Annotated in this window: 53 protein-coding genes (1 of these 53 running past the window's edge); 22 read left to right on the top strand and 31 right to left on the bottom strand. The window is 73.0% G+C overall.

Features of this window, described 5'->3' with window-relative positions; translation table 11 throughout:
- Positions 1 to 331 carry the beginning of an IclR family transcriptional regulator gene (locus tag ABZS66_RS01560; RefSeq protein WP_354754075.1) on the bottom strand. It extends 476 nt beyond the left edge of the window, so only the first 331 of its 807 coding nucleotides appear in the window; the start codon lies at positions 329 to 331; the stop codon falls past the left edge of the window.
- Between the two features lie 86 nt (positions 332 to 417).
- Between ABZS66_RS01560 and ABZS66_RS01555 the strand changes: the two genes are divergently transcribed.
- The 5 genes from ABZS66_RS01555 to ABZS66_RS01535 all read left to right on the top strand — a co-directional run bounded on the left by ABZS66_RS01555 (position 418) and on the right by ABZS66_RS01535 (position 4,442).
- On the top strand, positions 418 to 1,548 hold the full coding sequence (locus ABZS66_RS01555) for a mandelate racemase/muconate lactonizing enzyme family protein (RefSeq protein WP_354754073.1): 1,131 nt from the start codon (positions 418 to 420) through the stop codon (positions 1,546 to 1,548).
- Positions 1,545 to 2,435 (top strand): dihydrodipicolinate synthase family protein, encoded by an 891-nt coding sequence (locus tag ABZS66_RS01550; protein ID WP_354754071.1) that lies wholly within the window; start codon positions 1,545 to 1,547, stop codon positions 2,433 to 2,435. The genes ABZS66_RS01555 and ABZS66_RS01550 overlap by 4 nt, the downstream gene beginning before the upstream one ends.
- Positions 2,432 to 3,151 carry an SDR family oxidoreductase gene (locus ABZS66_RS01545; protein ID WP_354754070.1) on the top strand — a complete coding sequence of 240 codons (720 nt, stop codon included), beginning with the start codon at positions 2,432 to 2,434 and terminating at the stop codon, positions 3,149 to 3,151. The genes ABZS66_RS01550 and ABZS66_RS01545 overlap by 4 nt, the downstream gene beginning before the upstream one ends.
- On the top strand, positions 3,148 to 4,080 hold the full coding sequence (locus ABZS66_RS01540; protein WP_354754068.1) for a sugar kinase: 933 nt from the start codon (positions 3,148 to 3,150) through the stop codon (positions 4,078 to 4,080). Before ABZS66_RS01545 ends, ABZS66_RS01540 begins: the two co-directional genes overlap by 4 nt.
- 221 nt (positions 4,081 to 4,301) lie before the next feature.
- On the top strand, positions 4,302 to 4,442 hold the full coding sequence (locus tag ABZS66_RS01535; protein WP_354754067.1) for a hypothetical protein: 141 nt from the start codon (positions 4,302 to 4,304) through the stop codon (positions 4,440 to 4,442).
- Between the two features lie 182 nt (positions 4,443 to 4,624).
- Here the strand turns inward: ABZS66_RS01535 and ABZS66_RS01530 are convergent, their stop codons facing one another.
- From ABZS66_RS01530 to ABZS66_RS01520, 3 genes are all read right to left on the bottom strand, one after another.
- A complete protein-coding gene (locus tag ABZS66_RS01530; RefSeq protein ID WP_354754065.1) occupies positions 4,625 to 5,809 on the bottom strand; it encodes an MFS transporter in 1,185 nt (394 codons plus the stop codon).
- A gap of 140 nt (positions 5,810 to 5,949) precedes the next feature.
- The gene (locus ABZS66_RS01525; RefSeq protein WP_354754064.1) at positions 5,950 to 7,782 is read right to left on the bottom strand and encodes an anthranilate synthase family protein; all 1,833 of its coding nucleotides are present in this window, start codon (positions 7,780 to 7,782) and stop codon (positions 5,950 to 5,952) included.
- 217 nt (positions 7,783 to 7,999) lie between these two features.
- The gene (locus ABZS66_RS01520) at positions 8,000 to 8,974 is read right to left on the bottom strand and encodes an aldo/keto reductase (protein WP_354754062.1); all 975 of its coding nucleotides are present in this window, start codon (positions 8,972 to 8,974) and stop codon (positions 8,000 to 8,002) included.
- 32 nt (positions 8,975 to 9,006) lie between these two features.
- Here ABZS66_RS01520 and ABZS66_RS01515 point away from each other — a divergent pair, with 32 nt between their 5' ends.
- Positions 9,007 to 9,378, top strand: coding sequence for a MerR family transcriptional regulator (locus ABZS66_RS01515; RefSeq protein WP_354754061.1), 372 nt, complete (start codon positions 9,007 to 9,009; stop codon positions 9,376 to 9,378).
- On the opposite strand, the gene ABZS66_RS01510 is transcribed toward ABZS66_RS01515, so the two are convergent.
- On the bottom strand, positions 9,342 to 10,067 hold the full coding sequence (locus tag ABZS66_RS01510; protein ID WP_354754060.1) for a hypothetical protein: 726 nt from the start codon (positions 10,065 to 10,067) through the stop codon (positions 9,342 to 9,344). The two genes, ABZS66_RS01515 and ABZS66_RS01510, sit on opposite strands and share 37 nt — an antisense overlap.
- Before the next feature lie 169 nt (positions 10,068 to 10,236).
- Between ABZS66_RS01510 and ABZS66_RS01505 the strand changes: the two genes are divergently transcribed.
- The gene (locus ABZS66_RS01505) at positions 10,237 to 10,923 is read left to right on the top strand and encodes a copper resistance CopC family protein (protein WP_354754058.1); all 687 of its coding nucleotides are present in this window, start codon (positions 10,237 to 10,239) and stop codon (positions 10,921 to 10,923) included.
- A 168-nt stretch (positions 10,924 to 11,091) separates the two neighbouring features.
- Entirely contained in the window at positions 11,092 to 12,141 is a 1,050-nt protein-coding gene (locus ABZS66_RS01500) for a YihY/virulence factor BrkB family protein (RefSeq protein WP_354754056.1), read from the top strand.
- Here ABZS66_RS01500 and ABZS66_RS01495 read toward each other — a convergent pair.
- Both ABZS66_RS01495 and ABZS66_RS01490 read right to left on the bottom strand, forming a co-directional pair.
- The gene (locus ABZS66_RS01495) at positions 12,122 to 12,514 is read right to left on the bottom strand and encodes a roadblock/LC7 domain-containing protein (protein WP_354754054.1); all 393 of its coding nucleotides are present in this window, start codon (positions 12,512 to 12,514) and stop codon (positions 12,122 to 12,124) included. The genes ABZS66_RS01500 and ABZS66_RS01495 overlap by 20 nt on opposite strands.
- The gene (locus tag ABZS66_RS01490; RefSeq protein WP_354754052.1) at positions 12,511 to 14,622 is read right to left on the bottom strand and encodes a nitrate- and nitrite sensing domain-containing protein; all 2,112 of its coding nucleotides are present in this window, start codon (positions 14,620 to 14,622) and stop codon (positions 12,511 to 12,513) included. The genes ABZS66_RS01495 and ABZS66_RS01490 overlap by 4 nt, the downstream gene beginning before the upstream one ends.
- Positions 14,623 to 14,797: 175 nt before the next feature.
- Here ABZS66_RS01490 and ABZS66_RS01485 point away from each other — a divergent pair, with 175 nt between their 5' ends.
- Positions 14,798 to 16,717 carry a DUF1800 domain-containing protein gene (locus ABZS66_RS01485; protein ID WP_354754050.1) on the top strand — a complete coding sequence of 640 codons (1,920 nt, stop codon included), beginning with the start codon at positions 14,798 to 14,800 and terminating at the stop codon, positions 16,715 to 16,717.
- A 46-nt stretch (positions 16,718 to 16,763) separates the two neighbouring features.
- Positions 16,764 to 18,134 carry a DUF1501 domain-containing protein gene (locus ABZS66_RS01480; protein ID WP_354754049.1) on the top strand — a complete coding sequence of 457 codons (1,371 nt, stop codon included), beginning with the start codon at positions 16,764 to 16,766 and terminating at the stop codon, positions 18,132 to 18,134.
- Here the strand turns inward: ABZS66_RS01480 and ABZS66_RS01475 are convergent.
- Positions 18,124 to 18,522 (bottom strand): SSI family serine proteinase inhibitor, encoded by a 399-nt coding sequence (locus ABZS66_RS01475; RefSeq protein ID WP_354754047.1) that lies wholly within the window; start codon positions 18,520 to 18,522, stop codon positions 18,124 to 18,126. The genes ABZS66_RS01480 and ABZS66_RS01475 overlap by 11 nt on opposite strands.
- 174 nt (positions 18,523 to 18,696) lie before the next feature.
- On the opposite strand from ABZS66_RS01475, the gene ABZS66_RS01470 reads away from it, so the two are divergent.
- Both ABZS66_RS01470 and ABZS66_RS01465 read left to right on the top strand, forming a co-directional pair.
- On the top strand, positions 18,697 to 19,323 hold the full coding sequence (locus tag ABZS66_RS01470; RefSeq protein ID WP_354754045.1) for a hypothetical protein: 627 nt from the start codon (positions 18,697 to 18,699) through the stop codon (positions 19,321 to 19,323).
- A gap of 73 nt (positions 19,324 to 19,396) precedes the next feature.
- Complete coding sequence (locus ABZS66_RS01465) at positions 19,397 to 19,753, top strand: STAS domain-containing protein (RefSeq protein WP_354754043.1); 357 nt, start codon at positions 19,397 to 19,399, stop codon at positions 19,751 to 19,753.
- On the opposite strand, the gene ABZS66_RS01460 is transcribed toward ABZS66_RS01465, so the two are convergent.
- The 5 genes from ABZS66_RS01460 to ABZS66_RS01440 form a co-directional block, all read right to left on the bottom strand.
- Positions 19,750 to 20,319 (bottom strand): GtrA family protein, encoded by a 570-nt coding sequence (locus tag ABZS66_RS01460; RefSeq protein WP_354754041.1) that lies wholly within the window; start codon positions 20,317 to 20,319, stop codon positions 19,750 to 19,752. The genes ABZS66_RS01465 and ABZS66_RS01460 overlap by 4 nt on opposite strands.
- A 35-nt stretch (positions 20,320 to 20,354) precedes the next feature.
- Entirely contained in the window at positions 20,355 to 21,662 is a 1,308-nt protein-coding gene (locus tag ABZS66_RS01455; protein WP_354754040.1) for a tetratricopeptide repeat protein, read from the bottom strand.
- A gap of 101 nt (positions 21,663 to 21,763) precedes the next feature.
- Positions 21,764 to 22,765 (bottom strand): glycosyltransferase family 4 protein, encoded by a 1,002-nt coding sequence (locus tag ABZS66_RS01450; RefSeq protein WP_354754038.1) that lies wholly within the window; start codon positions 22,763 to 22,765, stop codon positions 21,764 to 21,766.
- 269 nt (positions 22,766 to 23,034) lie between these two features.
- The gene (locus ABZS66_RS01445) at positions 23,035 to 23,604 is read right to left on the bottom strand and encodes a PadR family transcriptional regulator (RefSeq protein WP_354754036.1); all 570 of its coding nucleotides are present in this window, start codon (positions 23,602 to 23,604) and stop codon (positions 23,035 to 23,037) included.
- 636 nt (positions 23,605 to 24,240) lie between these two features.
- Complete coding sequence (locus ABZS66_RS01440) at positions 24,241 to 25,326, bottom strand: S-(hydroxymethyl)mycothiol dehydrogenase (protein ID WP_354754034.1); 1,086 nt, start codon at positions 25,324 to 25,326, stop codon at positions 24,241 to 24,243.
- Between the two features lie 27 nt (positions 25,327 to 25,353).
- Between ABZS66_RS01440 and ABZS66_RS01435 the strand changes: the two genes are divergently transcribed.
- Positions 25,354 to 25,746: a DUF1232 domain-containing protein gene (locus tag ABZS66_RS01435; RefSeq protein ID WP_354754033.1), complete on the top strand. Its 393-nt coding sequence runs from the start codon at positions 25,354 to 25,356 to the stop codon at positions 25,744 to 25,746.
- Positions 25,743 to 27,380, top strand: a complete 1,638-nt coding sequence (locus tag ABZS66_RS01430; RefSeq protein ID WP_354754031.1) for an ATP-dependent DNA helicase RecQ — start codon at positions 25,743 to 25,745, stop codon at positions 27,378 to 27,380. The genes ABZS66_RS01435 and ABZS66_RS01430 overlap by 4 nt, the downstream gene beginning before the upstream one ends.
- On the opposite strand, the gene ABZS66_RS01425 is transcribed toward ABZS66_RS01430, so the two are convergent.
- Complete coding sequence (locus tag ABZS66_RS01425) at positions 27,377 to 27,721, bottom strand: DUF2795 domain-containing protein (protein WP_354754029.1); 345 nt, start codon at positions 27,719 to 27,721, stop codon at positions 27,377 to 27,379. The two genes, ABZS66_RS01430 and ABZS66_RS01425, sit on opposite strands and share 4 nt — an antisense overlap.
- Positions 27,722 to 27,869: 148 nt before the next feature.
- Here ABZS66_RS01425 and ABZS66_RS01420 point away from each other — a divergent pair, with 148 nt between their 5' ends.
- Complete coding sequence (locus tag ABZS66_RS01420) at positions 27,870 to 28,490, top strand: hypothetical protein (RefSeq protein WP_354754028.1); 621 nt, start codon at positions 27,870 to 27,872, stop codon at positions 28,488 to 28,490.
- Between the two features lie 78 nt (positions 28,491 to 28,568).
- Here the strand turns inward: ABZS66_RS01420 and ABZS66_RS01415 are convergent, their stop codons facing one another.
- From ABZS66_RS01415 to ABZS66_RS01345, 15 genes are all read right to left on the bottom strand, one after another.
- Positions 28,569 to 29,480 carry a DMT family transporter gene (locus ABZS66_RS01415; protein WP_354754026.1) on the bottom strand — a complete coding sequence of 304 codons (912 nt, stop codon included), beginning with the start codon at positions 29,478 to 29,480 and terminating at the stop codon, positions 28,569 to 28,571.
- Positions 29,481 to 29,490: 10 nt separating this feature from the next.
- Complete coding sequence (locus ABZS66_RS01410; protein ID WP_354754024.1) at positions 29,491 to 30,324, bottom strand: AraC family transcriptional regulator; 834 nt, start codon at positions 30,322 to 30,324, stop codon at positions 29,491 to 29,493.
- Entirely contained in the window at positions 30,321 to 31,094 is a 774-nt protein-coding gene (locus ABZS66_RS01405) for an ABC transporter ATP-binding protein (RefSeq protein WP_354754022.1), read from the bottom strand. The genes ABZS66_RS01410 and ABZS66_RS01405 overlap by 4 nt, the downstream gene beginning before the upstream one ends.
- Complete coding sequence (gene cbiQ / locus ABZS66_RS01400; RefSeq protein ID WP_354754020.1) at positions 31,091 to 31,855, bottom strand: cobalt ECF transporter T component CbiQ; 765 nt, start codon at positions 31,853 to 31,855, stop codon at positions 31,091 to 31,093. Before cbiQ ends, ABZS66_RS01405 begins: the two co-directional genes overlap by 4 nt.
- A gap of 1 nt (position 31,856) precedes the next feature.
- Complete coding sequence (locus tag ABZS66_RS01395; protein WP_354754019.1) at positions 31,857 to 32,207, bottom strand: PDGLE domain-containing protein; 351 nt, start codon at positions 32,205 to 32,207, stop codon at positions 31,857 to 31,859.
- Complete coding sequence (locus tag ABZS66_RS01390; RefSeq protein ID WP_354754017.1) at positions 32,204 to 32,914, bottom strand: energy-coupling factor ABC transporter permease; 711 nt, start codon at positions 32,912 to 32,914, stop codon at positions 32,204 to 32,206. The genes ABZS66_RS01395 and ABZS66_RS01390 overlap by 4 nt, the downstream gene beginning before the upstream one ends.
- 81 nt (positions 32,915 to 32,995) lie before the next feature.
- Positions 32,996 to 34,195: a cytochrome P450 gene (locus tag ABZS66_RS01385; RefSeq protein ID WP_354754016.1), complete on the bottom strand. Its 1,200-nt coding sequence runs from the start codon at positions 34,193 to 34,195 to the stop codon at positions 32,996 to 32,998.
- A gap of 93 nt (positions 34,196 to 34,288) precedes the next feature.
- Positions 34,289 to 34,990 carry an ABC transporter ATP-binding protein gene (locus tag ABZS66_RS01380; RefSeq protein ID WP_354754014.1) on the bottom strand — a complete coding sequence of 234 codons (702 nt, stop codon included), beginning with the start codon at positions 34,988 to 34,990 and terminating at the stop codon, positions 34,289 to 34,291.
- Entirely contained in the window at positions 34,987 to 35,709 is a 723-nt protein-coding gene (locus ABZS66_RS01375) for an ABC transporter ATP-binding protein (RefSeq protein WP_354754012.1), read from the bottom strand. The genes ABZS66_RS01380 and ABZS66_RS01375 overlap by 4 nt, the downstream gene beginning before the upstream one ends.
- Positions 35,710 to 35,736: 27 nt before the next feature.
- Positions 35,737 to 36,654, bottom strand: a complete 918-nt coding sequence (locus tag ABZS66_RS01370; protein WP_354754010.1) for a branched-chain amino acid ABC transporter permease — start codon at positions 36,652 to 36,654, stop codon at positions 35,737 to 35,739.
- Between the two features lie 17 nt (positions 36,655 to 36,671).
- Positions 36,672 to 37,541, bottom strand: coding sequence for a branched-chain amino acid ABC transporter permease (locus ABZS66_RS01365; RefSeq protein ID WP_354754008.1), 870 nt, complete (start codon positions 37,539 to 37,541; stop codon positions 36,672 to 36,674).
- 5 nt (positions 37,542 to 37,546) lie between these two features.
- On the bottom strand, positions 37,547 to 38,740 hold the full coding sequence (locus ABZS66_RS01360; RefSeq protein ID WP_354754006.1) for an ABC transporter substrate-binding protein: 1,194 nt from the start codon (positions 38,738 to 38,740) through the stop codon (positions 37,547 to 37,549).
- 70 nt (positions 38,741 to 38,810) lie between these two features.
- Positions 38,811 to 39,389, bottom strand: a complete 579-nt coding sequence (locus ABZS66_RS01355) for an ATP/GTP-binding protein (RefSeq protein WP_354754005.1) — start codon at positions 39,387 to 39,389, stop codon at positions 38,811 to 38,813.
- Positions 39,386 to 39,781, bottom strand: coding sequence for a roadblock/LC7 domain-containing protein (locus tag ABZS66_RS01350; protein WP_238013998.1), 396 nt, complete (start codon positions 39,779 to 39,781; stop codon positions 39,386 to 39,388). The genes ABZS66_RS01355 and ABZS66_RS01350 overlap by 4 nt, the downstream gene beginning before the upstream one ends.
- A gap of 30 nt (positions 39,782 to 39,811) precedes the next feature.
- A complete protein-coding gene (locus ABZS66_RS01345) occupies positions 39,812 to 42,502 on the bottom strand; it encodes a nitrate- and nitrite sensing domain-containing protein (RefSeq protein WP_354754003.1) in 2,691 nt (896 codons plus the stop codon).
- An 864-nt stretch (positions 42,503 to 43,366) separates the two neighbouring features.
- Here ABZS66_RS01345 and ABZS66_RS01340 point away from each other — a divergent pair.
- Positions 43,367 to 43,822, top strand: a complete 456-nt coding sequence (locus ABZS66_RS01340; protein ID WP_354754001.1) for a hemerythrin domain-containing protein — start codon at positions 43,367 to 43,369, stop codon at positions 43,820 to 43,822.
- Positions 43,823 to 43,862: 40 nt separating this feature from the next.
- Entirely contained in the window at positions 43,863 to 44,783 is a 921-nt protein-coding gene (locus ABZS66_RS01335) for an AraC family transcriptional regulator (protein WP_354753999.1), read from the top strand.
- A 58-nt stretch (positions 44,784 to 44,841) separates the two neighbouring features.
- On the opposite strand, the gene ABZS66_RS01330 is transcribed toward ABZS66_RS01335, so the two are convergent.
- Positions 44,842 to 45,573, bottom strand: a complete 732-nt coding sequence (locus ABZS66_RS01330) for a TetR/AcrR family transcriptional regulator (RefSeq protein WP_354753997.1) — start codon at positions 45,571 to 45,573, stop codon at positions 44,842 to 44,844.
- Between the two features lie 71 nt (positions 45,574 to 45,644).
- Here ABZS66_RS01330 and ABZS66_RS01325 point away from each other — a divergent pair, with 71 nt between their 5' ends.
- The 5 genes from ABZS66_RS01325 (at position 45,645) to ABZS66_RS01305 (ending at position 54,130) form a co-directional block, all read left to right on the top strand.
- Positions 45,645 to 46,994 carry a hypothetical protein gene (locus ABZS66_RS01325; RefSeq protein ID WP_354753995.1) on the top strand — a complete coding sequence of 450 codons (1,350 nt, stop codon included), beginning with the start codon at positions 45,645 to 45,647 and terminating at the stop codon, positions 46,992 to 46,994.
- A gap of 98 nt (positions 46,995 to 47,092) precedes the next feature.
- Positions 47,093 to 49,681, top strand: coding sequence for a fibronectin type III domain-containing protein (locus ABZS66_RS01320; protein WP_354753993.1), 2,589 nt, complete (start codon positions 47,093 to 47,095; stop codon positions 49,679 to 49,681).
- Between the two features lie 51 nt (positions 49,682 to 49,732).
- The gene (locus tag ABZS66_RS01315) at positions 49,733 to 50,677 is read left to right on the top strand and encodes a MoxR family ATPase (protein ID WP_354754314.1); all 945 of its coding nucleotides are present in this window, start codon (positions 49,733 to 49,735) and stop codon (positions 50,675 to 50,677) included.
- A 94-nt stretch (positions 50,678 to 50,771) separates the two neighbouring features.
- Positions 50,772 to 51,914 (top strand): DUF58 domain-containing protein, encoded by a 1,143-nt coding sequence (locus tag ABZS66_RS01310; protein WP_354754313.1) that lies wholly within the window; start codon positions 50,772 to 50,774, stop codon positions 51,912 to 51,914.
- Positions 51,908 to 54,130 (top strand): DUF3488 and transglutaminase-like domain-containing protein, encoded by a 2,223-nt coding sequence (locus ABZS66_RS01305; RefSeq protein WP_354753991.1) that lies wholly within the window; start codon positions 51,908 to 51,910, stop codon positions 54,128 to 54,130. The genes ABZS66_RS01310 and ABZS66_RS01305 overlap by 7 nt, the downstream gene beginning before the upstream one ends.
- A 47-nt stretch (positions 54,131 to 54,177) precedes the next feature.
- On the opposite strand, the gene ABZS66_RS01300 is transcribed toward ABZS66_RS01305, so the two are convergent.
- Entirely contained in the window at positions 54,178 to 55,398 is a 1,221-nt protein-coding gene (locus ABZS66_RS01300; protein WP_354753989.1) for an alginate lyase family protein, read from the bottom strand.
- Between the last annotated feature and the right edge of the window lie 795 nt (positions 55,399 to 56,193).

Genomic DNA, 56,193 nt, shown 5'->3' with positions numbered 1-56,193 from the left:
CGCGGCGCACCGCCACGTTGACGCCCAGGCCCAGCTCGGCGGCCAGGTTCTGGGCGATCTGGCGGGCCTCGCGGTGCACCGGGTGGCTGTTGAGCACCGCGCCGCCGAGGCTGACCATGTCCAGCCCCAGCCGGTAGAGCCCGCTCACCGGGTCACGGTCCACGAAGCCCGCCGCCTCGAGGGTTGCCAGCAGCCGCGACGCGGTGGAGAGTCCAAGGTCGGCGAGCTTCGCAACGTCGGACACGCGCAGCTCGGCGCGGCCGGCGGTGAACACGCGCAGGACCGTCAGCGCCCGCTCGACGCTCTGGTTGCTTCCGGCATCCGAAGCCATCGGAACCCTCTCTGGAAGTTGCTTGCGTGATACGGCAAGATATCCCGCATGTTGCAAGCGGTCAACCGCCCAGCGGAGGTCACCTTGTGAAGATCGTTGATGTCAGCACCCATCCGCTGAAGCTGCGCGGCGACGACGTCTACCTGGGCGCGGCCACGCGGGCTCCCGTCGAGGCCGACTACTACGTGCGGCCACCCTGGCGCAGCCTCTACTCCGACCGCTTCGAGACCCTGATCGTGCGGCTGACCTGCGACGACGGCACCGTCGGCTGGGGCGAGTGCCTGGCCCCGGTGGGCCCCGAGATCGCCCAGGCGATCGTGGACCGGCTGCTCGCGCCGGTGCTGGTCGGCGCCGACCCGCGCGGGGTGCGGCCGCTCTGGTCGCGGCTCACCGGGCTCATGCGCGAGCGCGGCCACCTGGTCGGGCACCAGGCCGACGCCCTGGCCGCGGTGGACATCGCACTGTGGGACCTGGCCGGCAAGGCGGCCGGCCTGCCGGTCCACGCCCTGCTCGGGGGCGCCTTCCGGGCGTCGGTGCCGACGTACGTGTCGGGCCTTCCGGTACCGACCGACGGGGAACGGGCGGCACTGGCGCGCAAGTGGCTTGCAGAGGGTGCAAGCTCGGTGAAGCTCCACCTCGGCCGGGGCGTCGCCGAGGACCTCGCGACCTACGACGCGGTCGCCGCCACGGGGATGCGGGTCGCCGTCGACGCCCACTGGGCGTACGACCTCGCCGACGCCCTGCGCCTCGGCCGGGCGCTCGACGAGCGCGGCGCCTGGTTCTACGAGGCGCCGCTGGTGCCGGAGGACGTCGAGGGCCACCGCGAGCTGGCCGCCGCGCTCGTCACGCCGGTCGCGGTCGGCGAGACGCTGCGCAACCGCTACGAGTTCCGGCACTGGCTGCAGGCCCGCGCCCTCGACATCGCCCAGCCCGACGTCGGGCGGACCGGCATCACCGAGGCGATGGCGATCGCCGAGGTCGCCGCCGCCCACCACGTGCCCGTCGCCCCGCACCACTCGGTCGGCCTGGGCGTCGTGCTCGCCGCCGGCCTCCACGTCGCCGCCGCCGTCGAGGCCATGCCCGTCTTCGAGTTCCAGCCGGGCCCGTTCCCGGTCGCCAACCGCATCCTGGCCCGGCCGCTGCCCGGCGGCCCGGGCTCGTTCCCCGTCCCGACGGCGCCGGGCCTCGGCGTCGACGTCCTGCTGGAGGACCTGTGAGCCGCTCCACCGACGCGCGCGGGCTGATCCCCGTGCTCGCCACCCCGTTCCACCCCGACGGTTCGCTCGACCTGGAGAGCCTGCGACGGCTGGTGGCGTTCTCGGTCGCGTCCGGCGCGGACGGGCTCGCGGTCTTCGGCTTCGCGAGCGAGGGCTTCACGCTCACGGCCGCCGAACGCGCCGCGATCCTCGGCGTGGTCAGCGCCGAGGCCGGCCCCGTCCTGCCCGTCGTCGCCGGCGTCTCGGCGACCGGCACCGGCGACGCGGTCACGCAGACGCTCGCCGCGCAGGAGGCGGGCGCGAGCGTCGTCATGGTCATCCCGCCGTTCATGGTGAAGCCGTCGCCGGCCCAGATCGTCGACTTCTACGGGACCGTCGCCGCCGCCGGCCTGCCGGTGATGGTGCAGGACGCGCCCGGGTCGACCGGGGTGACGCTGCCCGTCCCGCTCATCGTGGAGTTGTCGAAGCTCGACGGGGTCGAGTCGGTGAAGGTGGAGACCCAGCCGACGGCGCCGAAGGTGGGCGCCGTCATCGACGCCACGGCCGGGGAGTTCCTGGTGCTGGGCGGGCAGAACGCGCTCTTCGTGCTGGAGGAGTACGCCCGCGGCGCCGTCGGCACCATGCCCGCCAGCGAGTTCCCCGATCTGCTCGCCCAGATTCTGCGGTTGTACCTCGCCGGCGCCCACGACGAGGCGCGGGCCGCCTTCAACCGGCTGCTGCCGCTGGTCCGGTTCGGCCTCCAGCCGGGCATCGCCTGGGCGATCCACAAGCACGTGCTGGTGCGGCGCGGGGTCATCGCGTCGGCGACGGTCCGCGCGCCCGCCGTCGATGCGGACGCGGCGACGCTCGCGGCCCTGGACCTGATCCTGTCGGACCTGGCGCTGTGAGAGGCGTCCTGGTGCTGGGCTGCTCCTCCCCCATCGGCCGGGCGATCGGCGCGGCCTTCGCCGCCGATGGGGACCGGGTCGCCGGCGTGGCGCTGGAGCCGCTCGCCGATCCGTCCTTTGTGGACACCGCGGTCGTCGACTGTTCCAGCAGTACCGGAGCGGCCGCGGCGACATCGTTCGCGCTGTCCCGGCTGGGCCGGCTCGACGTGCTCGTGCTTGCCGCGGCGGTCATGCCCGTCGCCCCGGCGACCGAGCAGACCGACGAGCAGTGGCGGGCGGCGCTCGACGTGACGCTGTCCGGGGCGTTCTACGCGTGCCGGGCCGCGCTCCCGGTGCTGCCGTCCGGCGGCAGCATCGTGGCGGTCACGTCCGTGAACAGCTTCCTCGCCGCGCCGGGACTGCCCGGCTACGCGGCGGCCAAGGCGGGCCTGGACGGGCTGGTGCGGCAGCTGGCGCTGGAGTACGGCCCGCGCGGGGTCCGGGTCAACGCGGTGGCGCCCGGGATGATCGGCGGCGAGCACCTGCCGCGGGTCGCCGAGGGGTACCCCCTGGGCCGCGTGGGGCGACCGGAGGAGGTGGCGGCGGCCGTGCGGTTCCTGGCCTCGGCGGAGGCGGGCTTCATCACGGGCGTGTGCCTGCCGGTGGACGGGGGGCTGTCGATCGCCTCCCCCGCCGCCTGGCTACGCCCCGACCTGCGGGCCCGGTGGCTGCCGTGATCGTGGGGCTCGGCGAGGCCATGGTGCTCTTCCAGCCCGCGGACGGGGAGCCGCTGGACGAGTGCCGGTCGGCCTCGGTGCACGTGGCCGGGGCCGAGCTGAACCTGCTCGCCGCCGCCCGGCGGGCCGGGGCGCGGGCCGCGTTCTGCAGCCGGGTCGGGGCCGACCCGTTCGGCCGGCGGGTGTGCGCGGCGGCCGCGGCGCTCGGCGTCGACACCGGGCTGGTCGCCGTCGACGAGTCGCGGCCGACCGGCGTGTTCTTCAAGGACGCGCGCCCCGACGGTGCCCGCCGCGTGCACTACTACCGGGCCGGCTCGGCCGCCTCCGCGCTCGACGAGGCGGACGCCGACCGGGCCCTCGCCGCCGGGCCCGCCCTGGTCGCCGTGTCCGGGCTCACCGCGGCGCTCGGGCCCGGGCCGCGCCGGGCGGTGGCGCGGCTGGCCCGCGCCGCGCACGAGCGCGGGATCCCGGTCGCCCTCGACCCGAACCTGCGGCCGGGGCTCCCACCCGTGACGGACCTGCTCGTCGAGCTGCTGCCGATGACGACGTACCTCCTGCTCGGCACCGACGAGGCCGGCCCGCTGCTGGGGGTCGACGAGCCGGCGAAGGTGTTCGACCGGGCCCGCGCCGCCGGGGTCGGCGAGGTGGTGCTGAAGGCGGGCGCCGACGGCTGCTGGCACGCGGACCCCGGCGGCCCGCGCCGGCTCCCCTCAGCGGCAGTGGAGGTCGTGGACCCGGTCGGGGCCGGGGACGCGTTCGCCGGGGCGTACCTCGCCGCGCGGCTCGCCGGCATCGCGCCGCGCGGGGCGGCCTGGCTCGGGACGCGGTTCGCGGCCGGGGTCGTCGCCGCGCCGGGCGACACGGACGGCCTGCCCGCGCCGCGGGAGGCAGCGGCTCTTGTCGCGGAGGCCGACAGCATCGAAACGTAAGCAACTGTCGTCGTGGGGAGCACGCATGTCCGGGGCCCTGTCGTGGCTCATGCCCCTCACGCCCCGCACGCCCCGCACGCCAGGGTCGGGCTCAGCGACGCCGCGTTCCGGTCGCGGCGCCGCGTGCTGTGCGCGATCCTGCGGCTGCACGGGCCGCTCGTCGCGGTCATCGCCGACCAGGTGCCGACGGGCGCGGTTGGGCCGCCACCACAGTGGGCAGCGTGGCGGACCGGCTCGGCGCGGTCGCGACGGCGCACCGCGAGGTGGCCGACGCACTACGCGAACAGACGCCCCTGGCCGCGACGACCCGCGGCTCGATGGCGGCGGCCGGGAAGGTCAGCGCGAGCGCACACCCCGCATGATCGCGAAGGCTTTGCCCACCCCGGGGTGGGCAAAGCCTTCGCGATCACGAAAGCGGAGCGAGAGCAGGAGCCGGAGCATGAGCAGGAGCGGGGGCCACGGCCACCTAGAAGGCGAGCACCGGCGCGCACCACGCGTGATCACGAAGGCTCTTGGCACCCCTGGGTGGGCGAAGCCTTCGTGATCATGGAAGAGGGGCCGGGGCGGCGATGGGGGTTGCGGCCGGGGCGTGGGTGCGGAACGACGGGGCCAGGGCCACGATGCCGGCCGCCAGCACCGCCGGGACCACGAACGCCCAGCGCAGCGACGCGCTCTCGGCCACCGCGCCGATCATGCCCGCGCCGACCACGAAGCCGACATAGTTGAACAGGTTGACGCGGGCGATCGCGACGCCCGTGCCGGCCGGGTCGAGGCGGCCCGCCGCCGAGAACGACTGCGGCACCACGAGCGACAGCCCCAGGCCGACGACCGCGAAGCCCGCGATGCCGACCGCCGCGTTCGGGGACGCCGCGACGAGGGCCAGGCCCAGGCCGCCGACCACGCCGCCGACCGAGACGACGCCCGCCGGACCGAACCGGCGCACCACCCGGTCGCCCGCGGTGCGGCCGATGAGCATCGTGGTCTGGTACGCGGCCAGGCCGAGCGCGGCGACGCTCGTGCTCGCGGACAGCACGTTGTCCATGAAGACCGCGCTCCAGTTGGACACGGCCGAGTCGGCGATGAACATGAGCATCATCGCGATGCCGACCAGGACGATCGGGCGCCACGGGATGTCCGGGCCGGCACCGGGCTGGGCCTCGGGGGCCTCCTCGGACCGCTTGAGCTGCGCCGGGCCGGCCAGCAGGGCCAGCACGACGCCGACCGCGGCCACCGCGCTGAGCGACGCGCCGACCGACCAGTCCAGCCGGGCGGTGCCGGCGGTCGCGAGGGCGCCCAGGATCGCCCCGACGCTCCAGACCGCGTGGAACGAGTTCAGGACCGGGCGGCCGTACCGCCGCTCGACGCTCACGCCCTGCATGTTCATCGTCGCGTCGACGATGCCGAGGAACAGCCCGACCAGGGCCAGCGCGGCGAACAGCTGCCAGCGCGCGGCGGACAGCCCGGCCAGGGCGATCGCCACGCAGACGCCCGGACCGCCGGCGCGCAGGACGGGAGAGCTGCCGAAGCGGGTGCTCAGCACGCCGGCGACGACGCTGCCGACGCCCGCGACCACGGGGACCGCCAGCAGTACCAGGGAGAGCTCACCGTCGGAGAAGCCGAACTTCTCCTGGAGGACGCCCGTCTGGGTCAGCAGCGCGGCGAAGCAGAACCCCTGCACCAGGTAGGCCCCGGCGACGGCGGCACGTGCACGGCGGTCGCGCAGATCCATCGCCGACTCCCCGGGACGCAGAAGTGAGAATATTTCGGAAGCATCGTGCAACGGACGCTGGAACGCAAGAGCACCCTACGGCGCACCCGGCCGGTCGCGGCCCCCGAAGGAGCGCGCGACCAGCCTCGCGACGCGGGGGATCACTCCGGGACGGTGCCCGCCTTCGCCGCCGCCGAAGCGGGCAGCAGGCCGGTGAGCAGCGCGCGGAGCAGCTCGATGCCGTCGTAGCTCAGCACCGACTCGGGGTGGAACTGGACGCCGGCGAAGCTCGGGCCGCGCAGGGCGTGGACGTCGCCGTTGGCCGGGTCGCGGGCGACGCCGACCTCGCCGTAGGGCGTGACGACGCGGTCGCCGGGCGCCGTCGCCGTGAACGTCGAGTAGAAGCCCACGCGGGCGGGGCGGCCGAAGAAGTCGATCTCGCGCTGCATGCCCTGGTACGGCGCGGCCTTGCGGCGCAGCGGCAGCCCCAGCTCGCCGCAGAGCAGCTGGTGGCCGAGGCAGACGGCGAGCAGCGGCGCACCCGAGTCGAGCCGGCGCCTGATGAGCCCCCGCATGGTCACCATCTTGGCGTCGTCGGCGAGGCGCGGGTCGCCCGGGCCGGGCCCGGCGACGACGAGGTCGAAGCCGTCGGTGGTGAGCTCCGAGTCGTACCGCCGGAGCGTCACCTCCAGCCCCAGCACGCGCAGCTGGTGCAGCAGCATCCCGGTGAACGTGTCCTCGGCGTCGACGATGAGCACGCGGCGGCCGGTGAGCGCCGGGTCGGGGGTCGACGCGTCGCGGGGCCGCAGCCAGAACGGTGCGAGCGCGGCGTTGCGGGACACGAGCGCGGCCTGCACCTCGTCGTCCGCGGCGAGCCTGGCGTCCACAGTGGACGGTACGGCGGCGGGCCCGGCGGTCAGGCCCAGCGCGGCCAGGACGCCGGCGGCCTTGGTGTGGGTCTCGGCGACCTCGCCGGCCGGGGTCGAGTGGCGGACCAGCGTGGCGCCGACCGGGATGCGCAGGCGGCCGGCGGCGTCGATGTCGGCCGTCCGGATGAGGATCGGGGCGTCCAGCGTGCCGCCGTCGACCAGGGCCAGCACGGCGCCGTAGTAGCCGCGGCCCCGCCGCTCGTGGCGGGCCACCACGCGGCAGGCGTTCTCGATCGGGCTGCCCACGACCGTCGGGGCGAACATGGTCTCGCGGAGCACCTCGCGGACGTCCAGCGAGCCGCGGCCGGCCAGCAGGTACTCGGTGTGGACCAGGTGGGTCATCTCCTTGAGGTACGGGCCGATCACCTGGCCGCCGAGGTCGGCCACGGTCGCCATCATCTTCAGCTCCTCGTCCAGGACCATCGACAGCTCGTCGATCTCCTTGCGGTCGGACAGGAACTCCAGCACCGACGCCTTGTCGGGCCGGCCGCGCAGGGTCCCGCTGATCGGGTTCATCATCACCAGGCCGTCCTCGACGCTGACGTGGCGCTCCGGGGTGGCGCCGACCAGCGTGCGGTCGCCGGTGTGGACGACGAAGGTCCAGTACGCGCCGCGCTCCCGGGTCAGGAGCCGGCGGAACACCGTCAGGGCCGCGGCCACCGGGTCGCCGGCCAGGTCGGCCTCGAAGACGCGGTGGATCACGAAGTTGGAGCCCTCGCCGCGGCCGATCTCGTCGCGCAGGACGGTCTCGACGATCGAGGCGTAGGTGTCGTCGTCGACGTCGAACGCGCCGCCCGTCAGCGCCGGCAGGGCGTCGGGCAGCGCGTCGAGCGCCTCGGCCACCGGCACCTCGCGACGGTCCTCGATGCACAGGACCGACAGCGGCGTGCCGTCGTCGACGCAGGCGAAGCCGCGCTCGCGGACCTGGCGGAACGGGATCAGGGACAGTGAGCGGTCCGGGATGTCGGCCAGGCGGTCGACGGTGACGACCGGGCCGGTCAGCACCTCGACGACGTCGCGCCCCTCGCGCCGCAGCAGCGCGAACGGTGTGCCAGCAGGCAGCATGTGCGTTCCCCTTCGGACGGGATCGGGTGGCCGGCCGAGGCGGGTGTTCCCAGGGAACGAAAAAGCGACCGCCTCAGGGGCGGCCGCGGAAGTCGTGTCACGCGGAAGTGGGCCGCCTCGTCAGGCGGGCCACCAGCAGCTGTTCAATCGCGCGGACACGCAACGGAATGTACAAGGGAAAGCCCGGCGGCGCCAGCGGCACCGCCGGGAACGACGCTCACCGGCCGAGCTGGCCCATCGCCGACTCGGCGTACCGGGTGCCGGCGACGTCGGTGGCGATCGCGAGCTTCTCCAGCGTGGCCAGGTCGTCGGGCGACAGGGCGACGTCGAGCGACGCGACGTTCTGCTCGAGATACGTGCGGCGCTTGGTGCCCGGGATCGGCACCACGTCGTCGCCCTGGGCGAGCACCCAGGCCAGCGCGAGCTGGGCCGGCGTCACGCCCTTGTCCTCCGCCAGCGAGCGCACCTCGGCCACCAGGTCGAGGTTGCGGGTGAAGTTCTCGCCCTGGAAGCGCGGGTTGCCGCGGCGGAAGTCGTCCGGCGCGAACTGGTCCGGGCTGGTGATCTCGCCGGTGAGGAAGCCGCGGCCGAGCGGGCTGTAGGCGACCAGGCCGATGCCCAGCTCCCGGAACAGCGGCAGGATCTCCTGGTCGGGCTCGCGCGACCAGAGCGAGTACTCGTACTGCCCGGCCGTGACCGGGTGCTCGGCGTGGGCGCGGCGCACCGTGGCCGGCGACGCCTCCGAGATGCCGAGGTGCAGCACCTTGCCGGCGGTCACCGCCTCGGCCAGCGCGCCCCAGGTCTCCTCGACGGGCACGGTGGGGTCGACGCGGTGCTGGTAGTACAGGTCGATGTAGTCGACGCCGAGCCGCTGGAGGGAGGCGTCGACGCACCGGCGCACGTAGTCGGGCCGGCCGTTGATGGCCCGCCGGTCGCCGTCGCGCTCGATGCCGAACTTGGTGGCGAGCACCACCTCGTCGCGGTGGCCGGCGACGGCCCGGCCGACGAGCCGCTCGTTCTCGAACGGCCCGTAGGCGTCGGCGGTGTCGAGGAGCGTGATGCCCAGGTCGACGGCGCGGTGGATGGTGGCGACGGACTCCGCGTCGTCGCCCGGGCCGTAGAACTCGCTCATGCCCATGCAGCCGAGGCCGAGGGCGGAGACGGTCAGTGAGCCGAGGTTTCGCTGTCGCATGCCCTCCACACTGCCCCTTTAACCTGGGAAACATGCTGACGATCGCGGAGGTCGCGGAGCGGACCGGCCTCTCACCCCACACGCTGCGCTATTACGAGCGCGCCGGCCTGCTGGACCCGCCGGAGCGGGGCGGCAACGGCCACCGCCGCTACTCCGAGCAGGACCTGAGCATGCTCGGCATCCTGTCCCGGCTCCGGGCCACCGGCATGTCGATCGCCGACACGCGGCAGTACGCGCAGTTGTGCCGGGACGGCGAGGCCACCTACGACGCGCGGCGGGAGCTGCTGGAGGAGCACCGGCGCAAGGTGCTGGAGCGGATCGCGGCGCTGCACGAGGACCTGACGACGATCGAGTACAAGATCAAGCTCTATGCCGGGGCCGACCGGGACCTGGCCAGGCCGTAGAGGCACAGCAGGGCGGCGAGCACCAGCGGGACGCCGTCGCGCAGCACGCCGTCGGGGCCGAGCAGCAGCCAGCACAGCACCGGCTGCACGATCATCACGAAGACGCTGACCAGCGCCAGCAGTACCCGCGCCCAGCCGTGGCCGAAGAGCGTCACGAAGCTGATGATCCCGGCGACCAGGCCGACCGCGAACGAGAGCACGAACCACGACACGACCAGCGGCACCGCGGTCTCCGGCGGGCGGCGCGGCTCGTCGAACAGCGAGCCGAGGGCGACCAGGCAGGGCACGAACATCAGCGCCGAGTACGACAGGGCGGCCACCCGCGCGGTGAGCACCCACGGCGGGACGGGCCGGCGCGGCGCCCGGCGGGTCAGGTGCGCCTCGATCTCGGGCGAGCGGAACAGCTGCCACAGCACGGCGGCGCACAGCGCGGTGACGGCGGCCAGGCCGGCCAGCACCGGCCACTGCGGCAGGAGCCCGCCGGCCCGCGGCTGGCTGAGCCGGGCCGACGCGAAGATCGTGGTGACGGTCAGGATGAGCCCGAACGGGCGGGCGGAGAGCCGGCCGAAACGAATCTCCCGCATCAGGAACAAAAAGCCCAGGGCGCGCAGGATCGCCCAGACGGTACGCACCCCGAGGCCAAAACCGGCCTCCGCCGAATACTCCAGGTTGACGATGTCGACCACCACAGTGACGACGGCGGTCGCCAATATCAGCCGGCGCAGACGACGGCTGGCCGGAGTGGGTGCCGGCGGGCGGTCGATTTGCAACAGTTCACGCCAACTGCCACCCATGAATGGGCACGCTAGCACCCGCGTTCCGCGCATCCGGTCCGTCAATGCACTATCGTTTCCGCCCATGACCGGGCGATTCCAGAACGGACGTTGGACGCTGAGGCTCGCCGTCATTGCCGGTTTTCTCAGCATCCTGGCGTTTTCGGGCACCGCTGTCGCGTACGCGCCGCGCCTGGCGCTCGTCTCCAGCGACCCGTCCGCCGAGTCGTCCGTCGCGCACCTGCCACGGACGTTGGAACTCCAGTTCACCGAGACGCTCGTCGAGGCGCACGTCAACCTGACGGACAGCGCCGGCCGCACCATCGAGCTCGGCACGCCGGTCATCCGCAACGAGACGGTGAAGGTGTCGGTATCGGTCCCCGACGCGGCGCCCGGCCGGTACACGGTGTCGTACTCGACCACGAGCACCCTGGACCGCGCCAGCCACGGCAGCCTCTCCTTCACCGTCACGACGGGCGTGAAGCCGTCGAAGGGCGCGACCAAGAGCCCGTCGCCGACGCCCACCCAGGCCGTGGAGAGCACCGCCCCGGCCGCGGCCCCGGCCGACTTCTTCTCCAGCAACCCGGGCGCCCGGCTCGACGCCCAGCTGCCGGAGCCACGCTCCGCCCCGCCGGCCTGGTGGACGTATGCCGCCGCGGCCCTCGTGGCGGCCTGCATCCTGGTGGCGTTCCTGGGCTTCAGCCGCCGCCGCATCCGCCCGGCGCCGACCCAGCGTGTCGGGTCGCCCAGCACCGCCAACGAGGCCAACTAGCCCGCTCGGGCCGGAGGCCTCCGTCATCGCCGGGCCGTCCCGCGACCGAACCGGTCGACCTGGCGCAAGTGGCCCTGATCAGGGCCGGAAGGGTCGCACCGGGACGTTAAGCGGGCACGGCCGCCGGGCATATGGAGCGTACCGACCCCCGGCGGACGAGGTGGCGTGATGACGGACGACCACGAGCTCGACGGAGCGCCCGACAAGCCGACCGAGCTCACCAGGCGATCCTGGATCGACGTGCTGAAGCGGACGGTCAAGGAGTTCAACCGCGACAATCTCACCGACTGGGCGGCCGCCCTCACCTACTACGGGGTGCTGTCGATCTTCCCCGGAATCCTGGTGCTGCTGTCGGTCTCGGGCCTGCTGCTGACCGACACGACCCAGGACGCGGTGCTCACGACCACCAAGGAGCTCTTCCCCGAGTCCATCGCCGGCCCGGTGAACGGCGCCGTCGACGAGCTGAAGCAGGGCTCGGGCTCGGCCGGCGTCCTGGCCATCGTCGGTCTGCTGGCCGCCGTGTGGACCGCGTCCGGGTACGTCGGGGCGTTCATGCGGGCCTCCAACGTCATCTACGACGTGCCGGAGGGCCGGCCGATCTGGAAGCTGCTGCCGCTGCGGCTCGGCATCACGATCGCCGTGGGCGCGCTCATCTCGCTCGCCGCGCTGAGCATCGTGTTCACCGGCCGGTTCGCCCAGGAGGCCGGGGGCTGGATCGGACTGTCGAAGCAGGCGGTGCAGGTGTTCGACATCGTCAAGTGGCCGGTGCTGCTGCTGGTGGTGATGCTGATCCTGGCCCTGCTGTACTGGGCCTCGCCGAACGCGCAGCAGACCGGGTTCCGCTGGATCACTCCGGGCGGCGCGCTGGCGGTCTTCATCTGGCTGGTGGCGTCGGGCGGCTTCGCGGTCTACGTGTCGAACTTCTCCTCGTACAACAAGACCTACGGCACGCTGGGCGGCATCATCGCGTTCCTGGTGTGGCTGTGGATCTCGAACATCGCGATCCTCCTGGGCGCCGAGTTCGACGCCGAGCTGGAGCGGAGCCGGGCCATCGAGGCGGGCGTGTCCGAGGACGAGGAGCCGTACATCCCGCTGCGGGACGCCAGCAGGGTCAAGGAGGACGACCTCCACCATCACCACGGCGGAGCCGCCGGGGAGGAGCAGGAGGAGGAGCAGGAGGAGGAGCCGCGCGACGGCGCTAACGCAAGGAGGGCGTGAGGGCGTCGCCGACCTGCTCCGCCAGCCCGGCCATCTCGAAGGCGACCGCACCGACGTCACAGCCGGGCTGGACCATGGTCGCCAGGCTGGCGAGCGAGCCGGCCTCCCCGAGCGCCGTCACGAACAGCAGGCTGCGCCCCATCTCGACGATCGTGCGCACCACCGGGCCGGCCCCGGTGCACCCGGAGACGCCGTGTGCGAGCGAGACCGCGCCGGCCACCATCGCGGCGAGCTGGTCGGCCCGCTCGGGCGGTAACTCCTCGGACGCGGCGACGAGCAGCCCGTCGCCGGAGACGGCGACCGTGTGCCGCACCCCGTCGACGCGTTGCGTGAAGCCGCTCAGCAGGCGGTCCAGCCCCGTGGTGGAGGTCATGTCGTCGAGTGTCCTTCCGTGACTTCGCGGTGGTGGTTCGCGGTATTGGTCGGTTTCCTCGAGAGCAGGCGGGTGGGCTCGGCGTCGACCGTCGGGCCGTCCGGCGTGACCCGTGGTCCCGGTACGACGGGGACCATCGTGGTGCCGTTGCGCGGAGCCGGCACGTCGACCGGCTCGCCGCCGGGCAGGGCCGGGCTGCGGTCCAGTGGCCGGGGCAGCGCCTCCCGCTGCCCGGACGCGACCGCGACCGCCACCGGCTCGGCGGCCCGCACCAGCCCGGCCGGGACGCGCACGACGGCGACCAGGCCCCCGCCGGACGGGGGCGCCTGGAGGTGGACGTCCACGCCGTGGCGGGCGGCGAGGCGGGCGACGACGGCGAACCCCATCTGGCGCGAGTCGGCGACGTCGAGCGGGGGCGGCTCGACGAGCCGCCGGTTGAGGTCGGCCAGCCGGTCGGCGGTGAGACCCGGGCCGTGGTCGGCGACCTCGATGATCAGCCCCTCCCCCGCGCGCCGCGTGTCGACGAGCACGGGCGCGCCGAGCGGCGCGTGGCGGGCGGCATTGTCGAAGAGCTCGGCGAGCAGGTGCACGATCCCATCGACCGCCTCCGGGGCGAGGGCGGCGTCGGTGTCGATCCGGCCGTACTCGACCCGCTCGTAGTCGAGGATCTGCGACTGGGCGGCCCGCAGCAGGTCGTAGAGGGCGACCGGCCGGCGGTGGGCCCGCGACGGGTCGACCCCGGCCAGCACGAGCAGGCTCTGGTTGTCGTGCCGGATGCGGGCGGCGAGGTGGTCGAAGCCGAACAGCTGGGCCAGCCGGTCCGGGTCGGCCTCGTCGCGCTCGGCGGTGTCGAGCCGCTCGACCAGCGAGTCGACCAGCCGCTGGCCGCGCCGGGCCAGGCTGACGAACGCAGTGGACACGCCGACCCGCAGGGCGGCCTGCTCGGCGGCGGTCCGCACGGCCTCCCGCTGTACCGCGTTGAATGCCTCGGCGACCCGGCCGATCTCGTCGCGCCCGGCGACCGGCACGTCGGTGGCGGCGGTCTGCTGCGCGGCGACCTGGTGGGCCGTGGCCGCGTCGGCCTCCTCGAGCGCGCGGACCGTCTCCGGGAGGCGCTCGTAGGCGATGCGGAACGCGCCGGCCTGCAGCGCGCGGAGGGCGCCCGCCGTGGACCGGCCGACGACGACCACGACGGCGATCGAGCCGGCGACGACGACGACCAGCAGCGCGAAGCCGGCCACGATCGTGCGCTGCTGCCCGTCGCGGGCGTTGCCGGCCAGCCGCAGCGTGTCGGCGGCGGCGAGGTCGGCGACCGTCCGCAGCCCGTCGAGGTGGGCCGCGGCGAGCCGCGGGAAGGCCGGGTCGACCGGCCCGCCGAGCAGCGCGCGGTCGACGGCGGCGGCCTCCTCGGCGGACGGGACCCCGTCGAGGGCGGCGCGCCAGGCGGCCGGGGCGTCGGCGGTGAAGCGCCGCACCGCGTCGAGGTGGGCGCCGCGGTGGGCGATCAGCCGCTGCTGGTCGGCCGGGGTGGTGACGCCCTGGGCCATCACCCGCACCACACTCACCTGCACCAGCGCGAGCTCCTCGCGGGCCACGGCCAGCCATCCGGTCGCGCGGGCGGCGGAGCGGACCGCGGCGGGAGCCGGGCGGTCGGCGATGGCCTGCTGGAAGGCGGCGAGGTCGGCGATGACCTGACCGTACTGCAGCAGCACCGGCTGGAGGGGACCCGGCGTCACCGGCGTGGCGCGCAGCGCGGTCACCGCGTCGAGGATCCGCCGCAGCGCCGGGCCGTCGGGGTCGCCCGGGTCGAGCCGGGCCACGCGGTCGCGGAACCGCTCGACCGCGGCGTCGGTGAGCGCCGCCTCGGCCGCGGTCGGCGCACCCTGGGCAAGTGCCAGCCGCTCGCGCTGGAGGCCGTCGGCGACGTGCCCGGCCTCGCCCGCCACGGCGGTGACGCCGCGCAGGTCACCCGGCCCGGCAGCGACCGCCGCGGAGACGGCGTAGCCGGTCAGGACCAGCAGGCCGAGCAGCGGTACGACGAGGACGAGGCCGAGCTTGGCCACCACCGGAAGGTCGGCGAGCCGGAGCCGGCGGCGGCGTTGCTCCACCGTCTATGCGTACACCCTTGAGCGCTGCGTATGGAAGACATAACTTTTGGTAGTCGTCCGGATTGACGGGTTTCACGGTAAATGCGGGGCGCTTAAGCAAGAACAAAGACAAGTTTGAACCGGGCCCGCACTTCACCGCTTGAGGCCGGAGATCGCGCTCACTAGGGTTTCGTCCGTGCCTGAGCGGCTCTTCTCCGACGACCCGTCGTCCACCGGCATGCCCAAGAAGGTCAAGGGCGAGTATTTCAGCGACTACACCGGTGAGTTCCCGATGCCTCGCGTGCTCCAGGAGCCGCGCCAGGAGGCGGACCCCGCCGACTCCCAGCCGGCCCGGCGCAAGGCGTCCGGGCCCGCCCCGGCCTGGCTGCGCACCGGCCGGCCCGCGCTGCACGAGCTCACCCGCAACCGGCGGCAGGCCCTGCTCGCCATCGGTGGCGGCGCGGTCGCGCTCGGCGGCCTGGGCTCCGGCGCCGCGGTGATGCTCGGCCGCCCGCCGACCACCGAGGACGAGGACTTCGTCAAGACGGGCCACGGCGGCGGCAACATCTCGCCCCGCGACGCCGGCTCCTTCTCGAACCGCGACTCCAGCTACACCAGCGGCCAGGGCGACCTCAACGACCTCGGCGCGGCCGGCGTCGCCGACACGGCCTCGGCCGCGGCGGTCGCCGCCATGCGCGCCACACCCCGCTTCCCGTCGCCGCTGAACCGCGACCCGGTGCTGCACCTGCTGCGCCGCTGCACGTTCGGGCCGACCCTGGCCGACGTGGCCGCCGTGAAGCAGGTCGGCATCGACGCCTGGCTCGACCAGCAGCTCGACCCGGGCAACGTCCCCGACCCGGTCGGCGACGCGGTGCTCAAGGTGACCCCGACGGTCACCATGACGACCCAGCAGATCCGGACCACGGTCAAGGACAACGACGGCCAGGCGATGCAGGAGCTGTGCCGGGCGGCGATCGCCCGGCAGATCTGGAGCTCCCGCCAGCTCTTCGAGGTCATGGTCGACTTCTGGAACAACCACCTCAACATCACCAGCCCGTTCGACGGCGGCTGGGACACCCGGGTGCCCTACGACGTCAACGTGATCCGCAAGAACGCGCTGGGCAAGTTCTCCGACATGCTCATCGCGTCCGCGCGGGACCCGGCGATGATGCGGTACCTCGACAACACGTCGTCGGACAAGCGCAACGTCAACGAGAACTACGGCCGCGAGCTGCTCGAGCTGCACACCGTCGGCATCGACGGCGGGTACAACGAGAAGGACGTCCGCAACTCGGCGTACCTCATGACCGGGCGGACGGCCACGCGCGACGGCACCTTCCGGTACGAGCAGGGCCGCCACTGGACGGGCGCCGTCAAGGTCCTCGGGTTCCAGCACGCCAACAAGTCGGCCAAGGACGGCCTCGCCGTCGGCGACGCCTACCTGATGTACCTGGCGACCCACCCGTCGACCGCGCGGTACATCGCCCGCAAGCTCGCCGTCCGGTTCGTGTGCGACACGCCGCCGCAGGCCCTCGTCGACCGGCTCGCCAAGACGTACCAGGAGAGCGGTACCGCGATCATCCCGGTGCTCAAGGTGCTGTTCCGCTCGCTGGAGTTCTGGATCGCGTCCGGCCTCAAGACGCGCCGGCCGCTGGAGAACTTCGTCGCGAGCGCGCGGGTCGTCGGCACCCAGCCCGGCCCGGACATGAAGAAGGCCCTCGACGACCTCTACAACTTCACCCGCAAGCTGGGCCAGCCGCCGCTGGGCTGGGAGCCGCCGGACGGCTACCCCGACGTGGCGACCGCGTGGAGCTCGGCGGCGGGCATGCTGGAGACCTGGAACTCGCACCGGGCGTTCGTCCAGGGCCAGTGGAAGGGCCTGTCGAACCCGAAGGCCGACACGCTCGTGACCCAGCCCGCCGCGACCATGGCGACCTATCTCGACGTGCTGTGCAACCGGCTGATCTTCCAGCCGATGAAGCCGGCCGAACGCGACGCGCTCATCAAGTTCCTCGGCGCGAAGCCGGACACCCGCATCACGGACCCCAACCTGGGCGGGAAGCTGCCGAACCTGGCCCCGCTGGTCCTCGACTCCGTCTACCACGCGCTGCGGTGAGACCGGCCCCGAGCCGAAGGCCTCGGCCCAAACGGGAGAACAAGTCATGATCCTCGATCCTTCTTCCCTCCCCGAGGGCGAGCGCCGCCCGGCCAGCCTCGACGAGCTGCGCCGGCACGGCCCCAACCTGTGCGAGGCGGCCATCCGCGTGCAGGCCGAGCAGGTGCAGGACGAGCTGGCGGCCGAGCGCGACAAGTGGAGCAAGGGCTTCACCCGGCGCCGGCTCGTGCAGGGCGCCGGCTTCGTCGGCGTGGCCGCGCTGGGCAGCCAGCTGGTCACCAGCCGGGTCGCGTTCGCGGCGCCCGAGGACAACAAGGGCACGCTCGTCGTGATCTTCCTGCGCGGTGGCGTGGACGGGCTGTCGCTGGTCGCGCCGGCCGACGACGCGAACTACCGGCAGATGCGGCCGAACATCGCGGTGCCGATGGCGTCGACGCTGCCCGCCGGGCGGGGCTTCGGCCTGCACCCGGCGATGGAGCCGCTGTTCAAGTTCTGGCAGGCCGGCCAGATGGCCGCGGTCCACGCGGTCGCCTCGCCGGACGCCAGCCGCAGCCACTTCCAGGCACAGGACGCGCTGGAGCGGGGCGCGGCCTCGGTCGCCGTGCGCACCGGCTGGCTCGACCGGGTGCTGGCCCAGATGGGGCCGGGCACCACGTTCCGGGCCGTGGCCCAGGGCTCGGCGCTGCCGCGCTCCCTGGTCGGCGGCGAGCAGGCGATCGTCCTCAACGGCATCCGGGACTTCCGGATCGACAACGACGCGATGCGCACCCAGACGATGGAGGCGCTGAAGACGCTGTACACCGGGCTGGACCACTCGCTCGCCACGACCGCCAACGGCACCATCCAGGCGATCAACACGGCCCAGAAGATCGCGAACACGCAGTACCGTCCGGCCGAGGGCGTCCAGTACCCGGGCGGCGGCCTGGCCGACCGGCTGCGCGACATCGCGCAGCTCATCAAGGCGGGCGTGGGCCTGCGGGTCGCGGCGCTCGACGTCGGCGGCTGGGACATGCACACCAACCTCGGCCGGGTCGACGGCGGCGACATGCGCAACTCGCTGGGCAACCTGTCCCAGGCGATCGGCGCGTTCGCCACCGACCTGGGCCCGGCGCTCGACCAGACGTCGATCGTGACGATGAGCGAGTTCGGCCGGCGCGTGCAGGAGAACGGCAACGTCGGCGTCGACCACGGGCACGGCAACGCGATGCTGCTGCTCGGCGGCGGCCTCAACGGCGGCAAGGTACACGGCAAGTGGCCCGGCCTGTCGCAGGGCGCGCTCGACCAGGGCGACGTCGCCGGCGCGAACGACTACCGGGACGTGCTCGCGGAGATGCTCAAGAAGCGCTTCAACGTGGCGGACTCGGCGGCCATCTTCCCGAACCACCAGTTCCAGACGCTGGGCGTATTCAAAGGCTGAACACAGGCCCCGTCGCCGTCGACATCGTGCACGAGTTGCCGAAGGTGTGCCGGTAGGCGACCTTCCGGCCCTGCCAGCGACCCTGGGCGGTCACTGTCACCGGGTCGTACTGCATCGTGCACGCGCCACCGGCGACCTGGAGCCTGCCGAAGTCGCCGTGGACCTTGGCCAGCTCGGCGCAGGCGTCGCGAGCCTGCTTGTGCGTGCCGCCCGCGGGCGAGCAGGTGAGGAAGGCGCGGTGCTGGGCCGGCTTCGTGGACTCGTCCCTGGCGACGGTGAGCGTGAGCAGGGTCGGCTTCGGCGCGGCGTGTGCGGCATCGGCCGTCAGGACGGCCGTGACCATGATCGTGGCCGCCGTGACGGCGCCGGCCAGACCTAGGACACCCATGTCTCACCCCCCGCTTCGCACCTGCTCGATCCCGGAATGCTACCCGTTTTTTCCGGACTTTTTCCGATTTATCTGGTACTTCGGGTGCCGCAAATCGGTCGCGTCGCACCCCCTGTTGATCGACGTGCCCGACTAGTGTGTTGGCAGCAGGGCCGATGTGGAGCGGAGGTCGCCGTGACGCTGGAGGCACAGGCCCAGAATCTGGAAGCACAGGCCCAGAAGCTCGTGGCGGGTCTGGTCCGGGTGGCCGTGATGGCCCCGGCCGACGGCCCGGAGCCCGAGCACGGCCTGCCCCTGGCCCATCGGCAGGTGATGCTGCTGCTGGGCCGGCGCGACCGGGAGTTCCGCCTGTCCGACCTCGCCGCCGAGCTCGGCTCGACGGTCGCCGCGACGATGGCGCTCGTGTCGCCGCTGATCGCCGAGGGCCTGGTCGAGATGCGCCCCGCACCGTCCTACGCAGCACGCGACATGCGCGTCGCGGCCACCGAGCGCGGCCTGTCGACCACACCCGCCCCGGCGAACTGGGCCGGCTCGCTGCTCGGGCACGTGGAGGAGCTCGACGACAAGACCCAGGCGCGGCTGCTCCGGCTGGTCACCGCGAAGATCGGCCTGCTCCAGCAGCAGGGCAGCATCCCGGTGACGAAGATGTGCCTCTCCTGCCGCTTCTTCGACGGGTACCGCCACCCGGGCACCGACAACCCCCATCACTGCTGGTTCGTCGACGCGCCGTTCGGCTACCGCGAGTTGCGCCTGCACTGCCCGGACCACATCGCCGGCAACCTGCCGCCGCAGTCCGGCTGACAGCTCACCCCCGCCCGCTGCACGACGGTTCGCCAGCTCCTATGCTGGGGCGCGTGAGCACAGTGGGGGAACCATGTCGATGTCGGTAACGGTCAACGTGACCGTGGACGGCTCGACGGTCGTCTCCGTCCGCGGCGAGATAGACCACACCAACGCCACCACACTCCGTCAGGAGATCGTCGCCGCCGCCACCCACCGCCGCCCGAGCGTCCTGCGCGTGGACCTGGGCCTGGTGACGTTCCTGGACTCGGCCGCGGTGGGCGCCCTGGTCGCGGCCCAGCGCGAGGCCGGCGCCGAGGGCGTCCGGATGGTCGTCCACCGGGCCAGCCCGTTCGTCCACCGGCAGCTCCGCGTGGCGGGCGTCCACGAGATACTCGGCTCCCCCGCCGAGCCGGACGCCGACCACATCCCCTTCCAGATCCCCGGCTAGGCGCCCGGGGTCTCCGTCGCCACCGTGCCCGCCGGCTGCACCGCCGGGGCCGGGACCTCGTAGCGGTTCGGGGCGGGGCGGACGTCGTCGTGCGGGAAGACCCAGGCACGGTAGGCCCACAGGCGGAACAGCATCGCCAGCAGGGTGCCCAGCACCATGCCGAACGCGAAGTCGGACAGCTCCTCCACCAGGTTGCTCACGGCCGGGTGCTGGAGGCCGAAGACGTACCGGGCCAACCACAGCGGCGCCGAGTTCACGACGATGCCCGCGGTGTTGATCGCGAGGTACAGCATCAGCTCGTGATGCCGGCGGCGCCCGCCGCGCGTGCGGAACGACCATTCGCGGTTCAGGAAGTACGAGACCACCGACGCCACGACATTGGCGATCGTCAGTGCCGTCACCGGCTTCTCGTCCAGCACGGTGAGGCGCAGCGCGTAGTTGACCAGCAGCGTCACGGCATAGCAGAAACCGCCGACGATCCCGAACTTCACCGTCTCGCGGTGCCTGCGCAGCAGAATCGCCAACCGTGTGGGCAGGTGGTTCAGCGCCCGGTCTGTGAGCCGCATCGGGCGGACTATACCCCGGAAATCTTGCCGGATGCTCAGCGGTCGCCGGTACACACCGTCTGGGTAGGGGTCATTGCCTGGGTGGTGTCCACTGCGCCGACGACGACGCAGTAGGCCACTCCGGGCTCCACGCCGCGCACGACGTACGTGCTGGTGCCGGGCGGCACGGTGGCCAGCACGACGGCCGGCGCGCCGGCCCGTGAAACTGCCACGACCAGGGTGGCCTGGGGGCCGCTCCAGCTCACGGACAGCGCGTTGCCCTGATCCTGCAGACGCAGATCCTGTACCACGGGAGCCCCGCCGGACCCGGTGGCCGACGGCTGGGCACCGGCGTCACGGGCGCCCCCGGTGGTGACCGAGTGCCAGATCGACAGCCCCGCCACGAGCAGCGCGACGACGACCACGGCGACCACGGCCTGCAGCGGCACGACGACGCGCCGCGACCGCTCCGGCACGACGGCTTCCCACGCGGCCGGGTCGAACACGGGCACGGGATCGAGCGCCGGCGGCGGGACGGACGCCGGCGGCGGGACGGACGCGGGTGGCGGCGCGGCGGGGAACTGGGCCGGGAACTGGGCCGGGGGCGCCGAGGGGCGGCGGGCCGACACCGGGCCGGACGACACCGGAATCGCCGACACCGGCACGCCCGAGACCGGGGCCGAGGGCATCGGCGGCTCGACCGCGGCGAGTTCCCACTCCACCGCCTTGGTGAACGCGTGCCGCGACCCCAGCCGCGCCCGCGCCGAGGCGTGCGCCAGCGTGAACAGCCGGCGGGCCGCGTTCAGGTCGCCGTCCGCGTGGTGCAGCGCGGCCAGTTCGGCGGCGATGCGGATCGTGTCGAGGTCGTCGGCGCCGTACTCGCGGCGGTGGATCACGTAGGCCGCGTTGAGCATGGTCAGGGCCAGCCTGCGGTCGCCCTTGTCGCGCTGGAGCAGGGCCAGGTTGGCCCGGGCCAGCAGGATCGCCCGGTGCAGCGAGTCCGACTCCTCGTCGAGGCCGCTGTCGAGCACGGCGTGGTACAGCCGCTCGGCCTCGTCGCGCTCGTCGTAGTCGTGCCGGACCGCGGCCAGCACGGCGAGGGCGTGGATCGTGGCCGGGTGGCCGGCGCCGTGCAGCCGGGAGGCGTTCGTGGCCGCGGACTCGGCCAGGTCGTACGCGGCGGCGAGGTCGCCGAGCTCGCGCAGCGCCTCGGCCAGCAGCCGGCGGGCGGTCACCCGGTCCTCGTCGGCCAGGTCCGGCTCGTCGAGCAGCCCCTGGGCGAGGTCGCGGGCGCCGGCGAAGTCCCAGTCGAGGATGCGCTCCTCGACCTCGTCCAGCCGGTCGGTGATATTGACGCTACCCACAGTCTGCCTCCGCCGGAGAGCTTAGAGGCATACCGTGACGCTGCGCCAGCACCCCATCACCGGACGGCGTCGGCTCCGGGCGTGGTGGGCCGTGAGGAGAGCTACCCGAGCAGTCGCCGGTAGAGGGCCAGGTAGTCGTCGACCATCCGGTCGGCCGAGAAGCGCTCGGTCGCGCGGGCGCGGACCTGGGCGCGGTCCAGCTTGAGCGCGTCGTCGAGGATCGCCACCGCGTCCTCGGCGGAGCCCGCCAGGAAGCCGGTCACGCCCGGGTCGACGACCTCCGGCATCGAGCCGAGCGGATACGCCACGACCGGGGTGCCGCACGCCATCGCCTCGACGACCGAGAGCCCGAACGGCTCCGCGAAGCCGATCGGGTGCAGCAGTGCGGCCGCGGTACCGAGGATGCGCGCGCGATCGGCCGGACCCACGTTGCCGGCGTAGACCACCGACGCCCCGTCGACGTGCGGCAGCACCTCCTCCTCGTGGTAGCGCCGATCGTGCACCGGACCGCAGATCAGCAGCCGCCGGCCGGCCGAGCGGGCGATCCGGATGGCCTCGGCGGTGCCCTTGTCGGGGTGGATGCGGCCGAACGCCACCAGCTCCTCGCCGGGGGTCTCGCAGTACGGGAACTGGCGCATGTCGATGCCGTGGTAGATGGTCGCGGCGTAGTCGAGGCCCGGGCCACGGTCGGCGTCGGAGATGGACACGTACGCCGAGCGGGCCCGCTGGTACGCCGGAAGGATCGACGGCGAGCAGAAGCCGTGCACGGTGGTGACGAGCCGGCTGCGGCAGAACTCGCCCATCGCCAGCGGCAGCCAGTCGAGGTTGTTGTGGACGAGGTCGAACTCGCCGCTGCGCGCGTAGCAGTGCGCGACGTGGATGGCCTCCCAGACCCGCCCGTCGTAGCTGCTGTCCTCGTTGTACGGGTGCTGGACGACACCGTCGAGCCGGGCTGCGGTGACCGAGTCGAGGCTGGCGAAGAGGGTGACGTCGACGCCGCGCGCGACCAGGCCCTCGGCGAGCAGGGAGACGATCTGTTCCCACGGGCCGTACGCGCGCGGCGGGGTGCGCCACGCGATCGGCCCGAGCAGTGCGACCTTCATCGCGTCCCCCTACCCCTGCCCGTTCCGCACCAACCTCCTCCATCCCGGGTGGGCTCAGCCGGCGGTCGCGGCCCGGGGCTGCCCGCTACCACTTCTCCGGGCCGTTGCCGGCGGGTGCGCTGGACGGCTTGCCGACCTCGTCCAACGGCGTCCCGCCCGGCGCACCGGCCGCCCGCTGATCCTGTGGTTGCGGCGCCGGCTTCCCGGGCGCCGCAACCGCTACCGTCCACCAACGCATGACTGTCGCCGCCGCTGCCGGTGCCGCGTCGTCAGTCGGCGAGGATGGCGTAGAGCTTGCGCCGGGTCTCGGTCAGCACCTCGAGCGCCTGCGCCCGCTGCTCGCTGGTCCCGTTGAACCCGACCTGTCGCAGCGCATCCATGATCCCGATCGCGGCGTCGCGGAACTCCTGGGCCTGCGAGACGTTCTCCGCCCCGTACTCCTGCCAGGGCGCGTTCTGCGCGGCCGTCTCGGCCTCGGGCCGGCCGGCGTCGGTGAGCACGAACCGCTTCCGCCCGCCGGACTCCTCGGCCACGATGAGGCCCTCGTCCTCCAGCAGTTGGAGCGTCGGATACACCGAGCCCGGGCTGGGCCGCCAGATGCCGCCGGTGCGCTGCTCGAGCTCCTGGATCATCTCGTATCCGTGCATCGGGCGCTCGTGCAGCAGCGCGAGCACCGCCTGCCGGACGTTGGGGCGCCCGCCCCGCCCGCGGCCCCAGCCGCTACCGCGGCCGCCCTGGCCGTGTGGCCCCCATCCGCGCCCGCCGCCGGGCGGGAGGAAGCTGCCGAACCCTCGTTGCCAGGCTCCGGCGTCGAAGAATGCTCCGTGTCGCGACCTCATGTCGCTCCCCTTTCGTAGGACTATCGCTGATACCTCGACGATATATCGGAAGACTATCGCCGACAACCCCTTCCCGATACAAACTTGAGCGCAGTCCCAGCAACCCACAACGCGGGCGGCGGCGTAAGGCCGGACGGCGGGGGCAGCGGCGCGGGCCGGCCCGGCGGGGAGCCGGAGGGGCTGAGAGGCGGAGGGGCGGCGCACTGCTCGATCGGCGCTCAGATCGCGATCAACCCGGGCTGAGGACCTCAACAAGCAGGGCCGGCACGGAATGCGGCTCGCGCGGCCGGGAACGGGAGAGGCCGGGAACGGGAGAGGCCGGGAACGGGAGGCTCAATCGGGGCTCAGATCGCGATCAACCCGGGCCGGCCATGATCGATGGCGAGTTCTGGTTGCCATCACAGCCAGAACTCGCCATCGATCATGGTGACGTCAGCGAGCAGAAGCGGGACGGACGCGGGCCCGCGAAGGCAGGGCGGCAGGGCGGCGGGGCGGCAGGGCGGCGGGGGCATTGTCCGGGCGGCTGCGCACGAACCGGGACCGCGTCGCGATCAAGCCGAGAGGAGCCCATGATCAAGGGAGCGTTCCGGCTGCCGTGACAGCCAGAACGCTCCCTTGATCATGGGCGGGCGCGGGCTAGAGCATGATCACGGTGCGGAGGACCTCTCCGCGCTCCATCTTGTGGAACGACTCCTCCACGTCGCCGAGCTCGCCCGTCTCCGTCACGAACTTCTCCAGGGGTAGGCGGCCCTGGAGGTACAGGTCGATCATCGTCGGGAAGTCGCGGGAGGGCAGGCAGTCGCCGTACCAGCTCGACTTCAGCGCCCCGCCGCGGCCGAACACCTCCAGGAACGGCAGGGTCAGCTGCATGTCCGGGCGCGGGACGCCGACCAGGACCACCGTGCCCGCCAGGTCGCGGGCGTAGAAGGCCTGCTCGTACACCTGCGGCAGGCCGACCGCCTCGATCACCACGTCGGCGCCGAAGCCGCCGGTCAGGGCGCGGATCGCCTCGACCGGGTCGGTCTCGCGGGAGTTCACCACGTGGGTGGCGCCGAAGTCCTCGGCCCACTGGAGCTTGCGGACGTCGACGTCCACGCCGATGATCGTCGTCGCGCCGGCCAGGGCAGCGGCGGCGATCGAGGCGTTGCCGACGCCGCCGCAGCCGAAGACCGCCACCGAGTCGCCGTGGCGGACGCCGCCGGTGTTCAGGGCCGCGCCCAGGCCGGCCATCACGCCGCAGCCGAGCAGGCCCGCCACCTTCGCCGGGGCGCGCGGGTCGACCTTGGTGCACTGGCCGGCGGCGACCAGCGTGTGCTTCAGGAACGCGCCGATGCCCAGCGCCGGGGTCAGCGGCGTCCCGTCGGCGAGCGTCATCTTCTGCTTCGCGTTGTGGGTGTTGAAGCAGTACCACGGCCGCCCGCGCAGGCAGGCCCGGCACTCGCCGCAGACCGCGCGCCAGTTGAGGATCACGAAGTCGCCGGGCGCGACCGACGTGACGCCCGGCCCGACCGACTCGACGATGCCGGCGGCCTCGTGGCCGAGCAGGAACGGGAAGTCGTCGGTGATCCCGCCCTCCCGGTAGTGCAGATCGGTGTGGCAGACGCCGCACGCCTGCACCTCGACCCGGGCCTCGCCGGGGCCGGGCTCGGGGACGACGACGGTTTCCAGGCTGACGGGGCGGCCCTTGCCCAGTGCGACCACGCCCTGCGTCTCGATAGGCATGGTTCCGTCCTATCAGAGAATGGAGCCATGCGTGGCTGGCTGATCGGGTTGGGTGTCACCGTCACCGTCGTAGTGGTGAGTTGGGCGGTGCTGGTCCTGCTGGCCCGGCGGCTCCCGCCGGGGCTCGCGAAGGACCTGGTGTCGTTCCTGCCGGACTGCGTGACCGCGGCGCGCCGGCTGCGCAAGGACCCGCGGGTGCCGCGGCGGGCGAAGATCGCGATCGCGGTCGCCGCGGTGTGGGTGGCCAGCCCGATCGACCTGATCCCGGAGTTCCTGCCGGTGATCGGGCCGCTCGACGACATCGTCGTCGTGCTGCTCGCGTTCCGGTACGCGGCCCGGCGGGTACCGGTGGAGGCATTGGAAGAGGCGTGGCCCGGGGAGCCGCGGCTGCTGTGGCGGATGATAGGAAGGCGGCCATGACGGTCACGGACGAGCTGCGTCGGGTCGCGCGGGAGCGCTTCGGGTGGGAGCGGCTGCGCGACGAGCAGGTGCGCGCCATGGAGGCCCTGATGGCGGGCCGCGACGCGCTCGCGGTGCTGCCGACCGGGGCCGGGAAGTCGGCGATCTACCAGGTGCCGGCGCCGCTGCTGCCGGGGCCGACGATCGTCATCTCGCCGCTGCTCGCGCTCCAGCAGGACCAGATCGCGTCGCTCACCGCACGCCATCACGAGTCGCTGGTTGCGGTCCGGCTGTCGAGCGCCGAGGGCAAGACCGAGCGGGCGGAGGCGCTGGAGGCGCTGCGGGCCGGCGACGCGGAGTTCGTGTTCCTGACGCCCGAGCAGTTCGCCGACCCGGCGCGGGCCGCGCAGATCAAGGCCCTCAAGCCGAGCCTCGTCGCGGTCGACGAGGCGCACTGCGTCAGCGCCTGGGGGCACGACTTCCGCCCCGACTACCTCCAGCTCGGCCAGTTCATCCGCGAGCTCGGCCGGCCGCCGGTGGTGGCATTGACCGCGACCGCTTCCCCGCCGGTACGGGAGGACATCGTCGAACGCCTCGGCATGCGCGACCCGGAGGTCGTGGTGACGGGGCTGGACCGGTCGAACCTGTACCTGGAGTCGGTGCACTGCCCCGACGAGGAGACCCGCTGGCGGCGCCTGGTCGCGCGGGTGCGCGAGTCGACCCCGCCCGGCATCATCTACGCGCCGACCCGGCGCGCCACCGAGGAGCTGGCCGAGCGCCTCCAACGCGAGGGCTTCGACGCCGTCGCGTACCACGGCGGCATGAGCGCCGGCGAACGCGAGCGGGCGCACGAGGCGTTCCTCGCCGACGAGGTGCCGATCATGGTGGCCACGACGGCGTTCGGCATGGGCATCGACAAGAAGAACATCCGCTGGGTCAACCACGTCTCGCTGCCCGACTCCCCCGACTCGTACCTCCAGGAGATCGGCCGGGCCGGCCGCGACGGGCAGCCGGCGCACGTGCTGCTGCTGCACCGCACCGAGGACAGCGGCCTGCGCAAGTTCTTCACCAACGTCTCCGTCGACCGGGACGAGGTCGCCGACCTGGCCGCGCTGCTGCGCGCCGCCGACACCCCGCTCACCCGCGACGAGCTGGAGGAGAAGACCGGGCTCGGCGCGCGCAAGCTGGGCCAGCTGCTGACCCTCCTGGAGGAGGTCGGCGGCGCCCGGATGCTCAGCGGCGGCAAGGTCAAGGCGCCCCGCTGGGCGCCGGTCCCGGCCCGCGCGGCCGAGCTGGCGGACGCGCAGGCCGAGCGGCAGCAGACGGTGTCCCGGTCGCGCCTCGACATGATGCGCAACTTCGCGGAGACCGAGCTCTGCCGGGGCCAGGCGCTGCTGGCGTACTTCGGGGAGCACCTGCCGGCGAGGTGCGGCCACTGCGACAACTGCGCCGACGGAAGCGCCGCCGCCGGGGAGGCGGCGGCGGGCGACGTGCCGTTCCCGATCCACAGCGAGGTCAGGCACGGCGAATGGGGCAAGGGCGTTGTGCTCTCCTACGCCGGCGACCAGATGACCGTGCTGTTCGACAAGGTCGGGTACAAGACCCTCTCCGTGCCGGTCGTCGAGCAGCACCGGCTCCTCAGGAAGGTGTCCTAGGGCCGGCGCGCCGGGTCCTCGTTGCGCCCGCCGAGCGCGGCCCAGACCTCGTACACGGTGTCGTACACCTCGCCTTCCGGCAGGCGGCCGAGCACGTCGATCACCTCGTCGGGCGCGTTCATCTCGGTCGCGCCGGCGATGAGGTCGTCGCGGTCGCCGGGCAGGCTCGCCTTCGGGATGCAGCGGCCGAGCTCGCTGCGGGCCTCCACGTCTTCGGGAGTCATCCCGACGGGTGTACCGATCGGGCGTGCGAGGGTCGCGTCCGGCGCACCGCCGCCGGAGGTCTCGCCGCGCATCTGGTCGTCCAGGGCCACGCCGTGCTTCGTGTTTCCACGTTCCATGAGCCCGCAGTACCCGGGCGAAAACCCCCCAAACGGTTCACCCCCGATTGAGACCGAGGGCCCCTGGGTACCTGCTGTCCATCCGCCCGATCCACCGCACACCGACCCCCGGGCGTGCGGGCCGGGCGCACCTTGGAGGTGAACTCACGTGGCACGCATCGGGCAGCTGTTCGGCGGGCGCACCGGGGCCGACCGCGACGGCAACGGCGTGGAGGACCGGCTGGAGACCACCGAACGCAAGGTCGACCGCGACCGTGACGGCGTGGACGACCGCGCCGAGACGCGGGAGCGCACGACGAAGCGCATTCCGGCGGTGGGTGTGCTGGACAGCGACACCGACCGGCTCGCCACGCGGCGCAGCATCGACCGCGAGGCGCCGGCCGCTCCGGCGGCACCGGTCAGCCCGGCCCCCGCACCGGCCCCGGACCTGCGGCCGGCCCCGGCCCGCGCGAGCCTGCTCGCGACGTTCGGCCTGATGCTCGGCCTCGCCGCGGTCGCGGTGTCCCTGACCGGCCTGCTCGCGCCGTCGGCGCTCCCGATCGGCGCGCTGGGGCTCATGTTCTCGTTCGCCGGCATCATCGCGGGCGCCCGCCCGGGCGTGGCCGGCCGCGGCCTCGGCGCGCTGGGCGTGCTGGCCGGCGGTACCGCGATCGTGTTCGCGATCATCGCCATGACCGGCCAGGTGAGCTGGCTCGACAGCGACGTCGACCAGGTCGCCCGGCTCAACGACTGGCTCGACGCGAAGCTCCCCTGGATGCAGGACTGGTGACCGTGCCGGGCCGCTGAGCCCCGGCGTCACCATCGATGGCGGGTTCTGGTTGCCGTGGCAGCCGGAACCCGCCAGCGGTCATGGAACCCGGGCCTCGGCCGGGTCCGCCGGTCGAGCCGCCGGATCCGGCTCCACGGGGCGGCGGGTCGCCAGGAACGAACCCGCCAGGATCAGGACGAACGCCGCCCCCGTCAGGACCGTCACCTCCTCGTCCAGGACCAGGAAGCCCAGCACCACCGCCACCGCCGGGTTCACGAACGTGATCACCGTGGCGCGGACCCCGCCCACCTCCGCGACCAGCGCGAAGAACAGCACGAACGCCAGCGCCGTGCAGATCACCGCCAGCGCCAGGGCCGCCAGCGCCGGGCCGGCGGAGACCGTCCGGGCCAGGTCGGGCAGCGACGGGACGGCCACCGGCGCGAACAGCACCGCGCCCACGACCAGCGACGCGGCCGCGACGCCGTAGCGGGGCACGTCGGTCAGCCAGCGCTCGATGATGAGCGGGCCGGCGGCATAGCAGACGACCACGCCGACGAGCTCGAGCAGCGGCACGACTCCCCCGGTACCCACGTGGAAGCCCATCAGCAGGGCAACGCCCGCGAAGCCGGTGAGCAGGCCGCCCACCCGGGCCGCGGTCAGGCGTTCGGCCCGCGAGGACAGGCGGGCCAGGACCGCCGCCACCAGCGGCACCCCGGCGATGACCAGGCCGGTGAACGAGCTGTCGACGTGCCGTTCGGCGTCGGAGAGCAGCAGCCAGGGCAGGCCGATCTCCACCACCGTGTAGACGAGCAGCGGCAGCCAGGGCTTCAGGGACGCGCGCAGCTCCTTGCGGGCGAGCGCGATCGGCAGCAGCAGGACGGCGCCGATCGCGGTGCGGACGAAGACCAGCTCGGCCGGGCCGATCTCACGTACCGCGATCTTGATCAGCAGGTAGGGGATGCCCCACACGACGCACATGGCGGCGAAGAGGATCCATCCGCGACGACTCATGCCCGCAGCATCACGCGGGGCGGCGCGCCGGGTCTTGAACGCTGTTGCGGAATGCCGCTGGAGTGACCCCGGTCACGCGCTTGAACCAGCGCGTGAGGTGGGCCTGGTCGGCGAAGCCGACGGCGCTGCCCACCTCGGCCGGCGGGTGGCCGGCGGCGAGCAGGTGCCGGGCCCGGCAGACCCGCTCCAGGACCAGCCAGGCATGCGGCGGGAACCCGGTGGCGTCGCGGAAGACGCGCAGCATGTGGTACGGCGACAGCTCCACCCCGGCCGCCAGCTCCCGCAGGCTCGGCGCGCAGCGCAGGTCGGCCATGAGCCGGTCGCGGATCTCGGCGACCTTCCGGGCGGCGGCCGCGTCGGACGGCCGCAGCGGCGCGCGGGAAGCGCCGGTCGACCCGTGCCGCGCGACGATCGCCTCGAAGGCCCAGGCGAGCCGGGAGTGGGCGGCGAGGGGGTCCACGCCGGCGGTGAGCTCCTCGTGCGCGTGCCGGAGCAGTTGTACCGAGCGGGCGTCGTGCACGATCGGTTCGCGGAACGACGGACGGCTGGAGCGCCCGTCCAGCAGCATGGCCTCGCTCGGGTACAGCACCCGATAGGCCCAACCCTCGGCGGTGGTGGCCATCCCGTCGTGCGGCTCGCCGGGCTCCAGGATGGCGAGGCTGCCGACGCCCGCGCGGCGCAGCTCGCCGCGGTAGTGGAACTGCTCCTCGCCGCGCACCACGACGCCGATCGCGAACGTGGCGTGGCTGTGCCGGGTGAAGGCGTGCCGGCGGTAGCTGGCGGTGAGCAGGTCCAGCTCGAAGCAGCCGTCGTTGACCCTGGTCCAGGTCGCGGACTCGCTCATGCCGTGACGGTATACCCGAACGGGAGCTCGAGGCGGTGCTCGGCCAGCAGGTCGGCGTCGGCGAGCAGCTCGCGGGTCGGGCCGTCGGCCGCGATCCGGCCGGCGTCGAGGATCACCGAGCGGGAGCAGAGCTCCAGCGCGTACGGCAGGTCGTGGGTCACCATGAGCACCGTCACCGGCAGCTCGCGCAGGATGCCGGCCAGCTCGCGCCGGCTGGCCGGGTCGAGGTTCGACGACGGCTCGTCGAGCACCAGGATCTCCGGCCGCATCGCCAGCACGGTGGCGACCGCGACCCGGCGGCGCTGGCCGAACGACAGATGGTGCGGGGCGCGGTCGCGGTGCTCGCCCATGCCGACCGCGGCGAGTGCCTCGTCGACCCGGGCGGCCAGCTCGTCGCCGCGCAGGCCGAGGTTGGCCGGGCCGAACGCCACGTCCTCCCCCACGGTCGGCATGAACAGCTGATCGTCGGGGTCCTGGAAGACGATGCCGACCCGGCGGCGGATCTCCTTGAGGCAGGCGCGGTCCTTCGGGTCGACGGTCAGGCCGGCGACGGTCACCGTGCCGCCCGAGTCAGCTACGCCGGTGGACGGGCCGGTCGCGTGGAGGATGCCGTTGAGGTGCAGCACGAGCGTGGTCTTGCCGGCGCCGTTCGGGCCGAGCACGGCGACGCGCTCGCCGGCCGGCACGGTCAGGTCGACGCCGTGCAGGGCGACGTGCCCGTCGGGGTAGGCGAACCGCAGGTCACGGACCTCGAGGCTGGGGGTCGTCACCGCAGCAACGCTACCGTCGCGATCGCCGCCGCCACGAGCGGGACGCCGGCCGCCGCCGCCCACTGCCCGGCGGTCGCGCCGGTGCCGGCGATCGCCAGCGGGATGCGGCCCTCGTAGCCGCGGGAGACCATCGCGAGGTACACCCGCTCGCCCCGCTCGAAGGCGCGCAGGAACAGCGCCCCGATGCCGGTCGCGAAGCCCTTGATCTGCCACAGGAAGCGGGGGTCGTACCCGCGGGAGCGCTGGGCGATGCGCATGCGCCGCCCCTCCTCGGCGAGGACGTCGAGGTACCGCAGCATGAACGTCGCGATCTGCGTCACCAACTGCGGGCAGCGCAGCCGGTCCAGGCCGAGCAGCAGGTCGCGGGGGCTGGTGGTGGCGGCGAGCAGCAGCGACGAGAACACGCCGAGCGTGCCCTTGGCCAGGATGTTCCAGGCGCCGTACAGCCCGTCCTCGGAGAGGCTCATTCCGAGAAATTCCACCTTCTCCCCGGTACCAAGGAATGGCAGGGCGAACGCGAGCAGGATGAACGGCAGCTCGATGAGCGAGCGCAGCGCCAGCCAGCCCAGGCCGATGCGGGCGACGAGCGCCACCGCCACGACCACCAGCAGGTAGGCGCCGAACGCCCAGATCGCCTCGCGGGGCGTGGCCACGACGGCGACCGTGAACAGGACGCTGGCGGCGATCTTCACCTCGGGCGGCAGGTCGTGCACCGGCGAGTGCCGGTGCACGAACAGCGCATGACTGTGGCCGGCGCCCACCTCAGACCTTCTGTTCCTTCTTGCGGCCCGCCTTGAGCAGCCAGAACGCGCCGGCGCCGACCCCGAACGTGATGAGCACGCCGAGCACGCCGGACAGGCCGGTGGACAGGAACTCGTTCGAGATGCCCTTCACCGAGTAGCCGGCGAGCGGGCTGTCCTTGGTCAGGTTGTCGGTCTCGGCCTGCGCCATGCAGTTGCCGCCGGTGATCTGGTCCTGGTCGTCGAACGTGCAGCCCTCGCGGGCGACCGAGTCGAGTCCGTCGGGGTGGCCGGAGGCGAAGTTGCTGACGACGCCGGCCAGCAGCAGCGCGGCGACCAGGCCGGTCAGGATGAACCAGGTCGACTTCTTCATGCCGTTGCCTCCTGCTGCTGCGGGGCGGTGACCGGACGCTGGAGGTTCCGCACGGCGTAGACCAGGTCGGGGCGGACCTTCGCGACGTACGACACCGTGATCGCGGTGATGATCCCCTCACCGAGGCCGATGAGCACGTGGACGCCGCCCATCGCGGCGGCGATGCCGCCGATGGAGCGCCCGACGTCCGTCGCGCCGCCCAGCGCGTACTCCAGGACGAAGCCCTGCGAGGCGATCGTGACCGACACGACCGAGGCGATCACGGCGGTGGCCGCCAGTGCCCAGGTCGCGCGGGGCAGGACCCGCAGCAGCAGGGCGACGAGCAGGTAGCCGGCGGCGGCGCCGATCAGCGCCATGTTGGTGATGTTCAGCCCGAGGGCGGTGACGCCGCCGTCGCTGAGGATCAGCGCCTGGACGATGAGCACGATCGCGACGCAGATGGCCCCGAGGTACGGGCCGACGAGCATGACGGCGAGCGTGCCGCCGAGCAGGTGCCCGCTGACCCCGGGCAGGACCTGGAAGTTCAGCATCTGGACCGCGAAGATGAACGCGGCGACGAGCCCGGCCATCGGCACCAGGCGGTCGTCGAGCTCGCGGCGGCCCATCACGAAGCACAGAACCAGCCCGGCGAGCGCAACCCCGGCGAAGAGCAGCGCGATCGGGTTGTCGATGATCCCGTTCGAGATGTGCATGGCTACTGCTGGCATGGTGTTCCTCCCGCGCGCAGCCTATTGCCGGGGTTGCGCTGTTGCCAAGGGGTTGCAACAGCGTCGCTCCTGCGAAGTGGATCACCATGTCACGGGCAGCGCCTCCACCGAGCGCACGATCATGCCCTGCTTGAAGCGCAGCTCCTCGTCCGGCACCGCGACCCGCAGGCCGGGCAGCCGCGTGAACAGCCCGCGCAGCGCCTCCTGGAGCTCCATCCGGGCCAGCTGCGCGCCGAGACAGTGGTGCACGCCGGCGCCGAAGCTCAGGTGCGACACGTCGGGCCGGGCCACGTCGAGGCGCTCCGGCGACTCGGTGTTGCGCGGGTCACGGTTGGCCGCCGCGATCGCCGGCAGCACGATCGAGCCCTTCGGGATGGTGACCCCGCTGAGCACCACGTCCTCGGTCGCGACCCGCGGCAATGAGGTGGCGCCGTCGCCGAGCTGCACGAACCGCATGAGCTCCTCGACCGCGCCGGGGATGAGCGACGGGTCGGCGCGCAGCCGCGCGTCCTCCTCGGGGAAGCGGCGCAGGGTCAGCAGGATCATGTTGATCTGGTTCGCGGTGGTCTCGTGGCCGCCGATGAGGATGCCCAGGCTGAGGGTCACCAGCTCCCGCTCGGTGAGCTTGTCGTGCTCGTCGCGCGCGGCGATGAGCGCGGTCATGAGATCGTCGGCGGGCTGGGCGCGCTTGGCGTAGATGAGGCCGCCGAAGTACTCCCCCATCGCCTGGAGGGCGGCGCCGGTGACCTGCGGGTCGGCGCCCGGCCCGCTCATGAGCGCGTCGGACCAGCCGTGGAAGCGGTCGCGGTCCTCGGCCGGCACGCCGAGCAGCTCGCAGATGACCTGGACCGGCAGCGCCAGCGAGAAGTGCTCGACGAGGTCGACCGGGCGCTCGCCGGCCTCCAGCTCGTCGATGAGCCGCTCGACGATGTCGGCCGCTCGGGGCCGCAGCTCCTCGACGCGGCGGGCGGTGAAGGCCCGGGCGACGAGCTTGCGCAGCCGGGTGTGCTCGGGCGGGTCCATGGCCACGATGGACTCGCTGGCGAGGTCGCCGAGGCCGAACTCGGCGGCGCCGTCCGGGAGCTTGGCCGCCTCGGCCCGGCTGAACCGCGGGTCGACGAGGACGGTGCGCACGTCCTGGTAGCGGGTGACGACGTACGCGACGCTGCCGTCGGCCGCCTCCACCTGCGCGACGGCCTGGTCGCGCTGGATCTCGGTCAGCTGGGGCAGCGGCGCGTAGAGCGTCGGGGCGTGGGGCAGTGGATAGGAGAGGTTCGCCATGGCCGGCAACCTATCGAAGTTTCACGATCTCTACTGCCCCACTCACGCTGCGTGATGCCCCCGCTCCCGCCGGGCGGTGTGGGACGCCGGCGGTCAGGCGTGGGTTGTGACGCTCAGGACCTGGTCCGCCAGGTGCGGGGCCGCGCGCAGTTCGTCGGCCGTGTGGGTCGCCACGACGCGGCCGTCGGACAGGAGCGCTACGTGGTCGGCCACCGCCAGGGCGTGCTCCGGCTGCTGCTCCACCAGCAGGACCGTCAGGCCGCCCCGGGAGAGCTCGGCCACCACCGCGCGGACGCGGGCGGCCAGCTCCACCGCCAGGCCCTCGCAGGGCTCGTCGAGCAGCAGCAGGCGCGGCTGGGTGAGCAGCGCGCGGGCGATCGCCAGCATCTGGGCCTCGCCGCCGGAGAGCTGGTTGCCCTTGTTGCGCAGCCGCTCACCGAGGCGCGGCAGCAGCTCCAGCACCTTCGCCACGGTCCAGTCGCCGGGGCGGCGGGACAGGTGGAGGTGCTCGGCGACGGTCAGGCTGGCGAACACGCGGCGGCCCTGCGGCACCAGGCCCACGCCGGCGCGGGCGACCTTGTGGGCCGGGCGGCCGGTCAGGTCGCGGTCGCCGAGGACCACGCGGCCCTCGCGGGCACGCAGCAGGCCGGCGATCGTGTGCACCAGCGTCGTCTTGCCGGCGCCGTTGCGGCCCAGCACGGCCAGCGCGGTGCCCTGCGGGACCTGGAGGTCGACACCGTGCAGGACGGTGCCGCCGCCGTAGCCGGCGTGCAGGCCCGAGATCGTGAGCGTCATGGGGCGACTCCCGCGTAGGCGGCGGCGACCTCCGGCGAGGAACGGATCTCGGGGACGGTGCCGGTGTGGACGTGCTTGCCGGAGTGCAGGACGGTCACCCGGTCCGCGAAGCCGTAGACGAGGTCGAGATGGTGCTCGACCAGCAGGATCGCGACCGTGCCGGGCAGCTCCGCGAGCAGGCCGGCGAGCAGCTCGACCTCCGGCGGGGCCAGGCCGGCCGCCGGCTCGTCGAGCAGCAGCAGGCGCGGCTCGCCGGCCAGGGCCATGGCCAGCTCCAGCTGGCGGCGCTGGCCGTGCGACAGCGAGCCGGCCTGGGTGGCGGCCACGGCGTCGAGGCCGACCGACGCGAGCAGCTCCTGGGCGCGGGCGCGGCCGCCCGGGCGCAGGCGGCCCCACGGCCGGCGGCCGGCGACCAGCACGTTGTCGAGGGCCGACAGGCTGGACCAGACGGCCGGGTGCTGGTGGGTGCGGCCGACGCCGAGCCGGGCCCGGCGGGCCGGGCCGAGCGACGTCACGTCCCGGCCGCCGAAGTGGATGCGGCCGGACGACGGGCGCAGGCCGCCGGCGACCAGGTTGAGCAGGGTGCTCTTGCCGGCGCCGTTGGGGCCGATGAGGGCCCGGCGCTCGCCCGGCTCGAGCCGCAGGCTCACGTCGTCGAGCGCAGTGAGGTCGCCGTAGCGGCGGCCCAGACCGGCCACGGAGAGCAGTTCACCGCTCATGCGTCCTCCGCTTCGCTCCGGAACCACTCATGCGTTCCGCCTTCCCAGCAGGCCGCGCGGCAGGAGGTACACGCACAGGATGAACAGCACCCCGAGCAGGAGCGGGGCGTTGCCGGGCCAGTAGCTGCCCAGCCAGTCGCGGGTCAGCACGACGAGGGCCGCGCCGACCACGGCGCCGATCATCGACGTGGCCCCGCCGATGGTGACCGCCAGCAGGATCAGCGCCGACACCTCGAACCCGCCGGTGCCCGGCGACACGAACTGGTCGACGGTGACGATGAGCGAGCCGGCCGCGCCGGCCAGGGCACCGGCCCCGACGTACGCGGCGGTGAGGTAGCCGGCGACGGGGTGGCCGCTGGCGCGCATCCGGGCGTCGTCGTCGCGGGTCGCCCGCAGCAGGGCGCCGGCCGGGGAGCGCAGCACCAGCAGCACCACGCCGACCAGGACGGCCACCACGATCAGGACGTAGAGGTACACGTCGGCGTCGCTGTCGAGCTTGGCGAGGCCGGGCACCGGGTAGGGGCGGGCGAACGCCAGCTTGCCGTCGGTGCCGCCGGTGATCGCCTTCCACTGGCCGGCCAGGGTGTACGTCAGCTCGCCGAGCGCCAGCGTGATCATCAGCACCACGACGCCCCGGGCGTAGACCACGATCGGGGCGGTGATCAGGGCGAACAGCGCGCCGGCGCCGGCCGCGGCCAGCAGCTGCACGACCGCGATGTCCATGTCGAGGTCGACCAGGTTGGCCGCCGTGTACGCGCCGACGAGGTACGGCGCGGTCTGGCCGAGCGTCGGCAGGCCGGCGGTGCCGGTCAGCAGGGCGACGGAGACCGCGAGCAGGCCGATGATGAGGACCCTGGCGATCGTCGCCTGCGCGTAGTCGGCCAACGTCCACGTGAACGACACCAGCAGGAGCAGGACCGCCGGCACCGCCGCGATCCGGAGCACTCGAAGAAGCCTGCCGTTCATGCCGCCCGCCGGGAGAGGAGGCCGGTCGCGCGGAGCGCCAGCACGATCGCCATCGCGCCGAACATCGCGAACGGCTGGAACATCTGGAAGTCGGCCTTCGCCGCGCCGAGGGTGTGGATCTCGCCGACGGCGATCGCGGCCAGGAACGCGCCGCCGATCGAGCCCATGCCGCCGAGGACGACGACCACGAGCGACAGCAGCAGCACCAGGTCGGCGGTCTTCGGACCGGGCCCGATGATCGGCGCGCCGAGGGCGCCGGCCAGCCCGGCGAGCGCGCCGCCCGCGGCCAGCACGCTGACGCGCACCGTGGCCGGGTTGACGCCCAGGGTCGCGACCATGTCACGGTCGTCGACGGTCGCGCGGACGAAGCTGCCCGCGCGGGTCCGGGTGACGACGAGCCACAGGCCGACCGCGATGAGCGCCGCGACGCCGATGAAGGCCAGCCGGTACCCCGGGTAGCTGTGCCCGGCGAAGTCGACCGCGCGGTCGATCGACTTCGGCACGACCACGGGCAGGTCGTCGGGGCCGAACACGAGCACGAGCAGCCGGCTGAACACCAGCGCGACGCCGAACGTGAGCAGCGCCTGCGCGAGGTGGCCGCGGCCGGAGATCGGCGCGAGCATCAGGGCCAGCAGCGCGCCCCCGGCCCCCGCGGCCGCGGTGCCGACGAGCACCGCGAGCGCGAGGGAGAGCCAGGTGCCGTCATTGACCTTGGCGGCGGCGTACGCACCGAACACGAACAGTGTCCCGTGCGCGAGATTGAGCACGTCACCCACGCCGAAGGCCAGGGTGAGCCCGGCGGCGACGACGAACAGCAACAAGCCGTACGCCACGCCGTCGACCGCCGGGATCAGGTAAGCGTCCAACTGAGCTAGGCACCGACCGTCGCGAGATCCTGCACCAGCACGTTCGCGATGGCCCGGCCGTCGCTCTTGACCTGACGCAGGTACCACTTCTGGATCGGCGCGTGGTTCTTGCCGAACTGCCACTGGCCACGCGGGCTGGAGATCTGACCCAGCTTGCCGACCTGCTCGTTGATCGTCTCCGAGGTGACGTTGTCGCCGGCCGCCGCGATGGCCCGGTCGAGCACGGCCGCCGCGTCGTAGGACGCCATCGCGTACGTGGTCGGGGTCGCGTCCGGGTAGGCCTGCTGCCAGGCGGCGACGAACTTGCGGTTCTCCTCGTTGTCGAGGTCGGGCGAGTAGTTGCAGACGGTGTAGACGCCGAGCGCGGAGTCACCCTCGGCCTGCAGGACCGAGCCCTCGGTGAGGAAGGCGCCGTACAGCGGGATGTCCTTCGCGTCGGACTGCTTGTACTGCTTCACGAAGTCGATCGCGGCCTTGCCGGCGTAGAAGGTGTAGACGGCCTTCGCGTTGGCCGCCTTGACCTGCGACAGGTAGGGCAGGAAGTTGGTGGTCGTCGGGAACGGCGTCCACAGCGTCTTGCCGTCGGGGTTGGCCAGCTTGCCGCCGATCTTGGCGAACTCGGTGGTGAAGCCGCCGACCTCGTCGAAGCCACCCTGGTAGTTCGGGCCGATCGCGAAGACCGGGCCGTCCACCTTGTCCTTGATGTACTGCGCGATCGACTGGCCGGGGTCCGTCGACATGAAGCTCGTGGTCCAGACCCGGCTGACGTCCTTGAGGTCCGGGCGGCCGTTGGAGCCGATGAGCGGCACCTTCGCCTCGTTGAGCAGCCCCGCGACGCCGGCCACCGAGCCACCGCCGACGATGCCCGTCAGCGCGAGGACCTTCTCTTCCTTGATGAGCTTGGTGGCGGCGGGCACCGCGGTGTCCACGCCGTCGCCCTCGTCGGCGACCTTCAGGTCGATCGGGTGGCCGCCGAGCTTGTTGTCGTGCATCTTGAGGTAGAGCTCGAAGCCCTTCTTCAGGTCGGTGCCGACCGCCTGGTAGGTGCCACTGAGTGAACCGAGGAAGCCGATCTTCAGGGTCGAGGCCGTGCCGGCGCTCCCCGACTCCTCGTCTTTGGCACAGCCGGCCGCGGCGAGCAGCAGGCCGGTCGCCATGATTGCGCTGACGGCTCTGGTCCAGCGTCCGTGCAGGGACATGGGTCTCCTCTTGAGGTGCATTCTTTGGGGCTGAGCTGGGGGGCTGAGCTGGGAGGGTTGGGCTGACGCGTTACCGGCGCACGCCGGTGCGCAGCGTCAGCGCGTGTTCGGTGACGGTCACGAGGATCTCCTTCGCCGACGCCCGGGAGCGCACGTCGGCGTCGAGCATGGGGACGCTGCGGTGGATGGCCAGCGCCTCCCGGATGTCCTCGAGGTGGTAGCGCGCCGAGCCTTCGAAGTTGTTCACCGCGATGACGTACGGCAGCCGCCGGTTCTCGAAGAAGTCGATGGCCCCGAAGCAGTCCGCGAGCCGGCGGGTGTCGGCGATGACCACGGCGCCGATGGCGCCGCGACACAGCTCGTCCCACATGAACCAGAACCGCTTCTGGCCCGGGGTACCGAAGAGGTACAGCACCAGGTCCTGGTAGAGCGTGATGCGCCCGAAGTCCATGGCGACCGTGGTGCTGCCCTTGTCGGGCACGAGCGTCGCGTCGTCATGCGCCATGCTGGCGGTGGTCATGAGCGCTTCGGTGGTGACCGGCGGGATCTCGGAGATCGACCCGACCAGCGTGGTCTTGCCCGCGCCGAAGCCACCCGCGATGATGATCTTGACTGCGGTGGGCCGGCCGCGACGTGCTGGCTCGGTCACAACGACGGTCCCCGCACAGCCGGAGTCAGCGCGTCACCGATGCGGTTCGCCAGGTCGGTCATCTCGTAGGAGACCTTGCCGACGTCGGCGTTCGGCGAGGCGAGCACGAGCAGCGAGGCGCCGTCGCTGAACGCCATGCAGAACATGAAGCCGCCGTCGAGCTGCGTCACGTTCGAGATCACGCTGCCGGCCTCGAAGAACCGGGCCGCGCCGGCGAGCAGCGCGACAAGGCCGCTGCCGGTGGCGGCGAGCTGGTCGGCCCGGTCGCGGGGCAGCGCCCGGGTATGGGCCAGCACGAGACCGTCCGTCGAGATCGCCAGCGCGTGGGCGACGTCAGGCGTACGGCTCGCAAAACTGTCCAGCAGCCAACCGAGATCCCTCGGGTCGGTCACAGAAGTGGTCCTCTCGTTTCCTCACGTGGTTCAGTTCGCCGGGGTACGCCGGTTGGCCACACCGCGGGCGTAGGCGGACATCGCGGCGGCGACCTTGGTGGGGTCGCGACGCGGCGCGCTGCTGCCGGTGGCGGCCGCCCGCTCCGCCGCGGACGGCTCGGCGGCGCCGGGCACCAGGTGCCGCCCCGCCGCGCGAACCGGCAGGCCGGACGACGTGGTGGAGCTGACCTGCGGGGTGGCGGCCTGCTGGGCCGCCCGCCAGCCGGTGTCGGCACTGGTCTCCCAGTTCACCGGCTCGGCGACCGTGGTCTCCACCGCGACCGCTGCCGCTGCCGACGACTCGACCCGGAACCACCCGTTGACCGACTTGAAGATGGGCAGCTCGATCGACTCGTCCGCGACCGCGGCGAGCACGGCCGGGACGTCGGGCGGCGGCAACGGGGGCCAGGCGCCCGGGCCGGGCGGCGGTGGCGCCGCCGCGGGCATCGGGGTCGGCTGCTGGTAGCCCTGCGGCTGGTACCCCTGCTGCTGGTACTCCTGCGGCTGGTACCCCTGCGGCTGGTACCCCTGCTGCTGGTACCCCTGCTGCTGGTACCCCTGTGGCGGGTAGTCCTGTGGCGGGTAGTCCTGCGGCGGCGCGTACCCCTGCGGCGGCGCGGCCATCGACGGCGCGGCCATCATCGGCATGGCCATCGTCTGCGCGTGCGGCACCGCGCGGATCTCCTGCGTGGGAACCGAGAAGAGGCTGTTGTCCGGCGACGCGGCGGGCGGCTGCTGGGGCTGCGGCGTGAACAGGTCGTTCGCCGGGCGCGGCGCGCTCTCGCCCCCGCCGCCGCCGACCGGGGCCAGCTGCGGCTGCCGCTCCGACGCCATGATCGGGCGGAACACGGTGCTGGGGATCGTCACCTCGGCGAGCGTGCCGGTGTGCTGGCCGGGACGCAGCTGGACGAGGATGTTGTACCGCGCGGCGATGTGCCCGACCACGGTGAGACCCATGGCGCGGACCGCGGCGATGTCGATCGCGGGCGGCTCCTCGAGCAGGTCGTTGAGCTGCGCGCGGCGGGCCGGCGCCAAGCCGACGCCGGAGTCGACGATCTGGATGATGATCCGGTCGCCGAGCCCCCGGGCGGTGACCCAGACGTCCGACTCCGGCGGGGAGTAGCCGGTCGCGTTGTCCAGCAGCTCGGCCAGGAGGTGCACGATCTCGTCGACCGCCTCGGCGACCACGGCGACGTCGTCGTCGATGCTGCCGAAGCGGACCCGGACGTAGTGCTCGATCTGCGAGATGGCCGCCTGGAGAACCTTGCCGAGCGGCGCGTCCTCGCGCCGGATGCGGGCCGCCCCGGAGCCGCCCAGCACCAGGAGGCTCAGGTTGATCCGGGCCATGCGGGTGGCGAGGTGGTCCAGTTGGTACAGCTGTTGCAGCCGGTCGGGGTCGGTCTCGTCCCGCTCGACCCGGTCGACCTGGGCGAGCACGGCGTCGACCAGTCGTTGCTCGCGGCGGGACAGGTGGACGAAGATCTCGGCGACGTTGGACCGCATGACGGCCTGCTCACCGGCGATCCGGACCGCCTCGCGGTGGACCGCGCGGAAGGCGCTGGCCACGTCGGCGACCTCGTCGGCGCCGGATACGACCAGCGTTGCCGAGGCCCGGTCGGCGACCTCGTCCGGGTCGACCGTGCCGGGCGCGGCGGCTCGCAGCTCGGCGACGACCGCCGGCAGCTGGTCGTAGGCGACGGTGCGGGCGGCGTCGTGCAGGTAGCGCAGGCGCCGCGTGATGCGCCGCGCGACCATACCGGTGAGGATGATCGCGATGAGCAGCACGGCGGCCACGGCGGCGATCTGGATCGCGGCCTGGGTCATCTGGTCGTCGCGCAGCTCCTGGACCTTGCCGACGACCGCGTCGTCGACCTTCTGCTCCACCTGGTAGAGCAGGCCCGACCAGCCGGACATCGCGTTGATCCAGCCCACCGCGTCGAGGCCGATCCCCTGGCCGGCGGCGGTGCGGGCGACCTGGTCCTGGAAGCGCTGCGCGGCGACGACCTGCTCACCGGTGCTGGCCTGCTCGTACCAGGTCCGCCATTCGCCGGGGGCGAGCTGGTTGAACGCGACCGACGCCTCGGTGAAGCTCGTGCGCGTCGCGGTGATCTCCACCTGGAGCGCCGGGGTCAGCGCTCCCGCGTCGAGGGCGCGGAGCACCGCGACCTGCTGCTGGCCGAGCGACTCGGCGGCCCGGGAGAGCGCCGCGGCGGCGCGGATCTCGTCGGCGAGGTCGGTCGGGGCGCCGGAGCGGGCCACCGACTCGCGGAAGGTCAGCAGGTCGGCGATCAGGATGCGGTAGGTGAACGCCAGACCGGACACAGTGATCTTGGCGTCCTTGTTGCGCACCTGCTCACGGACCTTGACGAGCGACGCGAGGCTGGTGTCGATGCGTTCGAGCACGTCGTTGCCGCTGACCGAGCGGCGCTTCTCCGCGTAGGTGCGCGCGGTGTCGTCGGTCAGCATCAACTGCTGGTTGAAGGCCTCGACCTGCGGTGCCGGGTTGGTCTTGTTCAGCACCACGCTCACCGCCGCGGCCCGCTCACGCTGGAGCGCGTGGGCGAGGCCGCCCGCCTCGGAGGCGAGCGCGGCGAGGTTCTGCAGGTTCCGCGTGCGGTTCACCTGCTGGACGGTGCTGACGAGGGCGATGCCGGCGAACACCACGACGGCGACGAGCGGCACGGCGACAATGAGACGGAGTTGGTCGATGATCCGGCGGCCCGCGCGCTGCCCGCTTTCCCGACCGCCGGGCATTGGCTGCCCATGGCGGTTATGACGGGTCGGTCGGCGCTCGATCTGCCGAGGGTCGCGGCCCTGCCGTTGGGCGGGCACGGGCAGCGCACTCTGGCTTTGGGTCACGAAAAGTCCCCGCAGGCATCCGAGGTTGACAATGCAGGTCGAGCGCAGGACGAGCGGGAGGCGGCGCGATCGGCGCCCAAAACTTCCCACTCTGCGCATCGACGTTGAGCACAATCACAGGTCGGCCCATCCGTGTCAATACCGACGTACCCCATCCAGCGACGATCGCCTGTTTCTCACTCATCCGTTCGCCTCGGATTCCGGAAGACGTACGGACCCAAACGGCTGGTTCCGGTGGGAATCGAGGGATTGTTGGCCGCCTGGCGAAACTTCCGCGTGACGCAGAAGTTACGTGCTCGAAATAATTACACTATGCACTGTCGACAATGCGCCGAGTAATTGTTTGTCTATCGACAATATGCTCGAGCGACAATGCCTACGCGCTGGTAACAAAATCGTCGACCGCTGCCAACCCGGCGTTCACCGGCGCGGACGCGGCCGTCGGAACCCGACCGGCCGCAGGCGCGCCGCCGGCGCGCTCGACCCCCACCGGAGCGACGATTCCGGGGGTGACACCCGCGACGACAGCCATCGATCCTATCGGCAACAGGCGCCGTCCGGCAGGGGGCAGAGAGCGCTTTCCGCACTCCGGGACGCGCGGCCGGTTCGTCTCATTCGCCCGTTTGGCCCTACTTGTACCCGGGTACGCGCGACCGGAGATGGAGGGCATCGCTTTCGGGAGGGGTCATGGCAACTGACGCCGTCACGCTGATCGTGAACGACCACCGGGTCATGGAGCGGGTCTTCGACAAGCTGCGCTCCGGCCACGGCGACCGCCAGCGACTGCTCGACGAGTGCGCGGCCCGGCTCACCGCGCACAGCCACGCCGAGGAGGAGACGGTGTACCCCGTGCTCGCCGAGATCGGCGAGCAGGAGGAGGCCCACCGCGGCGCCGACGAGCACCACCAGGCCGAGCGGCTGCTGCACGACCTGCAGCGGATGTCGCCCAAGGGCCCCGACTTCGAGGACCTGCTGGAGGACTTCGTCGAGGCCGTCCGGCACCACGTCGAGGAGGAGGAGACCGTGATGCTGCCGGCGCTGCAGGAGGCGGTGCCGGCCGAGCGCCTCGACGAGCTGGGCACGGCCTTCGAGGGGGTCCGGCTGCGGGAGCTGGCGGTCGCCGGTCTCGGCCTGCGGCGGTGAACTTGCCGACTGGCCCTACTTCGGTACAGTCGGGCTGGTCATGGTCAGTTTGGGCCCGCGCACCCTGCCCCCGGGCGCGGCGGTCGCTGCGACGCAGCCGCTCGCCGGTCCGGTCGCCACCGCGCGGCTGAGCGACCTCCCCGTGGACCGCATGCCGCAGCGCACCGAGGACCACGTCGTCATGCTCGTCACCGCCGGGCAGGGCACCCATGCGCTCGACTTCGTGACGTATGCGTGCCGGCCCGGCACGCTGCTGTGGGGCCGGCCCGGCCAGGTGCACCAGTTCGGCGGGCAGGCCGGCTTCGACGCCACGGTGCTCGCGTTCGCCCCGGGCATCCTGCCGACGCTGCCGGAGATCGACGGGCTGCGGGAGCTGGTGGCCGACCCGCTCACGGCGACGTGCTGGCAGCCGGCGGGCGAGGACGAGGAGGCGCTGGTCGCCGAGATCGCCCAGATCGGCGTCGACCAGGCGCGGTACGGCGGGACCCGGCTGGGCGCGGCGCTGCTCGCGCACTCGATGGCGGTACTGCTGATGAGAATCTCGGCGCTGGCACCCCCTCCGCCGGCCGGTCCGGCGGCGCTGCTCCTCGGGCTGCTGCGCACCGAACTGGAGCGGGACGTGACGCACCGGCGGGTCGAGGAGTTCGCGGAGACGCTGCGCTGCTCGGTCCGCACGCTGACCCGGGCCAGCCTGGCGGTCACCGGCCGCAGCGCGAAGCAGCTCATCGACGAGCGGATCGCGCTGGAGGCGAAGCGGCTGCTGGCCACGGGCGACGACCCGGTCGCCGACGTGGGGCGGCGGCTGGGCTTCGACGAGCCGACGAACTTCGGGCGCTTCTTCGCCCGCGAGACCGGCCAGTCCCCCGGCGCGTTCCGGGCGGCGCTGCGCCGCTCCCCTGCGCCCCGGGTGCCGCACCAGCGCTCGGCGCTGCCCGGCCGCCTGACGCCCCGGTCCGCCTGACCCCGCCTGCCCCGCCAGCCCGACTCCAAGATCGCGGGCGGTGTGGGGCGGGGAGGCGTTACGGCGTGATGGGGCAGGCCTCCGGGCGGGCCCGGGCCGGTGGGGTGTCGTCGTCGAGCTCCAGGGCGGCCTCCTCGCGGCCGACGAACGGGACCAGCGTGAAGTACGACAGCGTCGGCAGCAGGCCCGGCAGCTGGTCGACCCGGCCGCTCGCGACGTAGCGGTAGATCGTGGCGTAGATGCCGCCCACGATCGTCTCCACCAGCTCCTCCGGCATCGGCAGGTCGGACGCGCGGGGCGCGTCGGCGAAGAAGCGGTCGAAGCGGCGCAGCAGCTGGGCGCGCTCGGCCCGGGCCAGCGGGCCGGCGGCGTCGATCTCGACGACCGCCATCGTGGCGAACGCGGGCAGCTCGGCGAGCACCTGGAGCATGACCCGCAGGGCCGAGCGGGCGCCGTCGCGCCACTCGGGCTCGGCCCGGTACGCGTCCTCCATGAGCTTGAGCAGCAGGTCGGTGCCGTGGCGGTAGGTCGCGATGAGGGCGTCGTCCTTGCCGGCGAAGAGCGCGTAGAACGCCGGGCGGGTCACGCCGGCGGCCCGGCAGATGTCGCTGACGGTCGCGTTGGCGTACCCCTTCTGGGCGACCGTGTGGACGAGCGCGTCGAACAGCCGGTCGCGCTGGTTGGCCGCGACGACCTCGGGCGGCACGCGGCTCGGGCCCCGTTTGATGGCCCGGGAGGGATCGCGTCCTTCGCGGGCGCCCGGCAGCGGGGCAAGCTGTTCGTTCGCCATCTGACAAGTATCGATCGTGCGGGCAACTTGCGGGGTGGCGCCCGAGGCGTGGGACAGGGCAGAGTATCGGCGTGTCCACGACTGGCCGACTCGCGAGCGCCGTCCAGGGCGCCCGGGCGGTCGCGGCGCAGGGCGACACCCGGGGCGCGTTCGCGCTGCTTGACGAGGCCGTCGAGCGGGCCGGCGCCGAGGCCGGTCCGGACGACCCCGAGGTGCTGGCGGCGACCGGGCTGCTCGCGAAGTTCCACGCCGACCTCGGTGAGCTCGCCGACGCGCGGCGGGTGCTGGAGGAGAGCCTCGCGGTCGGCTACCACCGGCTCGGGGACGGGCACGAGGTCATGCTCGGCCTGGCGTACGAGCTGGCCCGCATCGCCGACGAGCTGGGCAACGTCTTCGAGGCGAAGCGCCGCTACGGGCAGGTGGTCCGGCTGGGGCCGCAGGCGCTCGGCGACGATCATCCGAGCGTGCGGGCGGCCCGGCGGTATCTCGGGCTGGCCGAGCAGGCGACGCCCGTGCACGTGCCGCACGCCACGGCGCCGGCGTCGTTCGATCCGGTGTCGCCGCCGACGGCCGCCGGGCCGCAGATCTGGCCGGCCGACGACGATCCGATGCCGCCGTGGCCGCCTTCCGGGCCGCCGGCCTCCGGGCCGCCGCCGGTCCCGATCGTCTCGGCGCCGCCGGTGTACGCGCCGCCGCCGATCTCGACACCACCTGCGTACGGACCGCCGCCGGTTTCGACACCACCTGCGTACGGGCCACCGCCGGTCTCCACGCCGCCCTCGTACGGGCCGCTGCCGTCCGCGGAAGCGCCGGCCTACGGTGCGACCGGCTACCCGGCCTCCGGGCCGCCGGCGTCCGCGCCGCCGTACGGGTATCCGGCCTCCGGGCCGCCCGCGTCGGCGCCGCCCTGGGAAGCGCAGGGGCCGGCCGACGTTGCCGAGTACGACGAGGCGCCCCGGCGGCGCTCGCCCGTCACCGCACTGCTCGTGATCGTCCTCGTCGCCCTGGTCGGCGGGGCCGCGGCGGCCGTCGTGGCGTTCGTACTGGCCCGGCCGCAGACGAGCGATCCGGTCGCCCAGCCGTCCGGTGGGCCGGCGACCACCACTACCATCACCACCGCGCCGGCGACCCCGGCCGGTGGGCCGGCCGGGAACCCCAAGGCGCCGGCACAGCTCAGGCTGCGCGACGACCGCACAGCCATCACACTGACATGGGTCGATCCGTCGGACGGCACCGTGCCGTTCATCGTGGCCGGCGGCCAGCAGGGCGCGCTGCGCCAGCTGCAGGTCATGCCGGCCGGATCGACGACGTTCACGCTCAACGGGCTGAATCCGAAGCTCGACTACTGCTTCACCGTCGCTGCGGTCTACAGCACCGACAGCGTGGAACTGTCAGACCTGGCGTGTACAAACAGAACCTGACACCCACCGTGTCAGCCGATGCACGCACCGCACACCCCGCGTGTGCCGAGGCATCGACGGGAATATGATGGGCGCCGGTTTCGGGGAGGGGGCCGAAGATGCGGCTGAGCCTGCGTTCGCGCAAGAGCGGCGGGCTGGTGACGCTGAGCACGGTCGTCGGGCTCGTCGTCGTCCTGGGCCTCACGCTCTTCGGCACCGGCGCGGCGAACAACGCCGTGGCCAGCTTCGACGTCAGCTCCTGGCTGTGGAGCGGCGACAAGGGCGAGGTCGCCCGGGTCAACGGCGTGACGGGCAAGGTCGACACCCGCACGAAGATCACCGACGCGCAGGGCCACACGATGCAGGTCAGCCAGAGCGACCGCTTCGTGATCCTGCGTGACCTCAACACGGGCAAGATCAGCGTCCTCGACCTGTCCAGCCTGACGCTCGGCGCGACGACCCAGTCGACGCCGGGGCTCGGCGTGACGGTCGCGGTGCACGACGACGTGGCGTTCATCGTCGACGCGGTGCAGGGCCTGGTCCGCCAGCTCGACCCGGCGACGCTGCTGCCGGTCGGCGAGACGCTGAGCTTCCCGCCGGGCCTCTCGGGCGGCGTCTTCGACGACAGCGGGCGGCTCTGGCTGCTCGTGCCGTCGGAGGGCACGGTCGTCGCGGTGAAGCCGGCGCCGCGCAAGCCGGCCGCGTCCGCGAGCGCGCAGGGCGGCCAGGGCGGCGGCACCGGCGGCAGCCCGGGCATCGTCAATACCGTCGGCGTCGCCGACCCCAGCCACGACCTCGCGCTGTCGATCCTCGACACCGGCGTCGCCGTGCTCGACAAGACCGCGACCACGCTGACCACGCTGCGCGGCGACGCGGTCCGCCAGGTGCCGCTGCGCCTCGCCGGGCCGGGCGCGATGCCGCAGCGCACGGTCGGCAGCGACGTGCCGGTGACGGTCGTCGACGACCGCCACGTCTACGTGGTGAACGGCGACCGGGTTGCCGACTTCGCGGTGCCCGGCGAGAGCCCGGCGCTGCAGCCCTGTGTGGCCTGGTCGGGCCGGTTCTACTGCGCCGACGACTCGACCGGCACGGTCTACGTGCTCGACGGGCAGGGCAAGGCCCTCGACCCGATCCGGATCGAGGCCGGCGGGAAGCCGCTGGAGCTGGAGGTCCGGGAAAACCGGATGTTCATCAACGCGCCCGGCGGCTCGACCGCCCGGGTCGTGGACGAGCAGCACCACGTGCGCACCGTGGACAAGTATGCGAAGGACGTCGTCGGCGGCGAGGCACCGCCGGCGCCACCGCCGCCGCCCCCGGCCAAGCCGCCGGTCGGCCCGCCCGGCGCCCCGCCGCGGGTCAACGCGACGGCCGGCAACGCGCAGGCCCGGGTCACCTGGACGACGGCGGCGCCCAACGGTAACGCGATCACGAAGTACGTGGTGGAGGGCGACGGCAAGACCCACGAGGTCGGCGCCAACGTGCGCTCCCTCGACGTCACCGGCCTCACCAACGGCCAGTCCTACAAGTTCACCGTGCACGCGGTGAACGCGAAGGGCGCCGGGCCCAAGCGGGCGGCCAACCCGGTGACGCCGACGTCCGAGGTCCCCGACCCGCCGGTGAGCGTCGCCGCCACCGCCAACCCCGACGGCACGGTCACGGTGACCTGGCCGGCGGCGAACGGGCAGGGCCGCAAGGTCGTGCGCTACGTGGTGACCAGCGTGTCGACCGCCGAGGGCAAGACGTTCGAGTCCGGCCAGCCGACGCTGACCGTGCCGGCGGGCGAGCTGCCCTACGGGACGCAGGTCGCCTTCCGGGTCGCCTCGGTCAACGACATCGGCGCCAGCTCGACCCAGTCGCCGCTGAGCCCGTCGGTGGTGCCGTTCAACAAGCCGTCGGCGCCGGGCGGGCTGACCGTGAAGGCCGTCGCGACGAAGCGCGGCACGGTCGTCGCGGCCTGGCGGGTGCCGCAGGACAACGGCGCGCCGATCACGGGGTACGAGGCGACGGTCAACGGGCAGAAGCAGACGCTCGACACCGCGCTCAGCCACGAGTTCACCGGCTTCAAGGACGCCGAGCACGTCACGATCCAGCTGCGGGCGGTCAACAAGGCCGGCCCGGGCGCGGTGGCGACCGGCGCGGCCGACACGCTGGCCCAGCCGAAGATGACCGTCGACGCGGGCGGCAGCACCGCCGCGCTCAACTCGATCACGGTCCGGTTCACCGCGACCGACGGCGGCGGGGCGCCGGCCAATTGCCGGCTCGACGTGGCCGGGGCCGGCGCGATCGAGGGCGCGTGCTCGGGGTCGCTGACGATGAACGGGCTGTGGCCGGCGACGGCCTACAGCTACACGGTGACGATCACCAACGCGGCCGGCATGACCGCCGGCGGCACCGGCTCGATCACCACGCCGACCTACCGCGGCACGGTCATCTGCGGCGACACGAGCTACTGCGGCCGGGGCGCGCCGAACGGCGGCATCTGGGTGTACCGCACGCCGTCGCAGAACGGCGCGTCCGCCGGCGACGTCTTCGCGCCGGACAGCTACGTCGCGGTCTGCCAGGTCAACACCGGCACGTCCATCAACGCCGAGCCGTGGGGCGGGCGCAAGAGCACCGTCTGGATCAAGATCCAATTCCAGGGGGAGAACTACATCCCCTACGCCTGGTTCAATCTCCCCAACGGCACCGGACCGTTGAAGCAATGTTGATGGAGCACCGTGACCCCCGAAACGCCCACTGACCCGCCCGGCACCGAGGAGATCGCGGCCGCGGCCGGCCTGGTCGGCCGCCTCGCCCGCAACGTCGAGTCGATCGTGCTCGGCAAGCCGCTCGTGGTCCGGCTGACGATGACCGCGCTGCTCGCCGAGGGGCACGTCCTGCTCGAGGACGTGCCCGGCGTCGGCAAGACCACGCTCGCGCGGGCCATGGCGGCCAGCGTGCAGGGGCAGTGGCGGCGCATCCAGTTCACGCCCGACCTGCTGCCGTCCGACGTCACCGGCGTGACGATCTTCAACCAGGCGACCCGCGGGTTCGAGTTCCACCCGGGCCCGGTCTTCGCCAACATCGTCATCGCCGACGAGATCAACCGGGCGTCGCCGAAGACCCAGTCGGCGCTGCTGGAGGTCATGGAGGAGCGCACGGTCACCGTCGACGGTGTGCGGCACGGCGTGCCGCGCCCGTTCCTGGTGGTCGCCACGCAGAACCCGATCGAGATGGACGGCACCTACCGGCTGCCCGAGGCCCAGCTCGACCGCTTCCTCATGAAGCTCGCCGTCGGCTACCCGAGCGAGGCCGTCGAGATCGAGGTGCTGCGCGGCGCGGTGAGCCGCTCCCCCGAGGCGCTGCCCCCGGTCACCGACACGCAGGTCGTGGCCCAGCTGGTCGCCCTCGCCCGCCGGGTGCACGTCGCCGACGCGCTGTATGGCTACGCGGTGCGGCTGGCCAACGCAACGCGGAGCCACCCGCGGGTGCGCATCGGGGTCAGCCCGCGCGGCGTCATTGCGCTGACCCGGGCCGCGTGCGCATATGCGCTCACCGACAGCCGTGGCTACGTGGTGCCCGAGGACCTCAAGGTGCTGGCCGAGCCGGTGTTCGCGCACCGGCTGGTGCTCTCGCCCGACGCGCAGGTCCGCGGCGTCGCCCCCGGCGACGTGGTGCGCGAGATCCTCGACGCGGTGCCGGTCCCGACCCCCGTCGCGGCCTGAGCGGTTCCGGCGCGTAGCGGAGGAGGCCGCTCAGCATGAGCACAGGGTGGAGCTCAGGTGCCCGGAGCGAGGCGGAGGGCGCGTGAGCGGTCCGATGCGTGTCACCGCGCGCGGCGCCGGGCTCGCCGCCGGTGCGGCCGTGCTGCTGGCCACCGGCCTCGTCTTCGGGTACCCGCACCTGGTCGTGCTCGGTACCGCCTGCCTCGCCGCGCTGCTGTTCGCGGGCGGCTACGTGTGGTGGCGCCCCCGCCTGACCGTCGAGCGCGAGGTCGAGCCCGACCGGGTCATGCGCGGGGAGTCGAGCACCGTCACGCTCCACGTCGGCAACACGAGCCGGCTGCGCGGGGCGACGCTGATCGCGCACGACCGGTGCGGGCCGGCGGCGGTGGCGGTACCACTGCTGCGGTTGAAGGCCGGTGGCACGACCACGGCGTCGTATCCCGTGCCCACGGCCCGGCGCGGTGTGGTGGCGATCGGCCCGCTCCGCGTGGTGCGCCGCGACCCGCTCGGGCTGCTGACCCTCTCGCGCGGGTACGGCGGGACGAGCACGGTGTGGGTGTACCCCCGCGTCCACCGGCTCACGGCCGTGCCGACCGGCGTGTCGCGGTCCCTCGACGGCCGGGTCGACCGGGTGCCGCACGGCAGCATCACGTTCGACACGCTGCGGGAGTACGTCGTCGGGGACGAGCTGCGGCACGTCCACTGGCGCACCACCGCCCGGATCGGCGAGCTGATGGTCCGCGAGCACCTCGACACCAGCCTGCCGCGGCTCGTGGTGCTGCTCGACGACCGCCGCGACGCGTACCCGGACGTGGACCGCGCCGGGGAGTCGGCCCGCTTCGAGTCGGCGTGCGAGGCGGCGGCGTCGATCGTCATGGCGGCGTTCCGCGAGGAGCTGCCGGTGGCGCTGCGCCTGGCCGGCGGCGCCCACGCGGGCGGCAAGGGCAGCCGGGGCTTCCTCGACGTCCTGGCCGAGGCCGCGCTGCACGGGCCCGCGGCCGGGCTCGACGAGGCGGTCGCCGACCTGCGCACCCGCAAGGCCGGCGACACGCTGGTGTACCTCAGCGGCACCAGCGCCGATCTCGGCCGGGTCGCGACCCTGCGCGGGGCCTACGCGGCCGTGGTCGCGGGCGTGTTCGGCGACGGCGACGCCCCCGGCCTGGAGCGGATCACGGTGCTCGCGGCCCGCGACGGCGCCGACTTCGCCGCGGCGTGGGACGGGGTCCAGACGTGGTGAGGCGGCTGTTCGTCCCGGTGGCGCTCGCGGGCATGCTGGTGCTCAGCGGGTTCGCGCTCGCCCCGATCTACAACGGCACCCTGCTGACGGTGCTCATGGCCGCCGCGGCCGCCGGCTCGGTGCTCATCGGCACCGGCGTGCGGCGGCTGCCGGCCTGGACGGCGGCGCCCGCCTCGGTGCTCGGGCTGGCGGTGCTGACGTTCGTCGCCGTGCGCGTCTCGGCCGCGGCCGGCCAGGTGCCGGGCAGCGTGCCCGACATCGCCCGCGAGGCACTGCGCAACAGCATCCCGCGGCTGCTCACCGCGCTGATCCCGATCGAGCCGCAGCCCGACACCGTGGTGCTGCCGGTGATCGCCACCTGGCTGGCCGGGCTGGCCGCCACCGAGGTCGGCGTGCGGTACGGCCGCGTGCTGCTCTCGTACCTCCCGCCGACGCTGCTGTTCGGCGGCGCGCTCTACCTCGTCGGCCCGGACACCACCGCCGCGCGGGCCACGACCTGGGTGCCGCTCGCCTACGCCGCGTTCGCCGCGCTGGGCCTCATCGCCAGCGCCCGCGAGCCGCAGCCCGACGAGCTCACCGCCGGCCAGCGCCGCACGATCCGGCTGCGCGTCGGGGCCGGCGCCGCGGCCGGGCTGGCGATCATCGTGGTCCTCTCGCAGTTCCTCGGCCCGGCCGTCGCCGAGCAGGGCAGCTCGACCCCGGTCGATCCCCGCAACTACGTCACGCCGCCCCAGCTCGACTCCCTCGACGAGAACCCGCTGGTGCGGCTCTCCGGCTGGAACCTCAACAAGGACCAGCACCTCTTCGACGCCGAGGTGACCCCGGCGGCGCAGCCGCTGATCCGCCTCGCCGTCCTCACCGACTACGACGGCGTGACCTGGCGCATCGACTCGGTGTACCGCAACGCCGGCCGCGTGCTGGGCCGGCCCGAGGGCACCGGCCCCGAGCTGACCCAGCGGATCACCATCGACGAGCTCGACGGCCGCCTGCTGCCCGGCGTCGCCACCCCGCAGCGGGTCGACGGCGTGCGCGTGGCGTTCGACGCCGAGACGGGGACGATCGCCTATGCCGAGCCGCTGCACAAGGGCCTGACGTACACGGTGACCTCCCGCCGCGACCCGCGCCCCGACGACAACGCGCTGTTCGTCGCCGAGGTGCCGTCGCCCGAGGAGGTCCCCGGCCTGGTGGCCCTGCCCGGCAAGGTGCCCGACTCGATCAGCCAGCTCTCGTCGCACCTCGGCGAGGGCGTCTCCAACCCGTACCAGCGGGCGTTCGCGATCCAGCAGTGGCTGGAGGAGCACTACCGGCTGGTCGCCGACGCCCCCAGCGGCCACGCCTACCCCAACGTCGAGTACTTCCTGTTCGGCCCCAAACAGGCCGGCGGCCAGAAGGGCACGTCCGAGCAGTTCACGGCCGCGTTCGCGGTGCTCGCCCGGCTGGCCGGCCTGCCGACCCGGGTGGTCGTGGGCTTCCAGACCCGCAAGGACGACCCGGCGGTGCGCGGCGGCGACGCGATCGCCTGGCCGGAGATCCTGTTCAAGGGCGTCGGCTGGGTGGCGTTCGACCCGCTGCCCAAGTCCGACACCGTTCAGCGCCCGGTCGACGACGACTTCAAGCCCAAGGCCCCGCCGTCCCCGCCCCCACCGCAGTCGGTGCCGCCCGTCTCGGTCTCGGCGAGCCCGCCCGCGTCCGGCTCGGGTCCGGCCTCCGTGGCCGCTCCCCCGCCCGGCTCGGGCACGGCGACGCTGGTGGCGGCCGTCTCCTCCGCTGTCGCGGTGGTCGTCGTGCTGGCGTTCTTCTCTTCGGTACCCCTGGTGCTCCGCGCCCGGCGCCGCCGGCGACTGGACCACGGGCCACCGGCCCAGCGCATCGACGCCGCCTGGTCGGAGGTCCTGGCCGGCCTGCGGCTCGCGGGGCGCCCGGCGCCGCCACACTTGACGGCGCAGGAGGTGGCGCACTACGCGTCGACGGCCGCGATCCCGCACGCCCACGCGGGCGGTGTCGTGCTGCGTTCCCCGATCCCCCCGGTGGACGACCTGGCCGGCCTGGTCAACGCGGTCGGGTTCGCCGGACCGGGGTCCGTCGCGTCGGAGCCGGACGCGCGGCTGGCCGCGGATCAGGCCGTCGCCTACGTGACGGCCTTGCGGGCCCAGCGCCCCTGGTGGCGCCGCGTGCTGTGGACCTTCGACCCCCGCCCGCTGCGCTGGCGCCGATAACCCGGCCCCTCGTTCGCTTTCGGAGGGGCCGGGCCGCTCGGTGCTGATCAGGCGGGGTTGTTGGCGTGGGTCAGGGTCTCCCAGGCGACGAACAGGTTGTTCGAGCCGGCCGGGCGGGACTGCTCGGTCAGCCGCTGGGTGTTCGACATCGCGATGCCCATGCGGTTGTGCAGGGCGTTGTAGCCGACCTCGGTGATCGGGCCGAGGCCGAGGTGCAGGGTGCCGCCGCAGAGCCAGCTCGGGGCCGCCTCGCCGAGCTGGTACTTGCTGTGGAAGCCCAGCGCGTGCCGCAGCCGGTCGGCGATCTCCGGGTAGATGTCCTGTCCCTGGATGCGGGTCGTCTCGGCCACGTGCGAGATCGCCGAGATGCCGTACCCGGTGTGCGTGAAGTCGCGGCAGGTCTCCTGCGCGATACCGTCGACGAAGGTGCTCTGGCCCTGCCAGTACGAGATGATCTCGGCCTTCGTGTCCCGGCTGCCGATGCCCTTCGGGTAGGCGCCGTCGGCCGTGACGTACAGGTAGGCGGGCACCCGGGCGCGGAACTTGGCCATCGCCTTGTCCCAGCTCGCGCGGTCCTCCAGGAAGACGGAGATGCCGATCGCGGCCTCCATCATCGACAGCTCCCAGTTACCGTTGGAGGAGCTGCCGTTGATCAGCTTCGGCAGGTAGACGTTGCGCAGCATCGTGCCGAAGCGCGCCTGGTTGGGCCAGGACGAGTAGGTGTAGCGGATGATCTCCGCGGCCCGGGGCCAGGACGATCCGGCCCAGCCGGTCTGGAGCGGGGCGTTGCTGTTGGTGTGGTCCTGGATGGTCGCCGACCAGGCGTCCATGATGGCGATGGCCTTGGTCGCGTACCGGCTGTCCCGCGTGATGTACCAGGCCAGCGAGAGCGTGTAGGCGGCGATGGCGTCCTCGCGCTCGTCCGTGCAACCGTAGTTGGGGTTCGAGTACGAGCCGCACTCGACGATCGCCCGCGGCTTCGGCGTGCGCGACAGGGATGCGTACCTGCTGGCCATCATCTGGTCGTACGCGGCCTTCCAGGGCTGTGCGTTCGCCTGCACCTTGCCGCGGACGAAGTCGAGCTGGGCCCGGCTGACGAAGACGCCGGGGTGGGCAAAGGTGGCCGGGGCCGCGGCGACCTGGAGCCGGCTCGCGGACTCGGTGTCGTTGGACGCGGCGGACGCATAGGTGGTACCGGCGACGGCGATCGCAACGGCCAGCCCCGCGGCGCCGAGGAAGGCGAGCCGCCGTCGGGTGGGTCTGGGCATGGGGCTCCTCGGAGTCTTCAGGGCAACTGTAAGGAAGGTTGCCTGACCGATGTCAACATCGACGCGTCACGATGTCAACCGCCCACATGCGGATTTAAGGATCGCTTCGCCCACGGCTGAGGTCCACTGAAGCCACCGAAACACCGATCAACGGCGAGCGGCGTCATGATCGATGGCGCGATCCGGCTGCCCCGGCAACCAGATCGCGCCATCGATCTTGCGCGCGCTCGGCGGGGCGCTGGGGCCAGGGTGCCACCGTGCCACCCGCCCCCGCCCCGCCCCGCCGGTGAACGCCTGCCTGCGTCCGCGCCGGCGCGGGCGCCGCGCTGCCCTGGCCGGCCCCAAACAGCGATCAACGATGATCGCCTCATGATCGTGGGAAACATCTGGTCGCCCTGGCAGCCAGATGTTTCCCACGATCATGAGCGCGGCCGGCGTCACGGGTGCCGGGAACGCAGTTCGGGGCTGGACGGCGCCCGACCACCGCCGCGCCAGGCCCTGCGCGCACCCTAAGCCCATCGGGATTGATGCATCAAGGTTGATGCATCAAAAATGCTGCATCAGACCCAATGGATCGGACGCGATGCATCGCGTCGCGATGCACCGGACGTGGATGCACCGGACGTGGATGCATCAGGCGTGATCCATCAGGCGTGATCCATCAGGACAGATACATCAGGACAGATGCATCAGGACGGATGCATCAGGACGGATACATCAGGCGTGATGCATCCAGAACGATGCATCAGGACGGATGCATCAGGACGGATACATCAGGCGTGATGCATCCAGAAC

Origin of the sequence: Dactylosporangium sp. NPDC005572 (genome assembly GCF_040605515.1) — a bacterium.
Lineage (GTDB): Bacteria > Actinomycetota > Actinomycetes > Mycobacteriales > Micromonosporaceae > Dactylosporangium.
The sequence above is the reverse complement of the archived record's forward strand: the minus strand, read 5'-3'. Positions and strand labels throughout refer to the sequence as shown.

Bases quoted from the DNA above. Each gene is read 5' to 3' on its own strand.
- ABZS66_RS01530 (WP_354754065.1), bottom strand. From the start codon at position 5,809: ATGGATCTGCGCGACCGCCGTGCACGTGCCGCCGTCGCCGGGGCCTAC.
- ABZS66_RS01525 (WP_354754064.1), bottom strand. From the start codon at position 7,782: ATGCTGCCTGCTGGCACACCGTTCGCGCTGCTGCGGCGCGAGGGGCGC.
- ABZS66_RS01520 (WP_354754062.1), bottom strand. From the start codon at position 8,974: ATGCGACAGCGAAACCTCGGCTCACTGACCGTCTCCGCCCTCGGCCTC.
- ABZS66_RS01515 (WP_354754061.1), top strand. From the start codon at position 9,007: ATGCTGACGATCGCGGAGGTCGCGGAGCGGACCGGCCTCTCACCCCAC.
- ABZS66_RS01505 (WP_354754058.1), top strand. From the start codon at position 10,237: ATGACCGGGCGATTCCAGAACGGACGTTGGACGCTGAGGCTCGCCGTC.
- ABZS66_RS01500 (WP_354754056.1), top strand. From the start codon at position 11,092: ATGACGGACGACCACGAGCTCGACGGAGCGCCCGACAAGCCGACCGAG.
- ABZS66_RS01495 (WP_354754054.1), bottom strand. From the start codon at position 12,514: ATGACCTCCACCACGGGGCTGGACCGCCTGCTGAGCGGCTTCACGCAA.
- ABZS66_RS01480 (WP_354754049.1), top strand. From the start codon at position 16,764: ATGATCCTCGATCCTTCTTCCCTCCCCGAGGGCGAGCGCCGCCCGGCC.
- ABZS66_RS01475 (WP_354754047.1), bottom strand. From the start codon at position 18,522: ATGGGTGTCCTAGGTCTGGCCGGCGCCGTCACGGCGGCCACGATCATG.
- ABZS66_RS01465 (WP_354754043.1), top strand. From the start codon at position 19,397: ATGTCGATGTCGGTAACGGTCAACGTGACCGTGGACGGCTCGACGGTC.
- ABZS66_RS01460 (WP_354754041.1), bottom strand. From the start codon at position 20,319: ATGCGGCTCACAGACCGGGCGCTGAACCACCTGCCCACACGGTTGGCG.
- ABZS66_RS01450 (WP_354754038.1), bottom strand. From the start codon at position 22,765: ATGAAGGTCGCACTGCTCGGGCCGATCGCGTGGCGCACCCCGCCGCGC.
- ABZS66_RS01445 (WP_354754036.1), bottom strand. From the start codon at position 23,604: ATGAGGTCGCGACACGGAGCATTCTTCGACGCCGGAGCCTGGCAACGA.
- ABZS66_RS01440 (WP_354754034.1), bottom strand. From the start codon at position 25,326: ATGCCTATCGAGACGCAGGGCGTGGTCGCACTGGGCAAGGGCCGCCCC.
- ABZS66_RS01435 (WP_354754033.1), top strand. From the start codon at position 25,354: ATGCGTGGCTGGCTGATCGGGTTGGGTGTCACCGTCACCGTCGTAGTG.
- ABZS66_RS01430 (WP_354754031.1), top strand. From the start codon at position 25,743: ATGACGGTCACGGACGAGCTGCGTCGGGTCGCGCGGGAGCGCTTCGGG.
- ABZS66_RS01425 (WP_354754029.1), bottom strand. From the start codon at position 27,721: ATGGAACGTGGAAACACGAAGCACGGCGTGGCCCTGGACGACCAGATG.
- ABZS66_RS01415 (WP_354754026.1), bottom strand. From the start codon at position 29,480: ATGAGTCGTCGCGGATGGATCCTCTTCGCCGCCATGTGCGTCGTGTGG.
- ABZS66_RS01410 (WP_354754024.1), bottom strand. From the start codon at position 30,324: ATGAGCGAGTCCGCGACCTGGACCAGGGTCAACGACGGCTGCTTCGAG.
- ABZS66_RS01395 (WP_354754019.1), bottom strand. From the start codon at position 32,207: ATGAAGAAGTCGACCTGGTTCATCCTGACCGGCCTGGTCGCCGCGCTG.
- ABZS66_RS01390 (WP_354754017.1), bottom strand. From the start codon at position 32,914: ATGCCAGCAGTAGCCATGCACATCTCGAACGGGATCATCGACAACCCG.
- ABZS66_RS01385 (WP_354754016.1), bottom strand. From the start codon at position 34,195: ATGGCGAACCTCTCCTATCCACTGCCCCACGCCCCGACGCTCTACGCG.
- ABZS66_RS01380 (WP_354754014.1), bottom strand. From the start codon at position 34,990: ATGACGCTCACGATCTCGGGCCTGCACGCCGGCTACGGCGGCGGCACC.
- ABZS66_RS01375 (WP_354754012.1), bottom strand. From the start codon at position 35,709: ATGAGCGGTGAACTGCTCTCCGTGGCCGGTCTGGGCCGCCGCTACGGC.
- ABZS66_RS01360 (WP_354754006.1), bottom strand. From the start codon at position 38,740: ATGTCCCTGCACGGACGCTGGACCAGAGCCGTCAGCGCAATCATGGCG.
- ABZS66_RS01340 (WP_354754001.1), top strand. From the start codon at position 43,367: ATGGCAACTGACGCCGTCACGCTGATCGTGAACGACCACCGGGTCATG.
- ABZS66_RS01335 (WP_354753999.1), top strand. From the start codon at position 43,863: ATGGTCAGTTTGGGCCCGCGCACCCTGCCCCCGGGCGCGGCGGTCGCT.
- ABZS66_RS01330 (WP_354753997.1), bottom strand. From the start codon at position 45,573: ATGGCGAACGAACAGCTTGCCCCGCTGCCGGGCGCCCGCGAAGGACGC.
- ABZS66_RS01320 (WP_354753993.1), top strand. From the start codon at position 47,093: ATGCGGCTGAGCCTGCGTTCGCGCAAGAGCGGCGGGCTGGTGACGCTG.
- ABZS66_RS01310 (WP_354754313.1), top strand. From the start codon at position 50,772: ATGCGTGTCACCGCGCGCGGCGCCGGGCTCGCCGCCGGTGCGGCCGTG.
- ABZS66_RS01300 (WP_354753989.1), bottom strand. From the start codon at position 55,398: ATGCCCAGACCCACCCGACGGCGGCTCGCCTTCCTCGGCGCCGCGGGG.